Source organism: Bifidobacterium lemurum (assembly GCF_014898175.1).
Taxonomy (GTDB): domain Bacteria; phylum Actinomycetota; class Actinomycetes; order Actinomycetales; family Bifidobacteriaceae; genus Bifidobacterium; species Bifidobacterium lemurum.
This window is the reverse complement of record NZ_CP062948.1, coordinates 2,709,081-2,766,751: the sequence shown is the minus strand read 5'-3', so window position 1 is coordinate 2,766,751 and position 57,671 is coordinate 2,709,081. Positions and strand designations below refer to the sequence as shown.

Sequence of the window (57,671 nt, the reverse complement as noted above, 5' to 3'; positions counted from 1 at the left end):
CGCCACCGGCGCCGACCTGTTCGAAATCATCCCGGCCGACCCCTACACGGACACCGACCTGGACTGGCGCGACGCCAACAGCCGCGTCGTGCGCGAACACGACGACCCGACGCTGCGCGAAACCCCACTGGACAGCGCGGCCGTGCCGGATTGGGACTCCTACGACACCGTACTCATCGGCTACCCGATCTGGTGGGGTATCGCCGCATGGCCCGTCAACGGATTCGTCACCGACAACGACTTCGCCGGCAAGACGGTGGTCCCGTTCTGCACGTCCGCCAGCTCGCCGCTAGGAGACAGTGACACCCGTCTCGCCGCGCTCGCCGACGCGGGAGACTGGCGTCCCGGCCACCGCTTCCAATCTGCCGTGTCCGACAATGACGTGCGCAAGTGGGTCGAGTCGCTGGGAATCTGACGGCCATCGCATGATCGCCGGGCGGCGTCATTCCCCAAAGGCATGGGTTTCGCTGTCGGCTTGGCATTGGTGACGCGCGGCCTCCTGACTTAGCATGAGGGGACTTGTGACAGGAAATCTGGAAAGGACACGAGTATGGCGAACACGCTGATTCTGGCATTCCATCCGAATATGAACGAGTCGCGGGTCAACCGCCGTCTGTTGGAGGCGACGCGAGGCATGGCCGACGTGACCGTGCGCGACGAGTATGTGCTCTACCCGGACTTCGCCATCGATGTGAAGGCCGAACAGCGCTTGGTCGAGGACCATGACCGCATCGTGTGGCAGTTCCCGTTCTACTGGTACAGCTCGCCCGCGCTGCTCAAGCAATGGCAGGACGACGTGCTGGAATACGGGTGGGCGTACGGCTCCACCGGAGACAAGTTGCACGGCAAGGAGCTGATGGTCGCCGTCAGCGCGGGCGGCGCCGGCGAGAAGTACACGAAGGACGGCGAATTCGGCATCACCGTGCCCGAACTGCTCGCCCCCATGCGCGCGACCGCCAACCACATCGGCATGACCTGGCTGGATCCGTTCATTCTGCCGGGCACGCTGAACCTCTCCGACGACGAGCTGGAGGCGGCCGCCGGCCGGTATGCGCAGGCGTTGGGTCGATAGTCTGTCGGCCGCGGGATGCCAACCCCGAGAAAGAACTCAAAACGGCTTGGAAGGCCTTCCTCCAAGCCGTTTTTTCGTATGGTCTCGACACGGAAAGACACGCCCGAAAGGGACTTGCGTGGTCGACGGGTCTGCTAAAGTAACACGTTGCAAGCGGCCCCCGACACGACGGTTCGACCCGTTTGCCAGGAAGTCGCCATTATGATCGCCGCATTCCGCGGGCTTTCGTTATGCGCCCCCTTGCTTTGCATCAAGAGGGGCCGGAAGCCATAACGAAAGGAATTCTCGAACCATGCCCCGTAACGGCAAAGAAGGCATCCTCTTCAGCTTCATCATGTCCGCGATCATGATCTACGTGATGGCCGCGCTCAACTATGGCGTGCGCACCGGCGACGTGGGCGCGGCCGCCTGGAGCTACGCCGTGTTCAACTTCCCGCTTGCCTACGTGGTGGGCATGATCTGCGATCTGGGCATCTGCACGCCGAGCTCGCGCAAACTGGCGGGCATGTTCTGCAAAGAGGAGGACCGTCCGGTCTGGAAGGGCATCACCGTCAAATTCCTCATGGTGGTGCTTATGACCGTGTTCATGACGATTTTCGGCGCGATCATGGCCTTCGGATTCACCGGTGCCGCGGTCGTCGGTTTCTTTGAGATGTTCCCCTACAACTTCACCATCGCCCTGCCGATCCAGATGCTTATCGTGGCCCCGCTGGCCGGCAAGATCGTGCACATGGTCGGCGACGCCGCCCGCTGGAACGAGCCCGTCGCCGTTGAGATGAACGCCGGCATTGAACGCGCCGCGGCGCTATAGCCTATTCCCGGCCTTCTTCCCATGTCGAAGCAGGCTTGGGCCTTCCCATCGTCATCATCCTAAGCGGAGCGTACCCTCTCCGTCATCCTGAGCGGAGCGTAGCGGAGTCGAAGGATCTCGAACCCTTGTCGACTAACATGCAATGAGATCCTTCGACTCCGTCCTGCGGACTTCGCTCAGGATGACGAAGTGGGAGGGCCGACAGTTCCGTATGGCGGGAGGCGCGTCCTGTTCGGAAGGCGAAGTTCCGCGTCGAGGCATGAATCGTCAACGCATGGTTTTGAGCTTGGCGATGTCCTCGTCCGTGCGGTCGCCGTGGATGGTCAGTTGGGAGAGCGCCTCTTCGATCCGACGATATTCGTCGTCGGTGAGCGATACCGCCGCGGCGCCAAGGTTCTCGTCGATGCGTGAGATCCGCCGCATGCCGGGAATCGGCACGATGCCTTTGGCGAGGATCCAGGCGAGGTCGATCTGCGCGGGCGTGGCGCCCTTGGCCGCCGCGTATTCGCCAAGCAGATCCAACACAGGTTGGTTGGCAGCCATATTCTCCGGCGCGAAGCGGGTGATGACCCGCCGCACGTCATCGCCGGTGTAGACGGCGTCCGTCGCGTATTTGCCGGACAGAAACCCGCTGGCCATAGGGGAGAAGGCGACCACGCCGATACCCAGTTCGCGGCATGCGGGAATGACCGACTTCTCGAACGAACGCTCCATCATGGAGAACTCGCATTGCATGGCGGTCATCGGCGTAACGGCATGGGCGCGCCGCACCTCGCCCTCGGTAGGCTGCGACTGGCCCCAGCCGAGCGTGAGCCCCTCGTCGATAAGCCGGCCCATGGCCTCGGCCACATCCTCGACGGGGATGCCGCGGTTGACCCGATGCTGGTAGTACAGGTCGACATGATCCGTGCGCAGCCGTTTTAGCGACGCCGTCAGACATTCTTTGAGCACGTCGTAGACCGGACGTTCGTCGTCTTCGGGAATATGGGTTTTCGTCGCCAGCACGATTTCGTCGCGGATCGGTGCCAACGCCTCGCCCACCAGTGATTCGTTGCGTCCCGCCGCATAGGATGCGGCCGTATCGAAGAACGTGCAGCCCCGCTCGTGGGCATATCGCATGAGGCGGATTGCCTCGTCGTGTTCCGTCGGCTCGCCGTAGCCGTGGCTGAATCCCATACAGCCCATGCCGATGGCCGACACGTTCAGACGCGCCAATTGCATCGTTCTCATGGTTATGCCTCCTTAAGGGTGGTTGGTTGGGTTAGAACGAGCTGAGATTGTCGATCCAGAACGGTTCGCGCATCTGCGGCGTGACGGTTAGGTTCTGGTCGAGCGTGTTGATGGCGAGCATCTCGTCGTCGCGCAGCGTGAAATCGAATACGTCCAGATTCTCCTTGAGACGTTCCTCGTGCACGGTTTTGGGAATGACGGTCACGCCGCGTTGCAACAGCCAACGCAATACGACCTGCGCCACCGTCTTTTCATGTTTGGCGGCGATGCCCATAAGCGTGGGATTGTCGAAGATGCCGAATTTGCCCTGCGCCAGCGGACCCCATGCCTCGGGGCGGATATTGTGCCGGCGCATCAGCTCCATCGAAGGGTGCTGCTGGTTGAACGGATGCATCTCGATCTGCATGAGCTGCGGCGTCTCGCCGCCATGCAGCACCAGATCCTCCAAACGGTCCGGCGGGAAGTTCGAAACGCCGACGGCCCGCACGAATCCTTCGTCTCGCAGCTCCCGCATGGCCCGCCATGCGCCGAAGACGTCGTTGTAGGGATGGTGGATCAGCAGCAGATCCACATAGTTCAACCGCATGGCGCGCAATGATTCGAGGAGGGAGGTTCTCGCCCGGTCGTAGGTCAGATTCGCGACTTTGATCTTCGTGGTGACGAACAGTTCGTCGCGCGGGATGCCGCTGCGTGAGATCGCGTTGCCCACGGCGGCCTCGTTGCCGTAGCTTTGCGCCGTGTCGATGAGTCGGTATCCCAATTCCAGCGCCGTGTCGACGGTGCGCTCGCACTGGTCGGGGTCTCGCATCTGGAAGACCCCCAGTCCGAGGGTCGGCATGGTCACGCCGTTGTTCAATGTGATGGTTTCCATAGTGTGCTCCTTATATGGTTGCGTCTGCGGTGGTTTCGATGACGATGGGGCTGGGGAGGTGCCCGGCGCGGTTAGTCGTGCCATGCCTCCTCATAGCGAAGACCCTCGTCGATGGCCCCGATGGAACGCATGTCCTCGTCCGTGAGCTCGAAGTCGAAGATGTCGTGGTTCTCGGCGATATGATCGGGGTTGCTCGAGCCCGGAATAGCGATGAAACCGGTCTGCAGCTGCCAGCGGAGAATGATCTGGGCGGAGGTCTTGCCGTATTCGTCGGCCAAAGCCATGATGGTTTCGTTGTTGAAGCTTTCCGACGTGTGGCCACGGCCGCCGAACGGATACCAGCCTTCCATGGCGATGCCGTATTGGCTCACATACCGCTGCAGGGTGTCGTCCTGATTGTAGATATGGTGCTCGTTCTGGATCACCGCAGGTGTGATGCGCGCGAACGACAACACCTCGTCCACCGCCTCCTGCGTGTAATAGTTGGAGATGCCGATCGAACGCACCACGCCTTCGTCCACGGCCCTTTCCATGCCGCGGTACACCTCTTCGTCGTGCGATCCGGGCTGGTGCAGCAGCAACAGGTCGATATATTCCAGATTCAGCCTGTCCAGCGACTCCTGGATCGCGCCGTCCGGGTCCGCATAGGTGCCGGGCATGATTTTGGTGGTCACGAACACCTCGTCGCGGGTGACGATGCCGTCGGCGATCGCCTTGCGCACGCCCCTGCCGACGCCCACCTCGTTGCCGTAATACTGGGCGGTGTCCACCAGTCGGTATCCGTCCTCGAGCGCGTGGTACACGCAGTTCTCCGCCTCGTCGTCCGACAGCGTCCAAGTGCCGAGTCCCAGCATCGGCATGGTGTATCCGCTGTTCAACGTGACATCGGCGACGACATGCGGGCGTGCGTCGTTGTCGTCGAGCCAATCGGACAGCAGTTCGTCGATCTGCTCGTCGGTGAACGCATCCGGATCGCCGTTGTCCGGGAATTCGATATCCGTATACGATCCGATGGTCTCGGGGTCGCGCACGCGTTCGTTGAAATCGTCGAGGTATCCGCTCTGGCCGGATCCCATGCTGGTGCTGAACGGAACCACGGTTTTGCCGGAGAAATCGGTGCTTTCAAGATAGCGTTCCAGCGGGGTCGCCATATATCCGTTCCAAATGGGGCCGCCGATGTATATGGTGTCGTATGCCTCCAAGTCGGGCAGATCGTCCACGAGTTCGGGCAGATCACCGCTGTTCCGCTCCTGTTGGGAGACTTCGGCGGTGTCGTGGGGATTCTCCGGATAGGAGTCGACGGTTCGAATCTCGTATGAGTCCGCGTCGATGATGGTGGCGAGACGCTGCGCGATGCGTCTGGTGTTGCCGGAATACGAGTAGTAGACCACCAGCGGGGTTGCGGTTGCCGATGCGTCGGGCAGTGTGGCGTTGATGGTGCCGTCGGCGGCGGTCGAAGAACTTCCGCCTTCGGATCCGCCCGAGCATCCAGCCATGGTGAGTCCCATGACGCATGCGAGCATGCAGGTCAATGTTTTGCGTATCATCCGCGTCTCCTTTCCGAGGGTTTTGTGGGCGACTGGTTTTAGTTATATGGCGGCGCGGATTCGGCAACGCCGCGCCCGTGGTCGCGATATGCTATCAGTGTGTGAACTGAAAGGTTCATACGCTGATGTGGTGTGGTGAGGTGGCGTATGTACGACAAGCATCTGGACGGATTTCTGATGGCCGCCGACTGCGGAAGCTTCTCCCAGGCGGCGCAGCGGCTGTACATCTCGACCAACGCGCTGATCAAACAGATCAATCTGCTGGAATCGAGACTTGGCGTCACCCTGTTCGTCCGCAGCCGGCAGGGCATCGAACTGACCGACGCCGGACGCAGCATCTATCGCGACGCCAAACGCATCATCGGCATATCCGAGCAGGCCGTGCGGGCCGCCAAAGACATCGAACGCTTGAGCGGGCGGTCCATCCGCATCGGCACATCGCAATTGCGCCCCTGCAAAACGCTGGTGGACGCCTGGTCGACGGTCAGCCGGCGGTATCAGGACATCTCGTTGAACGTCGTTCCCTTCAATGACGAATCCCTGCTCGCCGTGCTTGACGCGCTTGGCGAGGGAATCGACGTCATCGCCGGAATATACCCCTCGACGTTGTGGAACAATCGCTGTCAGGCGCTGCGTCTCGCCGACCTGCCGTTGTGCTGCGCGATGGCCCGGAACCATCCTCTGGCCTATAAACGCCGCCTGACCTTCGATGATCTCGACGGGCAGACGCTGATCATGATCCGCCGGGGCGACACTAGCTATATCGACGAGCTGCGTGACGAGATCGAAACGAATCATCCCGGCATTCGCATCCACAGCGTGCCCAGTTACGGCACCGAGGTGTTCAACCAGGTCGAGGCTCTGGGCGGTCTGATGGTCAGCGTCCAAATCTGGTCAGAGCTGCATCCCTCGTTGGTCACGGTTCCCTGCGAATGGCGCTATACCGTGCCCTACGGCATCGTCTATCCGCTGAAACCCGCCCCCATCGTCGAACGGTTCGTCGAAGCGATGCGCGCCGCCGGCCCGCTCTTCCATAACGATTGAGCATGGAGGGGCATCGTTGATGGGTATTTGATATGCGCCCATGATGGTGATTGAATGCCGGTAATACGACAGGAAGGACGGCATCATGGGCGTAACGGCATCAAACGCGGCCTCATTGAAGAATCTTGACTCCTCCGCGGCGGGCGACGGCGCGGCGGAATGCGCGTGTCTGGCGAAGCGACAGTTGAACGAGCATGAGCACCACCGCGAGTCCGCGGACGTGTGCCAGCAGGTGCTCACCGGCGAACGCGCGATGTTCCGGGCATCGAAGCAGCGCATCGTCGACTCGACGTTCTCCGACGGCGAATCGCCGCTCAAGCACGCACGCGATCTGGAGATCATCGGCGGCATGTTCAAATGGAAGTATCCGCTGTGGTATTGCGAGAACATCGTCGCCAAGGACTGCACATGGTTCGAGATGGCGCGCGCCGGCGCGTGGTACACGAACAACATCACCGTGGAGAACAGCGTCATCGAGGCGCCGAAGAACTTCCGCCGCGCCGACGGCGTGCGGCTGACGAACGTGCAGTTCCCGAACGCGGCCGAAACGCTGTGGCATTGCCGCAACGTCGTCATGAACCAGGTGAGCGCCAAAGGCGACTACTTCGCCATGAACTGCGAGAACATGACCATCGACGGGTTCACGCTGGTGGGCAACTACTCCTTCGACGGCGCGAAGAACGTGGAGGTGCACAACGCGCGAATGCTCTCCAAAGACGCCTTCTGGAACGCCGAGAACATCACCGTCTACGACTCCTTCATCTCCGGCGAATACTTCGGCTGGAACTCGAAGAACATCACCCTGGTCAACTGCACCATCGAAAGCCTGCAGGGCATGTGCTACATCGACAATCTCGTGATGCGCGACTGCCGCCTGCTCAACACCACGCTCGCCTTCGAATACTCCACCGTGGACGTGCAGGTCGACGGCGCCATCGACAGCGTGCTCAACCCGTCGGGCGGCGTGATTCGCGCCGAAAGGATCGGCGAGCTGACCATGAACCCCAACGAGGTGGACGTGTCCGCCACCCGCATCGTCTGCGATACCATCGAATCGCGCAGCGACACCAAGCCCGCATCGTTCTAAACAATGGAGATCCTTGCGCCTCGCTTCGCTCCGCTTAGGATGACGAAGGGCTTCGGCTTCGTCTGGGATGACGGAGAGGAGATCCTTCGACTGCGGGGCTGCGCCCTTCGCTCAGGATGACGAGGAGTGTCTTTCGACGTTCCAGGCGATTTGTGTGGTCTTCTCCGTTATCCCGTGCGGGGTGTGTTTTCCGTTTTTCGTCATCCCGAGCGGAGTCGAGGGATCTCTTGTGCTATAGGAGAAGGTATGACCTACGATTTCGACACTCTGATCGACCGGCGCGGTACCGGATCACTCAAATGGGACGAATACAACGCCGAACTGCCCATGTGGGTGGCGGATATGGACTTCGCCACCGCGCCTGAGATCCGCGAGGCCCTGCAGCGCGAACTGGACCGAGGCGTGTTCGGCTATGCGATCGAAACCGCCCAATGGCGGCATGCCATCGCGAACTGGTGGGAACGCCGGCATGGCTTCCGCTTCGACGAGGAATGGCTGGTGTTCTCCACCGGTGTGGTGCCCACCATCTCCAGCATCGTGCGCAAACTCACCACTCCGGCCGAGAACGTGCTGGTCATGACGCCCGTCTACGACATCTTCTTCAATTCGATCCTCAACAACGGCCGCAATCCGATCGAATGCCCACTCGTCTATGACGAGGCGACCATGCGCTACGGCATCGATTTCGCCGACCTGGAACGCAAGCTCGCCAACCCGCAGACCTCGCTGATGCTGCTGTGTAATCCGCACAATCCCATCGGCATCGTGTGGGAGAAAGACACGTTGGAGCGCATCGGCGAGCTCGCATGGAAGCACCATGCCATCGTCGTCTCCGACGAAATCCACTGCGACCTGACCATGCCCGGCGTCGACTACACGCCGTTCGCCTCCGTCAGCGCGCATTGCCGTGACAACTCGGTCACCTGCGTGGCGCCGACGAAAACCTTCAACCTGGCCGGCCTGCACACGGCCGCGGTCGTCGTGCCGGATCCGACCCTGCGGCACCGCGTCTGGCGCGGCATCAACACCGACGAGGTGGGGGAGCCGGGCGCGTTCGCCATTCCCGCCGCCGTGGCCGCGTTCACCCAAGGAGAGTCTTGGCTGGAGGAACTGCGCGCGTATCTGGCGGAGAACCGCCGCGTGGTCACCGACTATCTGCACGATCCCTCGCATTGGCCGGCGTTGCCTGAAGGCGCGGGCGTGCGCGTGGTGCCGGGGGAGGCCACCTACCTGCTGTGGTTGGATTGCGCGGATGTGCTGGATGCCGTAGACGGGCGGGACACCGAGGATCTGGGCGATTATCTGCAGCGCACGACCGGTCTGCTGCTCACGGCCGGCGGCCAATACCATGGCGACGGCGCGCGGTTCCTGCGGTTGAACGTCGCGTGTCCCCTCGAACGCGTGTGCGACGCGCTCGACCGTTTCGTCCGCGGCGTCAACGCCTACGTTGCCGAGCGCAGGCACGGCTGACCGGAACTGAGAAAACCAAAGCGGATGCTGAAGCGGGTGCTAGGGAAGATTGCTGGACATTGCACCGATTGACATGCTATCTGCGTTAGCGGTAGTGGATTTTCGGGTCTGCAATGGTCGATCTACGTTAGCGGTAGTGCCCTATCGGCCCTATCCCATCTAGCAAGCCTGGTATTCCGCGGCCCATACACGCTGTCGGCCTGTAAGGGCACTACCGCTAACGTAGATCGACCTCCGCAGACTGCCATTTCCACTACCGCTAACGCAGATAGCTATTGATATCGGTTAGGAAAGGCATTGTGGTTTCGCCGGCTATCCGGCGGCGATGGTGATGGTGCCGGAGAGATTGGCGATGGCGTCGCCGCCGGACACCACATGTCCGAGCTCGTACAGGGCGTTGTTGGCGTTGTACGAGCCGTAGAACATGACGACATCGCCCCACGGCTCGTAGTAGGCCAGCGTTCCGACCGCGACGCTCGCCAGCGGAGTGTCGGAGACGTCCAACGCATCCGGATAGAAGATCTTCTCATTGGTGCTGAAATTCTCGACCGCGACGGTCATCGGCAGTTGGCCGAGCAGATCGTTCGCCGCGGAGCTGCCGTTCAGCTCGAACACGACGGTGGTTCCGTTCTCGTCCTGGACGTTGATGCGTTGGGTTGTGATTGTGTCGTCCTGCATGGTTTCGTCTTCCTGTGTGATTGCGGAGCCGTCCGTCGTCGTGTCCGCATCCTGTATTGAGGATGATGATGAGGCTCCATCGCCGGTGGTCGCGTCGGCTGTGTCCGAGGCTGTGGCACCGCATGCGCCGAGCAGCAGCATGGCCGCCAGCAGCGTGCCACATACCGCCGCGGCCCGTCGTCGGGAATCGGTCGAATATTCGTCTTGCGTCATGAGCGGCTCCTTGGCTTCGGTGTTGCGGTGTTTTGCGCCATGACGCCCACGAGACGATGCGGGACGTACGGCTCTTCCAGATATGCGATCTCCTCATCCGACAGGGAAAGCCCAACGGCCTTCACCGCGGTTTCGATGTGGTGGAGTTTGGTCGCGCCGACGACGGGCGCCGTGACCTTGGTCAGCAGCCATGCCAGGGAGACCTCGGTCATCGAGACGTCGTGCTTTTGCGCGAGCCGTTCGACCCTGGCGATGATCTCGCCATCCTGTTCGGCGGTCAGATCGTATTTGGATTTGGCGTAGCTGTCCTCTTCCAAACGCTTGGAGGAATCGCCGGGCCTGCGGGCCAGACGTCCGCTCGCCAGCGCGCTGTAGGGCGTCATGGCGATGTTCTCCTGCGCGCAGAAAGGCGCCATCTCGCGTTCCTCCTCGCGGAAGATGAGATTGTAGTGGCCCTGCACGGAGACGAATCGGGGCCAGCCGTTCTGCTGGGCGATGGCGTTGGCCTGCGCCAGCTGCCATGCGAAGCAGTTGGAGATGCCGATATAGCGCGCCTTGCCGGCCTTCACCACCGAGTCGAGCCCCTCGAGGATCTCGTTGATTGGCGTTCCGTAATCCCACATATGGCAGATGTACAGGTCCACATAGTCGAGTCCGAGGTTCTTCAGGCTCGCGTCGATCATGCGCTCGACATGCCGCTGTCCGGTGACGCCGTCTTGGATCTCGGCTTCGGTGCGGGGCGTGAACTTCGTGGCGACGACGACCTCATCGCGCTTGGCGAAGTCACGCAGGGCCCGTCCGAGATATTGTTCGCTGGTGCCGTTCTGGTAGGCGATCGCGGTGTCGAAGAAGTTCACGCCGAGATCCAATCCACGCTTGATGATCTCGCGGGAACTCTCCTCGTCCAACGTCCAGCTGTGCTGGCCCTGCGACGCGTTGCCGAATCCCATGCATCCCATGCAGATTCTGGAAACCATCAGGTCGGAATTGCCGAGTTTCATATAGTCCATGTTGCTCTTCTCCTTATCGGACGGTCGGTTGCGACGGTGAAACAAAGAAAGCCGCTGCTGGCGTCCGAACCGTCGCAGCGGCTTGAAGAACGAATCGTGTTCGACTTATTTCAGCTTAAGGTATTCGTCGTCTTCCACGGCCTCCAGCCATTCGGTCGAGACGTTCTCGCCAGGCAGCATGATCGCGATGTGCGCGAAGGCCTCATCCGGGGCGGCGCCATGCCAGTGCTTGGTGCCGGCGGGCACGTAGACCGCTTCGCCGGGCTTGAGCTCGTGCGCCTCCTCGCCGTCGAACTGGTAGTAGCCGCGTCCGCCCACCGCGATGAGGATTTGTGGGGAGCCGTGGTGGATATGCCAGTTGTTGCGGCAGCCGGGCTCGAAGGTGACGTTGTGCACGCCGATCTCGGGCGCGTCGATCAGCGGCGCGAGATAGCTCTGGCCGATGAAGTACTGCGCGAAGGCGTTGTTCGGCTCGCCGATCGGAAAGCTGCTGGGATTCTCCATGATTATCTCCTTGATTGTTGGTTTTGGTTGGCTTGGGTAATGCGGGCGGTCGGGCTACCGGTTGGTCAGGCTTTCCTGAAGCGCCGGATAGCGTGCGCCCCTCACCTCGAAGGCTTCGAGATGCGTGCGGATGTCGGCCAGCTCGGCCGCGGTGAACTCCACGTCCGCAGCGCCGATGTTGTCCTCAAGGTGGTCCACATGTTTGGTGCCGGGAATCGGCACGATCCAAGGCTTCTGCGCGAGCAGCCAAGCCAGGGCGATGCGCGCCGGCGTGGTGCCCTTCGCTTCGGCGAGCGAACGCACGTATTCGGCCAGCGCCACGTTGTGGTCCAGGTTTTCGGGGGAGAAGCGTGGGATCTTACTGCGGTAGTCGTCGTCCGCGAACCTCGCCCCGCGATCGAAACGCCCCGTGAGCATGGCTTTGCCGAGCGGGCTGAACGGCACGAATCCGATTCCCAGCGCCTCCAGCACGTCCAACAGCTGCTCCTCGGGCTTGCGCCACCACATCGAGTACTCGCTTTGCACGGCGGTCAGCGGGCATACGGCGTGCGCGCGTTTGATGGTGCACACGCTCGCCTCCGAAAGGCCCCAGCCCAGCACCTTGCCTTCGCGGATGAGGTCCTGCACGGTGCCGGCCACCTCCTCGATCGGCACGTTCGGATCGACGCGATGCTGATACAGCAGATCGATGTGGTCGGTGCGCAGGCGCTTGAGTGATCCCTCCACCGCGGCGCGGATGGTTTCGGGACGGCTGTCGAGCGTCTGCACGCGGCCGGAAGGGTCGAGCTCGTTGCTGTGCAGGTCGAATCCGAATTTCGTGGCGACGACGACCTCGTCGCGGAAGGGCTCCAATGCCTCGCCGACCAGCTCCTCGTTGGTGAACGGGCCGTAGACCTCGGCGGTGTCGAAAAATGTGACGCCCTCGTCGTGCGCCTTGCGAATCGTCGAGATGGACTCGTCATGCGGCAGGAACGGCGGCCAGCTCATCGTGAATCCCATGCAGCCCAGTCCGATGGCCGAAACCTCCAGACCGTTGGCTCCCAGAGTGCGTGTGCGCATGATGCCTCGCTTGTCGAGTGTTCGTTACTGCGATGTCATCATCATTGAACACCGTGCGCGCCCATGCCGCCAATAAGCAAACGACATGCGCCGCCATGCGTTTCGGCTATCGCGGCGAGACTGTGCGAACGCGAGGCCATGGCGGGTGCGAGACAGTCCTATGCGGATTATGCGGGTTCGTCGGCGCGCAGGAATTCGACGAACGAGGCTGCGGCCGGGCTCATCGACTGGCCCTTCTTCCATGCGATCACCGAACCGGTCTCCATTCTGGGGGAGACCGGGCGGAATCGCAGGCCGTCATCGATGACGGCGAGGTCGATGCCGAACACCACGCCCACACCGTTGCGCATCATCGTCACCGCGTTTGTGCCGAAGTTGAACGTGGCGGCGAGGGTGATGCTGTTGGCGTAATCGCCCAGCCAGTTCATCACCTCGCGCTGCACCTCGGCGCGGTAGGGGAGGATCATCGTCGCTCCCTCCAGATCCTGCGGGCGGATCGTGGTGTGCTGCGCCAACGGGTCATCGTTGCGCATCAGAATGCCCCATCGGTCGGTGACGTGCGTGCGCACGTAGTCGTAGCGGTCCACCGCCACCGGTTCGCTCATCAGCCCCAGATCCAGCAATCCCTGTTCCAGACGCTCCTGTGTGAGGTCGGCGGTCAGCGTGCGGATATCGAAACGGATATGGGGATGCAGTTTGCGGAATGCGGCGATGCGGCGCGACAGATACGTCATGCTGCGGGATTCCGCGCATCCGATGGCGATGTTGCCGGTGAGGTTGCCTTGCGAGTCGCGCAGTTCGCGTTCGGTTTTGTCGGCCAGCGCGATCAGCGTCTGCGCGCGCTCGTAGAGCAGATGGCCTTCGGGCGTCAGATCGATGGTTTTTGCGCCTCGATTGAACAGGGGAACTCCCAGATCGTCCTCCAACTTGCGCAGTTGGCGGGAGAGCGTCGGCTGCGAGACCTGCAGCAGTTCGGCCGCCCAGGTGATGTTGCGCTCTTCGGCCACGGCGAGGAAGTATCGCAGCACATGCAGGTCCAGCGGTGATTTCGCGGGCTTGGCGGGAGGGATGATTTCGGTCATGGCTGTCCGTTCCTCGTGTTGGGTGGTGTGGTTTTCAGCATATAGCAAAAGGACGGCCTGGAGCCGCCCTTTTCGCTATTGGACCGACGGTGATTCTGTCCCGTCGGACTTGTCGTGTCTTGCTGTGCCGCTTGCCGCGTGCGCCTACTGCACGTCGACCGAGATGATCATCGCCGGTTCGAGCGGGCGGTCCATCGGATCGGTGGCGACGGCTTCGAGCTTGTCGACCACGGCCTTGGATTCGTCATCCGCGACCTCGCCGAAGATCGTGTGGTGGCCGTCGAGCCACGGGGTCGGCACGGTGGTGATGAAGAACTGCGAGCCGTTGGTGCCGTGAATCTGGCCGTCCATGCCGCGGCGCAGGCCGGCGTTCGCCATGGCAAGCAGATACGGCTTGTCGAACTTCAGGTCGGCGACGATCTCGTCGTCGAAGTTGTAGCCGGGGCCGCCGGTGCCGGTGCCGAGCGGGCAGCCGCCCTGGATCATGAAGTCCTTGATGATGCGGTGGAAGCCCAGACCGTCGTAGAACCGCTCATGGGAGGTCTGGCCGCTCATCGGGTCGGTCCACTCCTTCTCGCCGGTGGCGAGTCCCAGGAAGTTGGCCACCGTCTCCGGGGTCTTCTCGTCGAACAGATTGATGGTGATGTCGCCCTCAGAGGTGCGCATGATAACTGTAGTCATGCGCACCAGTTTCGCACACCAGCCAGACCGTAGGTGAAGGATGCGCTGTCGGCTATGCGTCAGGCGTTGGAGGAGTCGGTATCCGACGTCGTTGTCGTGATGCCATATCAGGTGGGTGATGACACGCGCATCGTTACCGTTGCGCGTGCGATCTAAGCATGTCTGTGGCAGCGGTTGCATACGATGCCACAGACATACGAGAAGAGGCAATGGCTGCGGCGGTTAGTATACCCAGTCGAAGATGCGTCGGCGCTGATAGGCCACGGGGTCGTCCCAATCGCGGATGTCTTCGCCATTGTTGTGCAAATTGCGCGCCTCATTGAGAGCGGCGCGCACGCGGGAGGGGTTGCCGTAACTGATGTCCTGTTTCTTGTCGTACCAGAACATGCAGCTGGGATGATAGCCGCAACGCCACAAATAGGTATCGGCGTCGCCTTCCATGGTGTGCCATGTCATCGGGGCGCGGACGATGAAACCGTGTCGTGCGGCTTCCTGCGCAAAATGCTTGTATGGTTTGTCTTTCCAGGTTCGGCTCATTGTCGAGCCTCCTTTCGAATAGGTATCGGTTACCTATTCGAAACCATGTGAGATAAGCAAGGAATCCTCCTTCTCGAAAGAATGAAACATTTCAGAATACCGGTCGTCGTATACGAATCATTGCGGCATTGTATGTTGGTGGGGCATCAGGAGATTTAGATTCTGATTGAAAAGCATAATGTGCGCGTCTATGATCACGCATAACCCAAGGCGTACGAAGGGTGGTTGATGTGTGTCGAGTTTTCTGATCATCACGACGGCTTCCAGCTAGTCGGGATTACTCCTGCTCCTCACTGCCTTTGACGCACTCTGCCTTGAAATGGTTCGTCAGTTGTTTCTCTCGTGGTCATATCCAGCTGCCTTCTAAGGCAAGCATCCCCGCAAAGATGCGGTCGCGTGGGATTTCGCGCTTATTTTGATGACAAACAGAATCTGGTTTAACGCTCATACATTTACGACGAACGTCGTCGACCTCCTGAAGAAGCATCTCGCGTAGAATAGAGCACATGGCCGAACAAAACATCAGACCGCATTCGCACGCGTCCCGGAAGGCGCATCCCTCCGCCGTCGCTATCGCCGCGCTCATTCTTTCCATCGTCAGCTTGTGCGGGGTGATTGCGTTGGGCCTCATTCTCGCCTTGGGAGTCATCTCTCCGCGTTCATCCGTCGATGCCTCCGCGTCCACAACCTCCGGTTCTACGGTCGAATCACAGACAGGGGAGCCTGCCGTCCAGGAGAGCGTCGCCTACGTGACCGACGGACTGACGGAAGGGGATACTTGGCAGAACGTTCACATTCGCTTCGTCTCGCTGGAAAAATCTGGAGGAACGGCCATCCTGACCTATGAGGCGACCAACAACGATGACGACAATCAGATGGTTGGTTTCACTATTGAAGCCTTCCAGAGCGGCATGAAGATTGACCAGAATTACGATGTCTCCACAGACTATCCGACGCTCCAACCCGGAGCCTCAACCACCTTGCAGGTGGGTTTCACACTTACTGACGAGACCGCGCCCGTGACTATCGAGGTCGACTATCTGGGCAAGGATCTGCAGGGCAAGATCTCGACTGAATACCGGCTCGAATGACCCTTCCGCATTCGAACGTATAAGAGCGCTCCTTCCGAAGATTTCTGAAGCCTTCGGAAGGAGCACTCTTACGCGTTCGGACAGGTTAAGCGTTCTGCGCATCGATTGCCTTGAACCACTCTCGCTCGTAGTCGAGCATTTCCATCACGGCGGTGCGGATGCGGTCGCGGAGATTCCGTTCGATTGGCCCGACAATCAACTCCGGGTCGTTGATACCGGACAAGTCGATGCCTGTCTTGACGGTCTTCAGCCGCCGATAGAAGATCCTGCCCCTGCTGGGTTTGCGACTTTCTTCTGGATTTGCCACGTCCTTGATCCGGTCCATGCGCTCCAGCACATCATCCGGTTGCGCACGCACCCCGAATTCAAGCTGGACGGTGGGACGGCGCAACCTATGCTTATCATCCGGGTAGATCCAATAATGATAGGCGTTTCCATCCGCCTGACCCCAGGAACCGGCTTCGTCGCGGTCAGGCAGGTTGATCCATTCGTCCATGCGTTCCGTCTGGAACCACAGGTAGGAGGAGTTTCCTTCCTTCATACAGTCTTTGACGAGCCCTTCTGTCCGCATCGCATCGAGTTCGGACAAGATGACATCGCGAATGCGATCTTGAATCGGGGCCTCGGTGTTGTAGTGGAGCCGTTCGACTGCCGACAATGCCTTGATGTGGTCGTTGTAGAGGCTCTGGAATTCCTCCGGGATGGGGGAGCGGCGTACGCGAGGGCGGCCGAACATGCGTGCGAACAGCTCTACATGCCGCCTGTGGATGTCGCGGATGGTCTTGACAAGTTCTAGATTCTCCACGATGCCGAGATTTTCTAGCAGTTCATTGTATTGGAGCAGGAGTCGCGCGGTGATCGATTCCGGGTCGAGACCGTCCAGGACGTTTTCAATGTCCTGGTGAATGTCGTCGTAGGAAAGAGTGAGCCATTCGTCCGGAATTGTCGCTTTGTCGGAAGGAACCTTGTAGCCGCTGCGGGTAAGCAGCACGTGGATGCGTTGCTCGTAGTCGCCGTACTTTTTCTCCACGTAGTTGCGATACTTGTCGAGCTGATGGTTGCTTAGTGACGCGTTGATTTTGTTTTCGATGCACAGGACGAACCGTTTGTCTTCAGTATGGAACAGTAAGTCAATATCCTTCTCCTCGCGTTCGACCACACTCTCGGAGAGATCATCGAGGATAAGTCCGGCGAATGTCTCTAGATCGACTCCACTGTCCGCGCTGTCATCGATCGCGTTCGTATAAACGGATGAGATGATCTCTTTGACGAATCGGTCGCCCAATCCGTGGTTCTCCCTTGGGTCCATGAGCCAGCGCAGCAGGTTGGAGTGTTTGATCTCCCTGTCGCGTACGTCGGCTATCTCGAATACGTTGATACGGTTCAGGCGCCGTTCCAGTGCGCTGAAGTTAGGATCATGCAGCAGGTCGATGACCTGGGCCATTACGGGTCTGTTCTCGGTCATATTGTATCCTCTTCGAAGCTGTTGCTGTTGGTCTGATTCTATCCAGCTGCGATGCGTCCTCCCGACGCGTATGTGTTCGACATGGCCGATATCGAAGACCATTGTTCGTCATGCTCGAAGACCCTCACGCTTATCGCTTAACCTTGGAAACTAGTGGTCAGCGCTGGTAGTAGGTAGGAGGAGCTGATTGTCTCTCGTTGAGGCGAGCTCGATGGTCTTGGTCAAGGTTGGAAATGGAATATGAACGCTGAAAGAAGCACGTTGGTATCAAGCATCACGCGCATAGCAGGCTCATTTTCTCGTTGAGCGTTCGGTTCGAATGCTTTTGACCAGATCGACCATGTCATCCAGATCCTTGATGCCGGCTTCTTCTGCGGCACCTGTGAAGGCGTCTTGCGCGACTCGTAAGGCTTCGAGATTGGAACTACGTAGCGAGATTGTGCCGTTATCTTCCTGCACGAACAGCACTTTGTCTCCCTCCCGCACTCCCACGGCTTTGCGGATGCTCGCAGGTATGGTGATTTGACCTTTCGAGGTCACCTTTGCCATGTCCAATACAGCAGTCATCGTCAACTCCTTACTTGTAAGGAACTCATTACTTATAAACAGTATATGTGGACAAAAACATATTTCCGTAAAAACGTTCACTGAGTTCGGCTCAACGGTGTTTTTACGGAAGAGGGCGGTTGTCCGCGTAAAAAGTGACGCTGAGCCGAGGCGGGAGCAATGCCAGATGGTGTAGCGGCGTAATCCGCTCGACCTGCGGAATCGACGCCGTTGGATTAGTCGTCCACGCCCATGCGCAGTTCGAGGGAGTCGCAGGCCTGGTCGAGGGAATCGTCGATCGCGTCGAGACGGGTGTCGAACATGAAATACGTCTGACGGTCGATCGCGCCGCTGCGCACGGCGGCCTCGATCTGGTCCTCGACGGTGTCGACCTGCAATTCAATCTGCTCAAGCGGTGCCTTGGCATCGATATACGCCTGCGGTCGGTCCGCGAGATTCGATGGAACAGAGACGTTGCCAGCGGTCTCGATCGCGGAGGCGGCCTGCTGTTCCAAGTCGGTGATGGTGGCGTCGAAATCGTCGGTGTTCGTGGAGGATTGGCTATTGGATGATCCGGACCCGTCGGTCGAGTCCGTCGTGTCGGAGGTACCGTCGTTCTGGCTGTTCTTCAGATCGTCGATCTCCTGCTGCATGGTGTCGAGCTTGTCGAGGATCTGCTGGTCGGCGCTGTTGGTGCATCCGCCCACCAAAGTGAGCGCGGCAATGGCGGTGACGGAGGTGGCTATGATACGCGTCATTGTGTTGTTCATACCCACCAATTCTACGCAGTGCCGCCAGCGTATTTCCAGTCATATGCGTATGAACTATATCACACCCTCACGGGGGTGTGATAAGGGTGGTGTTGGCTCTTGACCCATCGTTCTGGTGGTGCTTTTCCTCGTCATCCCGAGCGAAGCGGAGCGAAGTCGAGGGATCTCAACGCGTTTGTGGATGGGGATCCCTCGACTTCGCTCGGGATGACGGTGTGGTGTGCTCGGGATGAGGGTGTGGCTGGGATGACGACGGTGGCGCGCCCGGACTAGAGCACGCCGAAATGGGTGAGCGCGTTGAGGATGCCGTCGTGGTCGACGTCGTCGGTCACGTAATCGGCGGCCGCCTTCGGCGCTTCCGTGGCGTTGCCCATCGCCACGCCGACGCCGGCGAACGCGAGCATCTCCGTATCGTTGCCGCCGTCGCCGAAAGCCATCGTCTGTTCACGGCCCCATCCGTATCGTTCCATGAACCGTTGCATGCCGCGCGGCTTGCCGCCGTCCGCGGGAATCAGATCGGTGAAGTCGGGATGCCAACGCACGCCTTTGACGTTTCCGCACAAACCGATGATCTCGTCTTCGAGAGCCTCGTCGACGAAAGGACTGATCTGGAACGTCTCATGCGTTTCGGGCCGCACGTGCGGGTCTCCGATATGCGTGGTCGGCGCGGTTTTGCCGAGCTTGCGCCAGGTCGCGCGCATCGCGTCGGTGATCTGGTTGAAGTAGACGTAGTCCTCCTCGCAATAGTTCGCCACCACATCCGGATGCGCGTCAAGCCATGCGGTGATCGTGCGCACGTCGCCCGGCGCCAACGTCTGGTATTCGCGATAGCCGTGGTCGTCGAAGCAGTATTGCCCATTGAGTCCGACGATGCCGTCGAACGCGACGGGAATCGTGTCGAGCACGACGCCCATATGCGAAGGCGCGCGCCCCGTGCAGACGAACACCTTGATTCCATGCCTTTGCAGGCGGTGCAGCGCGTCGATGGTGGAGACTGGCACCTCATGGGTGGTGAAACTGGTGAGCGTGCCGTCGATATCGAAGAATACGGCCTTGATGTCATACGATGCCATCGTCGGAGCCTCCCGTCTGTATATCCGAAACCATTGTCGTGCGTGCCGAAGACCTGACCCGGACCTGGCCGTGCGTTGGACCCCATGATGATATTCTGTCAACCAGCAGTCAAGGATCAATAGAGGGAATGGAAATGACAGCCACCAATCAGCGGCCCTCCTCACCGATCGACCCGAACGAGCCGGTGCGTGTGAACCACACGTTGCGCAACTCCATCATCGCCGTCATCGTGGTGGCCGTCCTCGCGGTCGGGGGATTCCTCGGATACCGCGCGGTTGTCGGCACGAGCGAAACCGCGCCCAAAGGCTCCGCGGACAATCCGGTGCGGATCGGCGTGGTCGGCGCCACCGACCCCCAATGGCAGGTGTTCCAGCGGAAGGCCGAGGCCGAGGGCATCCACGTCGACATCATCGACTTCCAGGATTACACCTCCGAGAATCCGGCGCTCGATACCGGCGATTTGGACTTGAACGAATTCCAGCATCTGCTTTACCTCGCCAACTACAACGTGGGCAACGGCAAGGACCTGCAGCCGATCGGCGGCACCGCCATCTACCCTCTCGGCGTCTACTCCACGAAATACCGGTCCATCGATGAGATTCCGGACGGGGCCACCGTCGTCATTCCAAACGATGAGACCAATCAGGCGAGAGCCATCGGCGTTCTCGAATCGGCCGGACTGATCACGCTGACCGGCGAATGGACCGCGTTCACCACGCCGGCCGACATCGACGAAAGCGAAAGCAAGGTGAACGTCACCGCGCTGAAGGCCGAGCAGGTCGCCAACAGCCTGAGCGACCCGCAGGTGGCGGCCGGCATCGTCAACAACGTCTACGTGTCCGATGCGGGAATCGATCCGGACGACGCCATCTACCAGGACGACGCCGAATCGGAATCCGCCCGCCCGTACATCAACGTGTGGGTGGCGCGCAAGGACGATGCGGACAACGAAACCTACCTGAAGCTCGCCCAGTTGTTCCGGGATCCGGAGGTGTTCGAAGCGCTTCGGGAGAATTCCGGCGGCACCGCGGTGGACGCCACGGGTTTCAGTGCCGAGGAGCTGCAAGGCTTCCTCGCCGACATCGAAGACGACGTCAGGGCGGCCCAATGAGCGAACCCATCATCGTGCTGAGCCATGTGGTCAAGGAGTTCCGCCAACGCGGCGCGGGCGCGGCCGGCACGGCGCGCGCGGTCGACGATGCGAGTCTCGTCGTCGACGCGGGCGACATATTCGGCATCATCGGGTATTCGGGAGCGGGCAAATCCACGTTGGTGCGGCTTATCAACGCGTTGGAGCGCCCGACTTCGGGCACGGTCAGCGTGCTCGGCACCGACATCACCGCCTTGCCGGAATCGAAACTGCGTCCGATCCGCCGTAAGATCGGCATGATCTTCCAACAGTTCAACCTGTTCTCCACCAAAACCGTGGCGCAGAACATCGCCTACCCGCTGCAGCTCGACCATTGGCGCAAGGACTATCAGGAGCGCCGCGTCGCCGAACTGCTCGAATTCGTGGGGCTGGCCGAGCATGCGGACAAATACCCATCGCAGCTTTCCGGCGGGCAGAAGCAGCGAGTCGGCATCGCCCGCGCGCTGGCCACGAATCCCGAGATCCTGCTCGCCGACGAGGCGACCAGCGCGCTCGACCCGGAGACGACCAACGAGGTGATGGGGCTGCTCAAACGCGTCAACGAGGAATTCGGCATCACCATCGTGCTCATCACCCATCAGATGAATGTGGTGCAGCAGATCGCCAACCGCGTGGCCGTGATGAGCGCCGGACGCGTGGTGGAATGCGGCGACGTCTACGACGTATTCGCCGCGCCGCGGCAAGAGGCCACCAAACGCTTCATCGCCACCGCGCTTTCCGGCGTGCCGGACGAGGCGCGGATCGGCCGGCTGCACCACGATTGGCCCGGCCGCATCGTCACCGTGATTATCCGACAGCGGGACGTCCAACGAATCTCAGCGGAACCCGCCTCCGGTTCCAAGTCAGAAGCGACCGCCGAACGCGCCGGGCACGGCGTTCCCGACGGCTCGCCGGTCACGATTCCCGCGTCGGGGCAGCGCCTTTCCGAACTCATCGCGCGCCACGGCGTCACCGCCAACCTGCTGTATGGCGGTGTCGACACGGTCGGAGGCATCGCCATCGGCGCGGTCACCTACGAATTCTCCGGCAGTGAGGAAACGCTCGTCGCCTTCCTCGACGACCTTCGGCGCGACAGCGACGTGGTCGACTTCGGCACCGCCGACCATCCGGTCTCCTATCAGGAGGCCATCGCCGCACAAGGAGGGGCGCGATGATCGTATTGTCCTCACGCAGCGACTGGACCGTGCTGCGGCCGCTGCTATTCGAATCCATCGGCCAGACGCTCACCATGGTGCTCGTCACCCTCCTGATCGGCGGATTCCTCGGTCTTGTGCTCGGCGTGGTGCTGTACGGCACACGACCGGGCAATCTGTTCGAAAACGCGGTCGTCTACCGGGGGCTCGACGTGATCGTCAACATCGTGCGGCCCATCCCGTTCATCATCTTCCTGGCGGCTATGCAGCCCGTCACCATCAACGTGGTCGGCACGTCCATCGGCACCGCGGCGGCCATCTTCCCGATGGTGCTGATGTGCACCTTCGCCACATCCCGTCTGGTCGAACAGAATCTGGTGCCGGTGGACTCCGGTATGATCGAGGCCGCCCGCGCGATGGGCGCGTCCAAACTCACCATCATCCGCACGGTGCTTATCCCCGAGGCTCTGGCGCCGCTGATCCTCGCCTACGCCTTCCTGTTCATCGGCGTGCTCGACATGTCCGCCATGGCCGGCTACATCGGCGGTGGGGGACTGGGCAACTTCGCCATCGCCTACGGATACCAGAAATTCGACCCGACCGTCACCTGGACGGCCGTGATCATCATGATCCTGCTCGTGCAGGTGGTGCAGGGACTCGCCAACGCGATCGCCAAACACCTGCTCAAACGCCAACGGTAACGATGCCCGCGCCACGGGTTCACTAGGATGGAAGCATGACCGAGCATATTGAGATCGATGAAGAGCTGATCGCCATCCGCCACCATCTGCACGCCCACCCCGAGCGGAGCTTCCGCGAATTCGAGACCACCGTCTATCTGGAACGCCAGCTTGCGGACCACGGCATCGAAATCCTCGACAATCCGATGGAGACCGGTGTGGTCGGCCTTATCGAAGGATCCGCTGGGCCGGGCCCATGCGTCGCCCTGCGCGCCGACATCGACGGACTGCCCATCGAAGAGGACTCCGCCCTCGACTTCCAATCCGAAAACACAGGCGTGATGCACGGATGCGGGCACGACCTGCATATGACCGGACTGCTGGGCGCGGCCTTCTGGCTGGCCGCCCACCGAGACCGCTTCTCCGGATCGATACTGATCGTGTTCCAACCCGCCGAAGAGACCGGGCGCGGCGCGAAAGCCATGATCGATGCGGGGCTGCTCGACGGCGTCGACGCGATCATCGGCACGCACAACAACCCCAACTACGCTCCCGGACAGATCGCCATCGGCGCCGAACCCATGATGGCCGGCTGCGTGCGGTTCAACGTCACCCTGCACGCCGAGGGCACTCACGCCGGATATCCGCACAAGGGCACCGGCCCGATTGAGGCGCTCGCCTCCATGATCCTGAGCCTGCAGACCATCGTGAGCCGCAACGTCTCGCCGTTCCATCCGCTGGTCCTGTCCATCACCGAAGTGCATGGCGGGCACGTGTGGAACGTGGTCCCGGCCGAAGCCGGCTTCCAAGGCACGGTGCGATACTTCCACAAGGAGGACGGCGAGCTGGTCGGCCGGCGGTTCCGTACCGTCGTGGAGCAGACCGCGGCCGCATACGGCATCCGGGCCGACGTGGACTGGGACGACTTCCAGGACCCGCTCGCCTCCGACCCCGACCTGGCGATGGCCCTCGCCTCCGAGGTCAGCGACTACGCCCAGCTCGAGCCCATCCGCCCCTCCATGGCTGGAGAGGACTTCTGCGAATACACGAAGGTCACGCTGCCGGTGTTCGCGTTCATCGGCTCGAACGGCATCGAAGGCTGCCCCGACTGGCACAGCCCCCATTTCGTGGGATTGGACGAGTCGATCCCCACATTCGTGAACTTCTACGTCAACGCCGCGCTGCGCGTGCTGAAGGAACTACACTGAGGAGCATGACTCAGATTCGTTTCGCACTCGCCCAGATCGACACCTGCGTCGGAGACCTCGACGCCAACGCCGCCAAAGTGCTCGACAGGGCACGTCAGGCCGCGGGGATGGACGCGAAAGTCGTCGTATTCCCCGAAATGACGCTCACCGGATACCCCATCGAAGACCTCGCCCTGCGCGCCACCTTCCGACAGGCCGCGTGGGACAAGGCCAACGCGCTCGCCGCCGATCTCGCCGCCGAAGGGCTCGGCTCCCTGTTCGTGGTCGTGGGCACGGTGGGCACCGACCGTGCGAACGACAAGCCGCGCAACCGTCTGGTGGTGCTGCACGACGGCGTGGTGTGGGCCGGATACGACAAGCATTTCCTGCCCAACTACGGTGTGTTCGACGAATTCCGCATCTTCTCGGCGGGGGATCGAGCCATGGTGCTCGACGTGGATGGCGCGCGCCTCGGCGTGGCCATCTGCGAGGACATCTGGCAGGAGGGCGGACCTGTGGCCGATCTCGCCGGCCGCGGCATCGACGCGCTCGTCACCATCAACGGCAGCCCCTATGAGGAGGGCAAAACACAGACCCGCTGCGCGCTGGTGCAGCGCCGCGCGGCCGAGGTGGACGCGCCGGTGATCTACGTGAACCAGGTCGGAGGCCAGGACGACCTCGTGTTCGACGGCGGCAGCTTCGTCGTCGACCGCGACGGCGCGCTGCTGCAGCGTTCCCCGATGTTCATGGAGGATCTGGCCTGCTGGACGCTCGACACCGCCCTGGAGCATCAGGAACGGGTCCGCGTCGCGCCCGATCTGGACCCGGACGAGGAGGTGTACACCGCCTGCGTGCTGGGATTGAAGGACTATATGGCCAAGAACCGCTTCACCGGCGTGACCCTCGGCCTGTCCGGAGGCATCGACTCCGCGCTCGTCGCCGCGATGGCCGCCGACGCGGTGGGCGGCGAGAACGTGTGGGGCATCTCCATGCCGAGCATGTACTCCTCCGACGGCTCCAAGGACGACGCGGCCGATCTGGCCGCGAACATCGGCGCGCATTATGACGTGCAGCCCATCGAACCGCTGTTCGTCGCCTTCCAGAAGCAGCTCGAACTCGAGGGCGTGGCGGCCGAAAACCTGCAGGCGCGCATCCGCGGCGTCATCGTGATGGCCTACTCCAACTCCAAAGGCCTGCTGGCCGTCGCCACCGGCAACAAATCCGAACTCGCCTGCGGATACTCCACCATCTACGGCGACGCGGTGGGCGGATACGCGCCCATCAAGGATCTGCTCAAAACCCGCGTGTGGGAGCTGGCCCGCTGGCGCAACCGCGCGGCGGCCGAAGGCGTCGGCATCGGCGGCCTCAACATCGTGGGCAACGAGGCGGGGGAGCGCGGCATTCCGCTCGCCGGCGGCGTGATGATCCCCGTCAGCTCGATCGAGAAGGCGCCGAGCGCCGAACTGCGCCCCGGGCAGAAGGACTCCGACTCGCTGCCCGAATACGAGCTGCTCGACCAGGTGCTCGCCGCCTACATCGAACATGCTCATGGACGCGCTGACCTGTTGGCCGATGGTTTCGACGAGCGGACCGTCGACACGGTGATGCGACTGGTGGACCGCGCCGAATGGAAGCGCCGTCAGTACCCGCTCGGACCGAAGGTCACGGCGCTGGCGTTCGGGCGCGACCGCCGACTGCCCATCACCACCGCCTTCCGCGAATAGAGGCAACATGAGATCGGGCCGTGGCCGCAGACATATGCGGACGCGGCCCGATCGCGTTTTTCGGCGACGGCGCGAAGCCACGGCGGTGTGAGCGATAACGGAATGTGAGGTAGCTCACGCGAGTTTTATGGGTTCTCCCAGCGGGCGAAGACTACACTTAAGAGGCAATGGTGCTGTGACGATGCGGCATCACGACAAAACAAACACCAAGGAGTGGATATGACAGCAGTTGAGACGACCGCGGTCACCCCTGAGGAGCTGGACGCCAAGGCGTGGGCCGGCTTCGAAGGCGGCAACTGGCAGCAGGATATCGACGTTCGCGACTTCATCCAGAAGAACTACACCCCGTACGACGGCGATGAGTCCTTCCTGGCGGATGCCACCGAAAAGACCAAGCATCTGTGGAAGTATCTCGACGACAACTATCTGGCGGTCGAGCGCAAGCAGCGCGTCTACGACGTGGACACCCACACCCCGGCTGATGTCGACGCCTTCCCGGCCGGCTACATCGACTCCCCGGAGGTCGACAACGTGATCGTCGGCGTGCAGACCGACGAACCCTGCAAGCGCGCCATGATGCCGAACGGCGGCTGGCGTATGGTCGAGCAGGCCATCAAGGAAGCCGGCAAGGAGCCGGATCCGGAAGTCAAGAAGATCTTCACCAAGTACCGCAAGACCCACAACGACGGCGTCTTCGGCGTGTACACCAAGAACATCAAGGTCGCCCGCCACAACAAGATCCTCACCGGTCTGCCGGACGCCTACGGCCGCGGCCGCATCATCGGCGACTACCGCCGTGTGGCCCTCTACGGCGTGAACAAGCTCATCGAGTTCAAGAAGCGCGACAAGGACTCCGTGCCCTACCGCAACGACTTCACCGAGCCGGAGATCGAGCACTGGATCCGCTTCCGCGAGGAGCATGACGAGCAGATTAAGGCCCTCAAGAAGCTCATCAACCTGGGCAACGAGTACGGCCTCGACCTGTCCCGCCCGGCCCAGACCGCCCAGGAGGCCGTGCAGTGGACCTACATGGGCTACCTCGCCTCGGTCAAGAGCCAGGACGGCGCCGCCATGTCCTTCGGCCGCAACTCGACCTTCTTCGACATCTACATCGAGCGCGACCTCAAGGCCGGCGTCATCGATGAGGCCGGTGCCCAGGAGCTCATCGACAACATCGTCATGAAGCTGCGCATCGTGCGCTTCCTGCGCACCCAGGACTACGACGCGATCTTCTCCGGCGACCCGTACTGGGCGACCTGGTCCGACGCCGGCTTCGGCGACGACGGCCGCTCCATGGTCACCAAGACCTCGTTCCGTCTGCTTAACACCCTGACCCTCGAGCACCTCGGACCCGGCCCGGAGCCGAACATCACCATCTTCTGGGATCCGAAGCTGCCGGAAGGCTACAAGCGCTTCTGCGCCAAGATCTCCATCGACACCTCGGCCATCCAGTATGAGTCCGACAAGGAGATCCGCTCCCACTGGGGCGACGACGCCGCCATCGCCTGCTGCGTCTCCCCGATGCGCGTGGGCAAGCAGATGCAGTTCTTCGCCGCCCGCGTGAACTCCGCCAAGGCACTGCTGTACGCGATCAACGGCGGCCGCGACGAGATGACCGGCATGCAGGTCATCGACAAGGGCGTGATCGAGCCGATCACCCCCGAAGCCGACGGCACCCTGAGCTACGAGAAGGTCAAGAACAACTACGAGAAGGCTCTCGAGTGGCTGTCCGAGACCTACGTCGAGGCGCTGAACATCATCCACTACATGCATGACAAGTACGCCTACGAGTCCATCGAGATGGCCCTGCACGACAAGGAGGTGTACCGCACCCTGGGTTGCGGCATGTCCGGTCTGTCCATCGCCGCCGACTCCCTGGCCGCCGTCAAGTACGCCAAGGTCTACCCGATCTACAACAAGGACGCGAAGACCATGGAAGGCCACGAGTACGAGTACGTCGAGGGCGCCGATGACGACCTGATCGTCGGCTACCGCACCGAGGGCGAGTTCCCGCTCTACGGCAACGACGACGACCGCGCCGACGACCTCGCCAAGTGGGTCGTCTCCACCGTGATGGGCCAGGTCAAGCGCCTGCCCGTCTACCGTGGCGCCGTCCCCACCCAGTCCATCCTGACCATCACCTCCAACGTGGAGTACGGCAAGAACACCGGTTCCTTCCCGTCCGGCCACGCCAAGGGCACCCCGTACGCTCCGGGCGCCAACCCGGAGAACGGCATGGACTCCCACGGCATGCTGCCGTCGATGTTCTCGGTCGGCAAGATCGACTACAACGACGCGCTTGACGGCATCTCGCTGACCAACACGATCACCCCCGACGGCCTCGGCCGCGACGAGGAGGAGCGCATCGGCAACCTGGTCGGCATCCTCGACGCCGGCAACGGCCACGGCCTCTACCACGCCAACATCAACGTGCTGCGCAAGGAGACCATGGAAGACGCCGTCGAGCATCCGGAGAAGTACCCGCACCTGACCGTGCGCGTCTCCGGCTACGCGGTGAACTTCGTCAAGCTCACCAAGGAGCAGCAGCTCGACGTGATCAGCCGTACGTTCCACCAGGGCGCCGTCACCGACTGATTGAAGCCGTGACGCGCTGAGCGTGAAACGCTGAAGGCGGAACCCATATGGGTTCCGCCTTTTCGTGTATTCGCCGTCATCCTGAGCGGAGGCGCAGCCGGAGTCGAAGGATCTCCACACACAGTGTGCCGGTGAGAGATCCTTCGACTCCACTGCGTTCCGCTCAGGATGACGTTGATGATGGTTATTGCCGGTTTGTCCGGTGATAATTGAAGGTGGCGGTCCGGGCGGTGACCCCCAGGATGACTGACGCCGTTCCTTTCGGGAAGCGGCTGTCCCGCCCTCGATCTGTCCCGCCCGGGACCGCCGGACCGAGGGCCATGGACGCATGACCTCATAGGAGCGTGGACGCTCCCATCGGACCCCGCATCGTCCATGGTAGCGTGTCCCGTCAACGTCCCGTCTGCGCCGGAAGCCCCCGGAACGACCATCGACGGCCAGCGAAGGAGGACAACGATGACGCCGCCCATGGAGACGATCTACGCCGGGGTGGACACCCACACCGACACCCACACGCTCGCCCTGCTCGACTGGCGCGGACGGCCGCTGGCCACGCGGACGTTCCCGACCGACGCCGCCGGCTACGAGGCGCTGGCGGGCATGCTGCCCGACCCGTCCCGGGTCGTGGTGGGCGTGGAGGGGACCAACTCGTACGGCGCGGCCCTGGCCCGCAGGCTCGCCGCCGCGGGCTACGAGACGCGCGAGGTGCTGCGCCCCAAACGCGCGGTGCGCCGCAGGGACGGCAAGTCCGACCCCGTCGACGCCGCCGAGGCGGCCAGGAGCGTCATGGCCGGAGACGGGACCGGGCCGAAGAGCTCGGACGGCTGGGTCGAGGCCCTGCGCCACCTCAACACGCAGCGCGACCGGCTGGTGTCGGCCATGACCACGCTGTCCAACAGCGTCAACGGCATGCTCGTCACCGCGCCCGAGACCGTCCGGGACCGCTACCGGAGCCTGAGGACCGGGAGGCGCATGACCCGCCTTGCCGCCTGCCGGCCCGCCGGCGGGCCGGTCGAGCGCGCCGCGCTCACCGCGATGAAGGCGTCCGCGACGGCGTGGAAGGCCCTCCGCGAACAGGCGGACGGGCTCGAGAGGGCGATGCGCGAGATCCTCGAGGAACACGCCCGCGCGCTGCTCGACCTGAACGGGGTCGGCGTCGTCACCGCGGCCACCCTGGCCGTCGTCGCCGGCGACAACCCCGAACGAGTCAGAAGCGAGGCCGCGTTCGCCAAACTGTGCGGCGCGTGCCCCCTGCCCGCCTCCAGCGGCAGGACCAGCCGCCACCGGCTCAACCGGGGAGGCAACCGGCAGGGCAACAAGGCCCTGCACCAGATCGCCGTCGTGCGCCTGCGCCACCACCAGCCCACCCGCGACTACATGGCCAAAAGGACCCGCGAGGGCAAAAGCAAGATGGAGACCATCCGCTGCCTCAAACGCTACATCGCCCGCGAGATCCACCGCGTCCTCATCGCCGTCCGCGACGGCGACCCCGGACGCGAGCCACCCGCCCGGCGCGGCGCCATGCTGCGCGAACTGAGGCTCTCCCACGCGCTGACCCAGCGACAGGTCGGACAGGCCCTCGGCGTGCCCTCCAGCAGGATCAGCGAGATCGAACGAGGCGCCCGCGACCTGCCCGAACTCGAACGACGAGCCACCCAATGGATCCACAGCACCACCGACACACCACCCCAACAACAGCTTGACAAACTATAGGAGCATCGGGGTGTGTGGCGTTCCGTTCAGGATGACGGGATGCGACGTGACGAAGCCCACATCGGCTTTCCGGCGAGCCACCGGCGGTCCCGTCGTCGGAGCACTAGACTGGGATGTCAGTACAAGACAATGACGAATCAGGAGGACGACGATGTCTGACGCGACCCGATTCCGCACCACCACGCGGCATATGCTCAAACAATCGAAGGAATACGCCTCCCAGACGCTGATGGGCGGCCTGTCCGGCTTCGAATCTCCCATCGGACTCGACCGGCGCGACCGCATCGACGCGCTCAAAACCGGCGATATCGGCTTCGTCCACTCCTGGGACATCAACACCTCCGTCGACGGGCCCGGCACTCGCATGACCGTTTTCATGAGCGGATGCCCATTGCGCTGCCAGTACTGCCAGAATCCCGACACATGGAAGATGCGCGACGGCAAGCCCGTCACTCTGGAGGCCATGATCAAGAAGGTCGACCGCTACAAGGATCTGTTCAAAGCCACAGGCGGCGGCATCACCTTCTCCGGCGGCGAGTCGATGATGCAGCCCGCGTTCGTCTCGCGCGTGTTCCGCGCGGCCAAGGAGATGGGCGTGCACACCTGTCTCGACACCTCGGGCTTCCTCAACAAGAACTACACCGACGAGATGCTTGAGGACATCGATCTGTGCCTGCTCGACGTGAAATCCGGCGACGAGGAGACCTACCACAAGGTTACCGGCGGCCTGCTGCAGCCCACGATCGACTTCGGACAGCGCCTTTCAAAGGCCGGCAAGAAGATCTGGGTGCGTTTCGTGCTCGTGCCGGGCCTGACCGACTCCGAAGAGAACGTCGACAACGTGGCGAAGATCTGCGCGAGCTTCGACGGTGCGGTGGAGCATATCGACGTGCTCGGATTCCACCAGCTCGGCCGCCCCAAGTGGCATGAGCTGCGCATCCCATACCCGTTGGAGGACGCCAAGGGCCCCAGCGCCAAACTGCGCCAGCGCGTCATCGAGCAGTTCCAATCCTACGGCTTCACCGTCTACTAAATTCCTGCGGAGTTCAGGCGCAAGGGCGTGTGGATGCGCTGCAACGGGGCTTGGGGCCTTTAGCCTAGGTATATGGCAGACATCTACGCATTCCCGGCGGGTGCGCCTCCAACGGCGTCGGCGCCCCGGCAAGACGGATTGCCCGAACGACCGGCCGGCGTGCCCGATGAGGTGTGGAACGCCGTGGAGTCGGTTCGGGATATGACGCGTGTCGGCGACGTGCGTTACCGCGAGATCCCCGTTCCTTCCACGCTGTCCGACTACGGTATCGGCGTCGAATTGGAATGCGGCGAACATGGCGATGATGCCGCGTCGTTCCCATCGGATCCGTACCGCTCGCCGCGACTTGCCACGGGTTGGATTATGATTCTGTTCTCGGCGCAGTCGCGTATCGATTGGGCCGGTCGCTGGCGGTGCGTGGCCTTCACCCGACTGCCGCTGCATGCCAGCGAGAACGATGGACTCGCCCCACGCATGTATTGGGACGAAATGTGCGACTTCCTGTCGGATGTGAATCCCGATTCCGTCGGCGGCACGGTGACCGTGACCCAGAACACGTCGTTCGGTTCGTTGCCGTCCGAGACGGACGCCGGATGCGAGATGCGCGTGTCGTGGTCGCCGCTTGGTCTGCCCGACGGCGGACTCGATGCCGGCGCGCAGGTCGGTATGTGGGCCAGGTTCATCAGATCCACTGTTCGTTTCGACGAGGGATTGGGTAGTGACTCATCAGATTGACCGTCGCATCGCCAAGGCGGAGCCGCGTCTGCTCAGCGAGCCGCGCGGGGGAGTGCCCGACGTGATCGACACGCTCGCAGGGTTCCGTGAGGCATGCGACGCTTTGGGCGCGGCATCCGGCCCGTTGGCCGCCGATGCCGAACGCGCGTCCGGATACCGGTACGGCCATGAGGATTGGCTGGTGCAGTTCAAACGCGGTGACGCCGGCATCATGCTGTTCGACCCGGTGGCTTTGGGTCAGGCCGGTGCCGATTGGAACGACTTCAACCGCGCCGTGGGCGACGCGACATGGATTCTGCATGATTCGATGATGGACCTGCCGGGCTTCGGCGACCTGGGGATGACCCCGCAACGTCTGTTCGACACGGAGATCGCCGCCCGGCTGCTGGGTATGCACCGCTTCGGGCTCGCCGCGGTGATCGAGCATTATCTCGGCGTGACCTTGGCCAAAGAGCATTCCGCGGCCGACTGGTCGTACCGCCCGCTGCCGCGAGACTGGCGCAACTACGCCGCGCTGGATGTGGAACTGCTTATCGAGCTGGAAGAGTTGATGCGTCGGGACCTGCGCGAGCACGGCAAGGACGAATGGGCCGAGGAGGAGTTCGCGTTCGCCCTGCGGGAGGGTCTCACCCCCAAGCCACCGCATCCCGCGCCTTGGATGCGCATCTCACGCATCACCCAGCTGGGCCGCGACCGACGCGGACTCGCCATCGCCAAATCGCTGTGGGAGGAGCGCGACCGGTTGGCCCGCCAATACGACATCGCCCCCAGCCTTCTGCTGGCCGACTCGTCGATTATGGAGGCCGCGCAGAAGAAACCGCACAACGTGCGCGAATTCCGCGCGATCCGCTGTCTCAACGAGCGTGTGCGCATGCATACCGGCAGCGCGCAGGACAAAATGTTCGAACGGTACGCGCCCATCCAACGCGAGGTCAAACCCCGCGTTTGGAAGGACGCGATCCAACGCGCGCTTGACCTGAAACCCGGCGAACTGCCCGTCATGCCGGCATCCAGTCAGCCCGGAGAGAACGAGACGAACGCGCCACGGTCGATGCGCATCTGGCAGACCCGCCATCCCGAACGATACGAGCGCCTGCAACGGGTGCGCAAGGTCGTCAACCAAATCGGCGAGGACACGCGCACGCCGGCCGAAATCATCGTCAAACCGCAGATTCTACGCAACCTCTGCTGGCTGGACGATCCCGCGAATGTGGACGTGGCGCGATTCCTCGAGGAGCAGGGCGCCCGGGCGTGGCAGGTGAAACTCATCGCAGCGTCCGTGAGTAGGGTTATCATGTAGAGGTTGCCCTACGGCAGAATGTAAGAAAACACGACTTTCAGGAGCGTTAAGCGTGAAAATCAGCGTTAGGAATCTTGAGCCGACCAAGGTGAAGCTCACCGTCACCGTCGACCCGGAGGAGTTCGAACCCTATCTGGACGAGGCCCGCAAGGAGATTGCCAAGCAGGCGAACATCCCCGGCTTCCGCAAGGGACATGTGCCGGCGAAGCTCATCGAGCAGCGTTACGGATTCGCCGGCATCGCCGGTGAGGCCGTGAACAACGCGGTGCCGGAGCTCTACTCCAAGGCGCTCGAGGAGAAGAAGATCCGCCCGATGGCCCAGCCCGAGCTGGACGTGCAGGAAGTCCCCGCCTCCTCCAAGGACGAGACCAAGCTGAAGTTCATCGCCACCGTGGAGCGTCGTCCGGATATCAATCTGCCGAAGCTCGACGGCATGGAAATCGCCATCGCCAAGCCCGAAGTCAAGGATGAGGACGTGAACGCCCGCCTTGAATCCCTGCGCCAGCGTTTCGGCACCCTCGTGGGTGTGGATCGCCCGGCCGCCAAGGGCGACTTCGCCAACATCGACCTGGACGCCCAGATCGACGGCGAGTCCGTCGACTCCCAGGAGGGCGTGAGCTATGAGCTCGGCTCCGGCACCATGCTCGACGGTCTGGATGAGGCCCTCGAAGGCCTGTCCGCCGGCGAGGAGACCACCTTCGAAGGCACGCTGGAAGCCGGCGAGCACGAGGGCGAGAAGGCTCAGATCAAGGTGAAGGTCAACTCCGTGAAGGCCGAGGAGCTGCCGGAGCTGGATGACGAGTTCGCCCAGGAGGCCTCCGAGTTCGACACCCTCGAGGAGCTTAAGGAAGACATCCGCAAGAACGCCGCCGACGCCGCCAAGGGCCGCCAGGCCACCGACGCCCGCGACGCGTTCATCGCCAAGCTGCAGGAAGAGCTGGAGATCCCGGTGCCGAAGGGCGTCAAGGCCTCCATGGTCGAAGAGCACCTCAAGGGCATGACCCCGGATCCGGAGAAGGCCACCAAGGAGCAGAAGGCCGAAGCCGAGGAGCAGGTCGAGAAGGAACTGCGCGACCAGATGACCCTCGACGCTCTGGCCGAGATGCTGGACGTGCAGGTCTCCCAGGCCGACGTGTTCAACTTCCTCGCCTCCATCGCCCAGCAGTACGGCATGGATCCGAACAACTTCATCCAGGCGATCGTCCGCAACGGCCAGCTCGGCTCCGCCGTGCAGGAAGTCGGACGTTCCAAGGGCCTGCTCGCCGGCATGCGCGCCGTGAAGTTCACCGCCGACGGCGAAGAGGTCGACCTGTCCGCGTTCCTCGGTGAGGACGACGAAGAGGCCGACTCCGTCGAAGCCGCTTCCGCCGCCGCTGCCGTGGCCGACGAACTGGCCAACGCCGACGCCGAGTGAGCTTGCGCTTGCAACGCGATCGACAGCTAGTTACTAGCTTCTAACAAAAGACCGGAGCCTGTAATGGGTTCCGGTCTTTTGCTGTTGCTGCAGTTGTCGTTATACTGCGCACTCGTTACTCGTCATGCCGAGCGCAGTCGAGGCATCTCATCCCGCCACTCCGCTCAGTTCCCGTTGATGTTCCCTGACAGCTTCTACCGAGCGCTTGATTCCAAATCGATGATCCGCTGTTCGATGTCACGCAGGCGATTGCGCAACGCCGATTCGATGTCGACCCCATCGGCGTCGGCCTGCTGAATGACGCGCAGGATCTGATCGGCGTAATCATCCGGTGTCGACTGGCGCGAATCGGCGTCGGTATTGGCCCGCATTATGGCTTTTACGAACAATTCCGAATCGTCGGCTTTGGCCACACGATGCACAATCTTCGCCGCGCGAGGGAACGCGCCCTGCGCGTGCGAGATGCCTTCGATGGCGGACTTGCGGCGCTTCTCGCGCTGCTTCATCTGATTCCATGTCGCCAGCACCTCTTCGGCGGACTCCTCTTTGCCTGTGTTCGCGTCATCATCAGGTGCGAACACGTTCGGATGACGGGTGATGAGCTTATCGACCAGACGGTCGCACACCTCATCCAAGGTGAACGGGTCGGTCGCATCCTTCTCGCATACGGCGGCCTGATACAGCGACTGCATGAGCAGATCGCCGAGCTCCTCGCGCATGCCCTCACGGTCGTTCTCCTCGACCGTATCGACGAATTCGTAGGTCTCCTCAAGCAGATTCTTGAGCAGGGTCGTGTTGGTCTGTTTCTCGTCCCACGGGCATCCGCCGGGATTGGCGAGAATCGTCACCAGCACGCGGGCACGCTCCAACGCGGTCGGTGCTTGGACGACGGGATCAAGCTTCGAACACCGTTCGAAGCCTGCGGGCAGTTGGTAATCGTCATGTGCTGCTTCAGTCATGCAGCCCATACTAATCTCGCCCAGGTAACAGCGCCCATCTATCGGCCACACACCTTTGGCGTACTTTCCCTCCGTCATGCCGAACCTTCTCGTCACCATGCCGGGTACCTTTATTTGTCATGCCGAGCGGAGTCGAGGCATCTCCATCATCCTCGTCATGTCGAGCGTCCTCTTCATCATCATCCCGGGCATGCCTTCCTACGTCATGCAAGTGTTCCCTTCTTCGTCATGCCGAGCGGAGTCGAAGCATCTCCGCCATCCTGTCGTACACTTGTCCCAGCGGATTATGGCGGCGAAATGAGGGCATATGAGCGACAACAGCACGGACCGTAAAGCGCTGGAGGCGCTGGCGGGGGAGTCGCCCCAAGAGCAGATCGCCTATTACCGCAAACCGTTCATGGTGCTGTGGGCGGCCGTGCAGGAGGCGAGCAGCGAACTGTCCGAGGATTACGACCTTTCGCCGGAAATGGCCCAATTGTGGGTCGCCGAACGCATGCGCCAAGTCTCCGATTCTCTGGTGGATCGCTTGGCGGAGAAGGCCGCGTCGCGCGGCATCAGCAAATCGAATATCGCCCGAGCCGCCGATGCCAGTCCCGCCAATGCTCTGCGGCGGTTCCCACGTCTGCGAAACGATGCCGATGCCGCAAAAACCCGTCTGCTTATCGACGACGTCCTCGATTCGTTGGAGTAGCCATAGGCCTGCCCCCCCCCTCTGGTTCTCGGGCTTTAACGTGTTGACTCCTGCGGGTGTGGATGAGTTGCTGTGCGCTATCACACCGTCAACGGTGATGGATAACCCGTGTGTGTATGATTCGGCAGTTACTGCCGATTCGCCCACGTTGAAAATCCATCTCCCGTGGATAAGCTGTCATTTACTATCGGAATGTCCACGTTGAGGGGCTGGGCCTCGTGGATAAGATGTCATTGAATACCGGAGCACCTACGCTGATGGACTATACGTGGGCCATACCGATCGCGCGGGTTTTCCGCCGGTTCATCCAATCGGATCGCCTTGGGATGACGATCCGTGTGAGAGCGACCTGATCGATTGCCAGATAGTGCTTGATTTGTACGCCCAGATCAAGGGCGATGAGTCCGAAGAGACGATGAAGCGAGCCTATGCTGAATGCTTCTAGAGTCTGGGAGCTGATGATTCTGAATCGTGTATCGACGTGGACTCGCCGGCTTTCGCGCATGCGGCTGATGAGTGGGTGACATTCGACTTCACCGACGAAGATGGGCTGACTTCGCTGGAATATGTGGTGGCCCACGCGGCGGAGCTTGCCGCATCCGAACCGCGGTTGACCGCCGAATGCATTCGTATGGCGAAGTCCGTCTCGACGACGCATAGCGAGAGTGTGTGCGTTTGGTACGCGACCGGTGCAGGGCGCTGACGATTCTGGGTGACTGCATGGTGCGTTGGGAAGAGCTGGCCGCGTCGATTTATTATGCCCCGATTCGGACGAATCCGGCTGAGCTGTTGGTGGGATTGTTTGATTTCGGTGTCGACGCCGCGATGTTGGACCCGGGTATTAGACGTGAGCTGCTGATCGGTGTGTTCCTTGATGCATGGGCCGTGTTGCCGCATCGCGCCTATGGCGGCCAGACTCCTGAGGAGGCCGGTGAACGCCTGCCCATCATCGACCCCAACGACCCGCTGTTCGACTGAGTCCGCACGGGTTTGGCTGCCCGACATGTTGGAAAACGTGCAGCCAAACCCCTGTTTCATGTTGGAAAGTGGCAGACGACAGGCTATTTTGTGTTGGAAAATGTGCACGCTGAGATGATTGGGTATGGTTGAAGGGCGTGACAACACAGTGAAAGAGTGCTGATATGGCGTTGAGAATGACGGATGACGAGTTCGCGGCCGCGGTCGAGGAGGCGTTGGATTCGATTCCCGAACGGTTCCGCGAAGTGCTCGACAATGTGGGCATCGCCATGGCCGACGAACCGAACGAGCGCGAGCTCGCCTCCATGTGCGGCTCCCACGGCGAGTTGCTGGGTTTGTATGAAGGCGTGCCGATTACGCAGCGCACCACCAGTTACGGCGGTGTGATGCCCGACATCATCACCATCTTCAAAGGCCCACACGAACGTGTCTGCTCCACCCGTCAGCAGCTCGTCCACCAGATCGGCATCACCGTGATCCACGAGATCGGCCACTATTTCGGCCTCGACGACGACTACCTCCATTCGCACGGGTACTGATATGGATACGGGTGTGTGCATTAGATCGGCTGGAACCGTTGGTGTAAATCGGGAATAGCATGCATGTAAATCGGGAATAGAGTGGGTGTAAATCAGGAATAGAATAGGTGTAAATCGGGAATAGAAAGCGTGTTAATCTGGATTAGATGATGCCATAAGTTGAAGGAAAGGCGACTCGATGATTCCGCGGGCTATTACGCCGACCATGATTCGGCAGTTTCAACAGTTTCCTATCCTTACTTTGACGGGCACAAGGCAGAGCGGCAAAACTACGTTGATCCGTGAGCAGTTTCCTCAGTATGATTACGTGTCGTTAGAGAACCCCGATGCGCAAAGTCTCGCTGTGAATGATCCCCTGACATTTCTTGCCAGATACAACAACCATGCCATATTCGATGAGGCGCAGCGTGTGCCGCAGTTGTTCTCTTACCTGCAAGGCATCGTCGATGAGCGGGGGCAGGAGCCGGGACAGTTCATCTTATCCGGATCGCAGAATTTTCTGCTGATGCAAGGCATCTCACAGTCATTGGCCGGGAGGGCATCGGTTCTTCACCTGATGCCGTTGTCTCATAGCGAGTTGGCGAATGCTGACATGGGCATGGATATGTGGGTTCGCAGAGGCGGTTATCCGCGAATTTACGACATTGGTCTTGATCCTATTGACTATTTTCCGAACTACGTGTCTACGTATGTGGAGCGGGATGTCCGTGAAGAGTTGGGTGTGCGTAAGCTGTCTCAATTCCGCGACTTTCTTGTGCAGTGCGCAGTTCGGGTCGGCGAGGTGGTCAACTATAGCGCCATGGCTTCCGCTTGTGGCGTCAACGCAAAGACCGTCGAGGAGTGGATTTCGATGTTGGAATCCAGTTTCATCGCCTTCAGGTTGCATCCTTACCATAAGAACTTCGGCAAACGATTGATCAAGGCGCCGAAACTGTATTTTTATGACACTGGATTGGCTAGCTATCTACTCGATCTGGAAAGTGATGATGAGTTGATGATGAGCAAGTATCGCGGTCCTCTGTTTGAGAACGCCGTGGTATCGGAAATCATGAAGGCGTATGCCGTACGTGGAAGAACTCCACGCTTGTACTATTGGCGTGATGATAAACAGCAGGAAATCGACCTGATCATCGAGAAGGGCGGGGCCGTTCGCTATGCAGTCGAAGTGAAGGCTTCCGCGACTTATGATTCGCATGCTTTCGCCACAATCTCAAAGTTGTCCGAAATCATGGGATTGGATTTGGCGCAACGCATCGTGGTGTACGGCGGGCGTGACTCTATGGAAACCTCTTTCGGAAGACTACTGACCATCGGTGATATACCGCAGCTGACATTATGATTGCGGGAAGACCGGGCTTGTGATGCGAGGCGGGGCGGCCGCTACTTCGGTGTCGACGACGATTCCCTCCATTCGCATGGATACTTGTTGTTGTGGATGATGGTTTGCTCTGTGCTTGCGTCCGATTTCTACGATGCGCCGGAGCTTATGCGGGTCTTTCTCGTTCATAGCAGCACCGCGTCCTTGAATACGGCGTTGCGGAACGGTCCGTCGTTGAGTTCGCTCAGTTCGTACATGTCCACATCTTTGCCGGACTTCTCTCGTAGTTCTTCGGCCATGGCGAATACGTTCAATGGGCTGAATCCGGGATTGCCTTCCAACAACACGTCGATGTCTGAAATCGATGTTGCCTCATTGCGCGCGTAGGAGCCGAATAAGCGTGCCGATTTCATGCCGTAATGCGACGACATGGGAACGATGAGTTCGCGAAGTTCATCATGGCTGTATACATGTGAGATCATGACGACTCCTTCATCATGATGGAATCTAACTTACCCTCGCATTATTGACATGCCATTGTTCTCAAACATGATAGCGGCGTGATACCTGACATTAGCGATCTTCAAAGTCTACGCAAACATGTCTGCCTCTGCCTACCAGCAGCTGGTGTGCATGATCGGCTCCACCATGATTCACGAGATTGGTCACCGCCTTGGTCTTGATGATAGCGAGAATCTATGATGTCTGATTTTGGGAGTTCTCTTGCAATAGGTTATATCGTTTGAGAACGCTGAATATTTCCATCACTGCGCCTACGTATTGCTCAGACTGATTGTATTTTATTACCGCCCCCACCATTTGGCTGATGTCTTCTTGCTGAGTGTTGAACAAACGCTGCGCTGCATTAGAGATGCTCTCTTCGTCTGATAGCGGGACTGTTGATTCGACTTGTGCAATACCAACAGTGAGCTTGGTACCAGGAATTGCCACTAGCAGGTTCTCCACTGTCCGTATCCATTTTGGCCTGTTGAGATCTTCGTAAATGAGAATTGAGGTTAGCAAAGAAGGAGAAGCGGATTGCTTCTGCGATTCCTGTTTGATGACGCTGATATAACGTTGGACCTGTTGGCTAAAAGAACGTATGATTAAGGTCTCTTTGCGTCCTTGTAGGGCATTCGATTCGGTTTGTTTTTCTTCTGGATCATTACGGAGAAGTTCGAAGAATACGATAATCACAAGAGCAACGGATAATGAAGACCACAGACTATCAATCATTGAGGAAAAATTCGATGGCGCAAGACATGAGTAGTCAAAAGAAAGGGATGTTATTCCGAGAGCGACAGACAGAATGCAATTAAGAAGTATCACGGAAATGTTTAATAATCTTTCGCCAAAGCCAAAAGCTTTTGCTGCGGATACCCCGTATGTTGCGATTGAGAACAATAATGTGGACATGAAAAGCGCCATCATTTTTGCAGCGAAATCAACTTTCATCTCTGATAGAACTGCTAATTCCGCGATGAGAATAATGATAATTGGCGTGAATCGAAGAACAATCTGTCTGAAGAATCCTGAAGATTGTCCCGCGACAATCGCGCTGAGTGGCATATAGGAGTTGATTGCTGGTTGACGATCTCTACGCTTTATGAGCAGAAAACAAGCGTACATTGCCACAGCGGCAGTGATTATGACCATCGACCATGTAATGAACATACTTGTTTATCCTTCGATCTTGAACGAGCTTTATTGAGTTTACTGAAACGAGTGCCCATTCGTGCTGGTGCAGGGTTTAGTTGATGTTTTGCATATTGTGAGCGTTATCGCCGAATTATGAGATTACCTCTGAGAGGGCGTGTTACGACGTAGACTGGTTATTGAGGATTATCGCTGAAACATGTTATGAAGTCTCAGTCCCAGTTCGGTAGAAGATTCAATTATTCGATACTTTGTTGTATCCTGAGGTATTCTGCTTGCTTGAGTAAAGGGGGAGAAAGACTGATATGGCGTCATATGGTGCGGAGACGTTGCAGGACGGACGTTATCGGCTTTCCTTTACGGTGGGCGGTCTGTTGGTCTCGCAGGGACAGACTATTGCCTCGCTTTTATTGGCTGAATGTGGCTCCCGCACCGATATGACTTCTAATGATGCTGTGGAAGCTCTCGAATCGAACCCGAATACGGGTGTGAATGCAGCTTTAGCTGCTGAAGCGGTTGAAGTAGGCGAACAAGTTGTCAAGGTACGGCAGCGGGCGGTTGACGAGAATGTTTTAAGCATTCGTACGTATTCAGCGAGTGTGCGTACTGTGCGTGAGGTCATCAAGCGGCTGAGTGCTCTCACATGGCAGGAGCTTCGCCATCTTGCTGATGAAGATAGCCCACTACCGGATCGTCAGGCATTGATGTGGGTGGCGATGTGTCGCTATTACGCTATCGTTGGCGAATTCGCGAATGAAGTATTGAGAGAGCATTATTTGTTGGGAAAGGCGACGGTTACACATGATGATTATGACCGGTTTATGTTGGACAAGTCGTTGTGGCATCCTGAAGTTGATGATTTGAGTTCAGCAACGATTGCAAAACTGCGCTCGAATGTGTTCAAGGCCATGTTTGAGGCAGACTTGTTGTGCAAAGAGGACGACACTATTAGGCCTTCACTGCTCAGCCGCGAGATGACCAGTATTCTTATGAGAAGGGCAGATTCGTTCGACTTCTTCCCGATGCGAGGAACCTCCCTCGCGTAGCCTGGAATCAGTGCATCAGAGCAGGAAGGATGACAGATGTCCGACGATGTGACCAGCATCGATGAGCGACGCAATATCGATGAGGATTTCGCGAAGCTTCGTCGAATTATGGAAGACGAATCGTTCCGCAAGGGGAGCGGTTTGGCTGGCGAACAGGCGTTTTACATCTACGATTATCCGCCCGAACAGGAACTCGAGGTTATAGAGCATATTCCGACGTTGGTTTCGCAATTGCAGACCATGACACCTCAACGTGCCGGTGATTTCGCTCCGAAAGTATTGATTTTAGACCTTTACGACATCATCATCGAAGCATTGCAACAGCGTAAGGTGCTCGATAAAGTTCTCGATATCGAAGCAAGGCGTCATCAAATCGTGTCCTCGAATGTTCGAGAAGATAAATTCCTTAGCCTGTTGAACAACATGTTGGGAGCGGATGCGAAACAAGTTCCCGACCTTATCAGCCGTCATTACGAAGAGGCGAGATCGCAAGGCAATGCGGATATTCTATTCATCACCGGTGTGGGTAAGGTCTACCCCTATGTGAGGGCTCATACGTTACTGAATACGCTTCAGGGACGTATTGATGATTGCCCGTTGGTGCTGTTTTATCCTGGCGTATACGCCAGCAGATCCGTTTCCGGTTCGACCATGACGTTGTTCGGTTGTCTGCCAGAAGACAACTATTACCGGGCGAGAGACCTTATGGAGATGAGTGCATAATGCGGTGGCTATCAATACTCGCATAAGACCGGCAATGGAATAATCAACACGAGAAGGGTGGATTGGCATGGACAAGGAAACTCGGCAGATTACGTTTGCGGATTTGTTTGTCAAGAACATCGATAAGAAGATCAACGGTGTCATCAAAGCCAATGATGAGAGGGATTTGATCGACGAAGTCGACGAGTACGTGTTGACCGGCGAGATTCAGCAGAATCTGGAGACTTTCCTCGGCGCGTATAACGATCCGTCTAACCATTCGCAAAATGGCGCTTGGATTTCAGGCTTCTTTGGCTCCGGTAAATCGCACTTACTGAAGATGTTGTCGCACATCTTGGGTGATGTGCCGCGTAGCCTAATTGATAGCGATGTGCAGAACCGCACTCTGACCCGTGAGAACATTGTCCGCTCGTTCATGGCCAAGGCAGATGATCAGGATAATGCGATGCTTGCCGGCGAACTGGAACACACGCTGACGTTTCCCGCTACTTCGATTCTGTTCAATATCGACCAAAAATCGGACAAGGGCAGCCCCACTGCATTGCTGTATGCATTTATTCGCGTATTCGATGAGTCGCGTGGATACTTTGGTAAAACCCCGCATGTTGCGAAATTCGAGCGGGATTTGGATAACAATCATCAGCTTGAGGCATTCAAAACGGCATTTGCCGAGAAAGTCGGCAAGCCATGGAGCGAAGGTCGCGATGAGGCGATTCTATGGGATGCTGAAATCTGTGAGGCTTATGCAGAGGTGACTGGCAAATCCGCGCAAGATAGCATTATCGAGCGATACGAGAACAATTATCACGCCGCTGTGGGTGATTTCGCCGATGACGTGAAGCATTGGCTTGAACAACAGCCGGACCCCAACCATCGCATCGTATTTCTGGTGGATGAAGTAGGCCAGTTCATTGGACAAAACACCGAGCTGATGCTTCAGTTGCAATCCGTAGCCGAAGATCTTGCCGTGAAAACCAATGGCCGTGCATGGGTGGTCGTTACCTCGCAGGAAGATATGGACACCATCGTTGGCGACCGCACCAAACAGCAGGGGTATGATTTCTCCAAGATTCAAGCCCGATTCGCCATTAAGCTCAAGCTCAACAGCGCCGATGTGATTGAGGTGATTCAGAAGCGTCTGCTTTCCAAGAAACCTGAATACGCTGACCTGATGCAGAATCTATGGCATGAGCAGGGGCCTAACATGCGCACGATGTTCGAGTTCCCTTCGAATACTGCAAAATTCAGCACCACGAAAGCTTTCGATGAAGAAGATTTCATTGCAAGCTATCCGCTGGTGAACTATGAGTTCGAACTGTTCCAAACCGCGTTGCGTCGTATGAGCCAATACAATATGTTCGATGGACGTCATGCCTCCGTGGGGGAGCGTTCAATGCTCGCTGCAATCAGCACCACGCTGCAGCGAGCCAAAGAATCAGCCTTTGGAGAGCTTATTCCGTTCGACAGGTTGTATGACGGCATCAGCGACGCTATCCAGAGCACGGTGAACTATCGCATCCATCAGGCTGAGAAGGTGCTTGATCCTGCGGTGAACGATATTTGCGTACGACTGCTGAAAGTGCTGCTGCTGGTCAAGCATGTAGACGGGTTCCCTGCCACACCGCACAATCTGCGTATTCTGTTGACCGACAAGTTCAATGGAGACATGTTGGATCTGGAACGACAGATTGGTGAAGCGTTGCGCGTGCTTGAGCAAAATACTTATGTGCAGCGTGTGGGGGAATCCTACGAGTACCTCACCAACGAGGAACAGGATATTGAGCAGGAAATCAAGAACGTCGATATCGACCATACCGACATGATTGCCGAATTCAAGAACATTCTTGTAGGCGATGTGATTGGCAAAATGAAGGTTCAATATGGGCCTCAGAAGGCGGACTTTGATTTTGGCCTGAAAATCGATCAAGTGCAGCAAACCACTCCACGCTCAATATGGTTGAACGTAGTGACATCAGGCGACGAAGCCGATCGCGCGGATGCCATCACCAACAGCATGGGAGCCCGAGATGCCATCACATTATTGCTTGACAATGCTGATACGACGTTGTTTGACGATATCCGTATGCATGTGAAAACCGCGACTTATCTACGCCGTACGGATTCCGGAAGCCAGTCTGAGAGCAGGCAGCGCATCATCGCGGGTAAACGAGCCGCTCAAGAGAATCTACGTAAGGAATTGCGTACTCGTGTGGGTAACGCCGTAAAGGCAGGTACGTTCGTATACAACGGTGCAATTGTCGAGGTCAAAGCCACAGATCCTCAAGCGCATGTGCTCGAAGGCATGCAGGTATTGATTGGCCGCTACTACACTAATTTCCCGATGCTCGGTGGAGTGCATTATGAGGAGTCCGGGCTGGCGGGCGTTATCGCTGGTGCCGCTGCGACTCAGCCGGGTACCTTCGCAGAAGCCAACGTCGCTGAGGATAAACTCAAAAGTCCATCCGATGACGTGCTGTCATTCATTACTCGTGAAAGCAGGGATAAAAACGTTGCTTTGACGGTTAAAGCGATTATTGTGCAGTATGCCGCTGCGCCATACGGATGGCCCTATGCTGCTGTTCTTGCCTGCATCGGTTACCTGTATGGTGCCGAGAACATTGAACTGACCATGGATGCTAAACCCGTGCAACGTACCGAAGCCGCGGCGATGTTACGCAGCACGAAAAAGCAGGAATCCATGCTGGTGACCATTCCAAAGACCTTTGATTCTAGAAAGGTCGCAAAATTACGTGAGTTTGCAAGGGATTTCTTCGGCTTGACTGCATCTGAACTTCCTACCATGCCTATGGATTTGGCGTCAGTGATTAAGAACAAGCTGGTGGATGAATCTATTGACTTGAACGAGTTGAAGTCACGTCATGCGGATTTCGCATTCATCGATTGCCTGTCTGAACCCATTACTGCCATCACCTACGCTTCCAGAAAAGGCGAAGCCTGGCTGCTGGATGAATTCACCGATGTCGATGCCGAACATGGTTCTGAAGAATTGCTCGATGCCAAGGATGATGTCATCGATCCGGTTATTGAGTTCTTCCACGGCAGTCAAGCGGCAGTGTTTGCCGCGAACAATGAGTGGTTACAGCGCAATCGGCCTAATGAGCCATTGATGCCTACCGATGTGCAACAATTGTTCCGCCAAGCATCCGATCTGGCAATAAGCCCGACACTGTTCCGAGGAAATACAGTCAACAAATTCAAGGATCTTGTTGAGCAGTTGCAGACCGCTGTAAAGACCAGTGTCGATGAGGCGCGTCAGAACGCTTATGCGGCAATCGACACACTCACTGGGTCTATGCGAGAATCTGACGCATATCGGTCGGCATCTGAGTCCATGCAGTCCACAGTGGATCGAATCATGCAGCAAATTCGCCGGAGCTTGGACGAGACATCGGTCATCGGGAACATTCAGACGATCGTTCGTGATGCGCAGGAGAACAAGTATCCGCGGCTAATGAATCAGCTCGTTGCATCCGTTCAGGTCAACGTGTCGCATTCCGATCAGTCTGAGAAAACGATCGATCGTCCCGTCAGGCGTAGTGTTCATATCAACACTATTGCGAAGCCGCATATCAAAGATGTACTGGAAACCAAGCAGGACATTGACGAGTTCTTAGATGCATATCGCCGTAAGCTTGTTGCTGTCGTCGAACAAGGGGAGAGGATTCTACTGTGAATACATCGAAATTGCAGAGCTTTGCTGCTGAAGCCCGTCGCAGTTTCATGGGCGCGGTATCCGCACGGTTGGAAGCTGCACTGGTTCCGAACTCTCCGGTTCAGGTGAACAGTCCGAACGTATTCAATCAGCTGGAGCAAGAGCTGAGAAAATACGGTGGTGGTCAGCAGGGCAAAGACCATGTGGTGGAGCGGTATGCCTACCGTTGGTTCAACCGCATCATCGCCTTTCGCTACATGGATGCGCACGGATTCACCTCCATGCCAGTGGTCTCCGCGGCCGATGTGACAGATGTCAACGGCCTGCCTGAGGTGTTGGCGGCTGCGAAACGCGGTGAGTATGACTCGAATGTATTCGAGGCCACCGGCACTTCGAACGCCAAACTACGCGATGCTGTGGAAGCGTTGTTCAACGGCTCCACACATTCTGACGACCCGCAGGGGCAAGCCTATGGTTTACTCCTGCAGGCTGAATGCCGGTATTGGCATAAGTTCATGCCGTTCATGTTCGAGAACACGAACTCGACTTTTGGCAAGATTGATGAGCTGCTGATGCCGGCTGATCTGCTTGCGGAAGGCTCTGTATTGCGCCGGGCGATCGAGGTGATGACACCTGAGGACTGCGAGGATGTGGAGATCATCGGCTGGCTCTACCAGTTCTACATCGCCGAACGTAAAGACGAGGTGATGGCTGGATTCAAGAAATCCAAGAAAGCCGGTGCCAACGAGATTCCAGCAGCAACCCAGCTATTCACCCCCGATTGGATAGTGCGATACCTTGTGCAGAACAGCGTCGGTCGTCTCTGGATGCAGAACCACCCTGACTGCCAGCTTTACAAAACCTGGGAATACTACATCTAACCAGTCAATACTGCTGATGATGAGGATTCTTCCGTCATTGAGAGCGCTGATGCCTCTTCTGTCATCCTGAGTGAGCGCAGCGAGTCGAAGGCTCTCCTCTCCATCATCACCCCAGAATCTCTTACCGTCTGTGACCCCGCCTGCGGTTCTGGCCACATGCTCACCTACGCCTTCGACCTGCTCTATCAGATTTATGAAGACGAAGGCTATTCCCCCAGTGAAATCCCCGGTCTGATTCTGAAACATAACCTCTTTGGCATGGAAATCGACGAACGCGCAGCAAATCTCGCCGCCTTCGCCCTGACCATGAAGGCTCGTGCCAAGTCCCGTCGATTCTTCCGCAACCAAGTGTTACCGAACATCCAGCTCATTGCCGAGGAAGAGTTCAACTCTACAGAAATTGAAGATCTCAACCGACTCTACGATGTCACATTAGATGAAGATGTGTGGAATACATACGCCAATGCGGATGTCGAGGGTTCATTGATTATCCCTCCATCAGAATTAAGCCAGCTTAAGGAACTGCGTTGGCAAGATGTTCCTAATGATGTGACTTGGAATGATCTGTCACTGATGGGGTCGGATACTTTGTCTCGTGTGGGTACTGTTATTAGGCAGTCACAGTTGCTCTCGAATCAATATGCATGTGTGGTTGCCAACCCTCCCTATATGGGCGGCAAGAATATGGGCAGTGACTTGAAGCGATACGTTCAAGATCATTTTGAGGATGGCAAAGCTGACTTGTTTGCTGCATTTATGCTGCGTAACCTTCATTTGGTGGAATCCAACGGTGTGCTCGCCATGGTTACTATGCAAAGCTGGATGTTTCTCTCGTCATTCGAGAGTATGCGGCAACTGTTGCTAGCAAATACGGAAATATCGACGATGGCTCACTTGGGCGCTGGAGCGTTTGATGCTATTGGAGGCGAAGTCGTCTCCACTACAGCGTTTACTCTTGCGAAGCATGAACCTCAATCCGCTGGCATATATACAAGATTGGTGGATGTGCATGGAGACCAGGCTCAAGCAGACGCTTTCGCGGCGGAGAACTCGGAGCCAAGTGGTCTGCGTTACACTGTCAACCAGTCTGAATTTGCTCAAATCCCAGGCTCTCCGATTGTCTATTGGCTTTCTGAAGCCATGCTTCACGCTTTTTCCTCAGGTAAACCTCTTAGCGAATTCGCTCAATTAAAAAATGGTATGTCTACAGGTAATAACGACTCAGTTCTCCGGCAATGGTTTGAGATAAGTTTCGATGATTTTACGGATGATTGTGTCAGCAATAACTCAGTCGACTTGTATGGGAAAAAATGGTTTCCCTACAATAAAGGTGGAGAGTACCGCAAGTGGTATGGAAATGCGTCATCAGTAATACGGTATGATGTATATGGTAGAGAATATATGGCTTCTCTAAAGGGTTCTCGTCCCAATAGCCCGCATCTTTATTTTTTGCCTTGCGTATCTTGGTCTAAAGTTTCTTCTGGAACAACTGCATTCAGACTTTTCCCAAAGGGATTTGTGTTTGATGTCGCGGGTTGTTCAATGTTTCCAACAGATAATACTTTGCTATGGCCGTTATTGGCATTTGGGAATTCTTCTGTTGCACAACAGCTTCTTATGGCAATTTCGCCTACGCTAAATTTCGAAGCTGGCCAGCTTGCTAGATTGCCGTTTTATCTTACTGAGAATTCTGCTGCTGTTAATCTTGCTCACGAGATGGTTCATATGGCTCAAACTGATTGGGATTCATTTGAGACATCATGGAGCTATGAAAAAAATGACTTGCTTAAGTCTGCTGATAAGATGTTCAGTCTTGAGCAGTCAGTTGTTAGGCTCTATGAACATTGGAATGAACAGTCGCATATACAACAGTCAAATGAAATCCGTAATAACGAAATTGTGGCTAAAGTTTATGACGTGGTTGGCGATGTCCCAACAGATGTGCCATTGGAGCGCGTATCATTGAAGCGTAATGCGGCATTTGCTTATCCTAAGAACACGCCGGCTGAGCGTGACGAGCTGTTTGCCTGCGATGTAGTCAAGGAACTTATCTCCTATGCAGTTGGCTGCATGTTTGGCCGTTACGGTCTGGACAAGCCAGGACTCATTCTGGCTTCACAAGGTGAGACAATTGCGGATTACTTGAAGCATGTTCCTGAACCGTCATTTATGCCGGATGAAGACAATGTCATTCCTGTGACGGAAACTGATTGCTTTGGGGATGATATTGTGTCGCGATTCCGCAGGTTCCTTGAAGTCGCCTTCGGCAAAGATCATCTTACGGAAAACGTCGCTTACATTGAACGCGTGTTGGGTAAGCCGCTTCGTAAGTATTTCGTCAACGATTTTTACAACGATCACGTCAAGATGTACTCGAATCGGCCGATTTACTGGCAATATTCAAGCCGGACCGATAACAAGGGTGCATTCAAGGCGTTGGTGTACTTGCATCGTTGCACGCCGCAAACCACCGGTAAGGTGCTTGAATACCTACGTGACTTCACGGTCAAAATCGCTGATCAGGCTATGCAGCTTGACAAGTCCGACCGTGCCCAAGACAAGCGCGAAGCCGAGAAACTACGTAGAGCCGTAACTGAGTGCAAAGCCTACGAGGATGATGTGCTGTATCCTCTCGCCACACGCAACTTGGAAATGGATCTCGATGACGGAGTCCTAGTTAACTACCTCCGCATGGGCAAAGCCCTCCGAGCCATCCCCGCCATAGAACGCAAACGCCAAGAAGTCTCCACCTGGACATGGCCTGTCCATCCCCTTGAAGGGAAAGCTGAATATTAAAAAGTGAATATCAGTTGTTGTTTCGTAAAATCTTAGTTTTGCCGCTTCAAACAGTATCTCGCAAAGATAAAGGAAATAGAAATGATAATTCAAAAAGTAAAAATTCAGAATTTTCGTACACTGTATGACGCAACTATAGATTTTTCAAATATAACAACATTGATAGGGCCTAATGGGGCAGGAAAATCGACGATTCTTTATGCTTTAGATTGGTTTTTCAATGGTGCTGGAAATGATCTTTCTGATGAAGACGCAACATATAACCATGAAATTGAGCCAATAGTTGTTCGGGTTACTTTTTCTGATCTAAATGATAGAGATCGTGATGCCCTAGGCAAATACGCGCCTGCGGGGACAACTTCCTTTACTGCATGGAAGATGCGTAAGGATGGTCGAGAATTTCTTTCTGCAAATATAATGGGCAATCCACTATTTACTCCAATCAAGCAGGCCTCAAAAGCGGCAGAGAAAAAAGACCTATATAAGTTTTTGCGACAAAATCATCCCGAATTGGATCTGCCTACTGCTAATACAGCAGGAGCTATAACGGATGCTCTTACTGCTTGGGAGCAAGAACATCACGATCAACTTGAGGAAGTGCGAGAAGAGGTCTCTACCTCATTTAATGGTTTTAACAGCAATGCTTCAATGAAAGATATATTTAATTACTCGCTAGTAAGGGCTGATTATCGTGCATCAGAAGAATCAGAAGATGCTCGTACAACTCTGCTGGGAACTATTATAGAGAGAACAATTGATCGAAAAGCAGCCGATGATCAAATTAGCAAGCTTTTTAATTCATTGCGAGAGCAAGAGCAGCAGATTTATCAGAACACTTTTGGTGATCAACTCGATGAACTTTCTGATCAATTAAATGAAATTATTGGTTCATACTCAGCTGCAAGAAATATTCGTGTCGAACCGTATGCGCAAGAACTTAAACCGGCCAGAACTACTTTTAAAGTATCGGTATTGGATGGAGATAATGAGACAGCTGTCAGCCGTCAAGGACATGGATTCCAAAGAATGCTTCTGATCTCAGCGCTACAGCTTTTGGCCAGACGCATGAGCTTAAAAGAAAATTTAGAATCTCCAGAGAATGATAAAGAGCAAAGAGGGGTTCTTTGTCTTGCCGTGGAAGAGCCTGAACTTTATCAACATCCGATACAAGCAAGAGCTTTTGCTCATGTTCTACGGCAGCTGGGCGAAGCGGTCAATGGTGATGTTCAAGTACTGTATGCAACACATAGTCCATATTTTATCGACCCAAGCCACTATGAAGAAGTGTATCGTTTGTCCCGGCGTAGTATGGATGGTGTACCTTTGGTTCAACTCACTCATGCTCAAAAGAAGTCTGTTGTAGATCGATTAGAGTCCGGTGACCATAAGGGTGCTAACAACGTTCAGAGTCGCATAGGAAAAACAATATCAGAAAATTTCTCGTATGCGTTATTTGCAAATGCGGTGATACTCGTTGAAGGGACTAGTGAGCGCGCCATTTTATCTGCTATCGCAGATAAAAGACGTATTGCAGAACTTGAAAGGTGGGGTATGTCTATTGTTCCTTGTATGGGCAAGAGCAATATTCCTTATTTCCATGCTATTCTTAAAGAGTTTCAAATTCCTTCTGTTGTTGTCTTTGACAATGATAATGGTTGGGAAAACAGATTCACTAAAGATGTTTCAAAGAAAAATGCTGAGGAACAAAGTCATAAGAATTCAAATTTTTCTTTGGTTCACTATTTTCATATAGAAGATAAGGTGAATGATGATTATTATCCTAGTTCCGGAACTTATGATTTAGATAATGGAGACAGCGTCTTTATAGTTGAGGATACTCTTGAGCCATTTTTGAATTCGCAATGGAAAACTTGGCAAGACTGTTATGAAAACATCAATAGCGGTTCTAAGAAAAATGAAGAGGATTACTATAGAGCAACTTTACAGGCTTCGTTTGAAGATTGTCCCAAATTTCTTTTGAATATTATAGATAGAGCAGTTGAGAAAGCCAAGGAATCGGAATCTATTTCTCAGATATGAGGTGAAATAAGCGGATATAACTGTTCGTAGCAGAATCTTATATATACGCACATACAGGTGAGTGGTGCATAGCATATTATCCGGTTATAGGAACTGAAGCAAAAACAAGCATTACGTTCAGTTTCTATAACCCTATAATCCTTATTTTGGGCCTTGTATTGCGAGTCAGAGACAAAGCCCCGGGAGCTTGATCCGTAGATCAGAGGCTTGGCCGGGGCGTACATAGGATAGTATAGCAGCATGGCAGCACAGTTGATGATGAACCGACGTTCGTCGTAATGTTTGAGCGCGAAATTGGATTCCGTTCGTCATAAATAATGAGCGCGAAATCCCGCGCGGCCCGCGTCGTTCGCGGGGATGCTTGCCTTATGGAAGGCAGACTGGACATGGCCACGAGAAAACGGCTGACGAACAGGTTCAAGGCGGAGTACGCCAAGGGCGACAAGAAACAGAAGGGCGAGATCCTCGACCGCCTCGAGGCCGTCGGGATGGGCAGGTCCACCGCCCGGCGGCTGCTCACGCAGGCGGAGAGGGAGAAACCCGTGAAAGGCGCGGCGCGGGGCAGGCGGCCGAAGTACGACGCGGGCGCGCAGCGGCTGCTGGAGCGCCTGTGGCTGCTCATGGGCATGCCGTGCGGCCCGTACATGAAGGCCATGTTCGACCAGTGGATTCCCGCGCTCCTGGCGAACGGCGAGCTCGACGGCATCGACGGCGACGCGCTGGACCAGGTGCTGGCGATGAGTCCGTCGACCATCGACCGGCGGCTCAGACCGCTCAAACAGGCCGCCATGCCGAAGGGCGCGTCGCTGACCCGGCCGGCCGCGGAGCACATGCGCAACTCGATCAGGATCCGCAAATGCACCGACGAGACAATCCGCGTTCCCGGCCTGGCCGAGGCAGACACCGTGGCCCACTGCGGGCCCAGCATGAAGGGCGAGTTCGCCCGCACCCTGACGATGGTGGACTACGCGACGAACTGGACCGTGAACGTCACCGCCCGCAACAATGCCAAATCCAACATCAAGGCAGCGGTCGCCACCGCCCTGCCGCTCTTCCCGTTTCCCGTCACCTGCTTCGACTCCGACAACGGCGTCGAGTTCATCAACGACGAGCTCGTCGACTGGCTGCTCGAACAGGACATCGAACAGACCCGCAGCCGCCCGTACAGGAAGAACGACCAGGCCACCGTCGAGTCGCGCAACAACCACGTCGTCAGGAAATACGCGTTCCACTGGCGCTACGACACCGCGCAGCAGCGCGAGCTGCTCAACCGGCTGTGGGCGAAGACCTACGTGCTGCTGAACCTGTTCACGCCCACCCGCAAGCCCGTGCGCGTCGACCAGGGGCGCGACGGGCGCAGGAAGACCGTGTACGACGAGCCCCGCACCCCGTGGGCGCGCGTGCTGGAGCACGACGCCGCCGACCGCGCCGCCGGGGGCGGCGGATACGTCGTCGACGACGCCCGCCGCCGCATCGAGGGGATCATCGCCGCCACCAACCCCGCCCGCCTCAACCGCGAGATCGCCGTCATCCAGGACGAACTCGAACGCGTCAGCCGGGACCGCACCGAGGCGATGGCCCGCCGCGCCGGCCTGGACATGGGATACTTGGGAAAGGCGATCGAACGCATGCGCGCCGACGCCGGACAAAACGACAAATAGATCGCAGGCACCGTTTCGCGCTCACCCATTACGACAAACGAACAACGATTACGCGCTCACTTATTAATGACGAACCTCGGAACAAGGTTGTGGAGCGGGGGATTAGTCCGATTCGACTGAATGAGTACCTCCAAGAAGTGGGCGGAGATCTTAACCGAGCCGTGGAGCTCTATGTGTGGAACAGCCGCATGGCTGCGGAATGTTTTGCAACCATTGGACACTTGGAAGTGCTGTTGCGTAACGCTGTGGATCAAGTGTTCAAAGAGTACTGTAAAGAAGACGAGCGGGGAATTCCCTGGTTTCTGCAGCTGTGCTCTGGGCTGAATGACGAGGATCTTGCGAGCATTGCTGGGGCGCGTGAACAGAATGCAAAAGCAAAGAGGCCTGATTCGCGCGATCGTATCATCGCCACACTCACGTTTGGGTTTTGGTCGCATCTTTTCAATGCAAAGCATGAGGAGTTATGGAGGCAATGCCTGTATAAAGTGTTTGCTCAGGGTATTAATCCTCATGTGACACGAAAAACGATTGCAGGGCTGGTGGAGAGCGTTCGTATTACTCGAAATCGAGTTGCACATCAGAACTTCTTGAAGGCATTTGATATTCCGAAGGCAATGCAGGATGTGTTTCGACTCGCTTATCTCATATCGCCTCAATACGGGGAATGGCTGGAGCGCGATGCAAGCAGATGGCGCGAAGTATACGATCAGTGCCCGCAGATTGACACGGACACGCTGATTGTCCCAGGTCGCGTGGCTTGGGATATATATCAGTATCAGCCCATCTATGTCTGCAAGCCTGAGCGTTTCTTCCGTGATATGAGGTATCTGGCCTTTTATGAGAACAGAAGTATTCGATCTCAAATACCAATGATCCTGCGGGTATTTGATCAAGTTCCTTGGAATGAGGAAGAGGCTCAACGCTTATGCGCATCTGATGATGTGATGAATCGTAAACTTGGTCATGCGCTTGAATGGGCGTTCAGCAGTGAAGGCAGAGAAGTTGCTCATGGGTGGGCGAATTCTGAAAATGGCTATAAGGTGCTGCTGCTAACTCCCTGTAGAGGAAGCAAGCAAGGCGATGATGGTCATCTGGTGCTGCCTAATGGCGACATTCCGCACATGCGTTCTGGAGCTTACGTACAGAATCATCGTTATGCCTCCAGCCATGATTTGTTGGTAGCCCGGTCAACTGATGATCTGAGATACTCTATAAATTGAGAAGATGTCGGGTGATGTACATGAGTGAGCTTGATCAGATTTCGAGACTCTTAGCAGAGCGATTCAGTCGCAACGGCGAACGTGGCCGCATTGTATTTTGGCGCGATGAGAAAAATCAATATGCCGACACGGTCGAGGGCCTGGTAGGGGAGTCCGCCTCTGTGCCTGTTCTGCAGGACGTTCGATTCATCCGGATTGAACATAACCCGTTCAATGTGCGTTACCGCATGTTTAGGGAGGCTCCGACAGCTAAGTTCCTGGTCTATGTGCCAGAGGAGGAGATCAGACCAACTAAAGACGATTGGCTGCTGGATCTCGAACTGGCATATGGTCCCGTCTTTTCGGCCGACAAGCTCTCGATGATCGCCACTGAGGTCTTGCCGACAACCACGCCGGATACGCAGTCCAAATGGCTGGACGTGATGCGTCGCACCACAAAGTTCTTTGACAGCGACAGCCGTGTGAACAAACTGTCGGCTCTGCTGAACGCCTCTGACGATGAGAAAATATTCCAAGCCAAGATGATTGCTGTGCTACTTGGATTGAGGGACGGCAAACACAGCCTGCAGGATATTTGGCGTGCGTTGCTGGAACAATACGCCGATGGCGATGAATCCGGCATCATGGCAATTGAACGTATGGGGTTGTCCGAATTTCATTGGACAGGCACAGGCCTCATTTATCGATACGAACCTGCTTCTGGCGGTAAAGCGTCGGTGAAAGACTTCATGCTATGGCTGTTCCGACTGGCATGGCAAGGATTCATCACAGAATCGTCCAGCACAGACGTTTATGCGAACATCCGACGCGATTTTGAATCTTGGCGTAACGACCGCACTTTCGAAGATGCATTCAAGGCGTTATCCGACGAAGCAGCTGATGATCTGATGATTCATGCCGAAGTGCAGGATTTGGATATTGACGAGCTTCTGCCGCATGGTGTGTTTCGCGCTGTGGACAGTGCGTTGATCGGACGGATGTACGAACGGCTTGCCGCGCATTCACTCCCTGCCGACATGGTACGTAAAATCATCGCCGAGCGTCGCTCTGGCTTGTGGTTCAGCGATTTCCGCGCAAAATATGAGGCAATTGCTGCTGCGAGTGTACTGCGTCGTGAGCTGGATGATGGTCCGCCTCTCATCGATGACATCAACAGTGCGGAACAGGGCTTTGTATTGTATCGTGATCGTCTGTATGCGGTGGATCAAGCCTATCGGCGGTTCACCATTGCTTGGCGTTCCGCGGATGATGATGTGCCCGTGATTCGGCAAGAATTAGAGAACTCTTATACGACATTCCAGAGGGCTCTGGGGCAGGCGTGGCAGCAACAGATTGATACGTTGTCTTCATGGACTATTGACAGTGTTCCCTCGCAGCGCGATTTCTATCGTAGGGAAGTGCAGCCGCGCATCAAATCTGGCAAGAAGATAGCGGTGATTATCTCTGATGCGCTGCGTTATGAGGTGGCGGAGGAGCTGTCTGACGCAATCAGTGCAGAAAATCGATACAGTGCTGGGATATCGGCGCAATGCAGTGTGCTGCCGTCATATACGCAGCTTGGTATGGCGGCCTTACTACCGCATGACACGCTGTCCTTGAGCGAATCGGATCATTATCGCGCTGTTGTGGATGGGCATAGCGCGACCGGCACGGAAAATCGGGACGGTATTCTTAACAGAGTAGACGGTCATGCCATTCAATATGACGACTTCATGGCCCTTGACCGTGATGGTGCGAGGGATTTGGTGAAGTCCTGCAATACGCTGTATGTCTACCACAACCGTATCGATGCGGTTGGTGATTCAGACAAGACGGAATCTGGAACCTTCGACGCTTGCAGCCAGGCCATCGATGAGCTAGTCAAGATAATCAAGAAACTGGCCAATGCAAATGTCAGCAACATGATTGTCACTGCAGATCATGGTTTCCTCTATCAAGACCATGATGTGGAGAATCCCGAGTGGCTGAGTGAGCAGCCTCAAGGGGATGAAGTCTGGGTGAAGGCACGTCGTTTCTCTGTCGGACGTAATCTGGCTCCTAACCGCGCCTTCATCACTTTTACCGGAGAACAACTCGGTCTTACTCAATCAGACAAAGGCCTGACGGTGCAGATTCCCAACTCGATTTTGAGATTGCGTAAGCAGGGCACGGGAGTGCGGTATGTGCATGGTGGCGCCTCACTGCAGGAGATCGTAGTTCCCGTGGTGCATGTCAATAAGGGGCGAACCGCCGCTGGCGATGCTCGACCGGTTGATTTCCGTATCCTACAGAAAAACGATCGCATCACCACCGGTCAATTGACTGTGGAGCTTGTACAGGATGAACCAGTGGAGAGTAAAATCTTACCGCGAACCGTGTTCGTCGGACTGTGGAGCGGAAACACTCTAATCTCCAACGAAACCCCGGTGGCTTTCGACATGGCGGACAAGCAGATTGCCAATCGGCATGCATTCGCCACCTTGGTTCTTACCAGCGATGCGGACGCATGCAATGGTTCTAACGTCGAATTGCGCGTGCGTGAGCAGATCAAGGGAACCAACCAAATGAAGACGCTGGAACAGAAGGCGGTATATCTGCTGAAGCGTGGCTTGGTCGCAGACGACGGATTTGATTTCATGTAAGCGGAGGTAGACGATGACGGATGAGTCTCAGCTGGGCGCGTTGGATCGCAAGATTACGGATGAGTTTTCTGGATACACGGTTCGTAAAGACTTGGTGAGTGAGGTCAGAGGTAATGCCTTGGTGCCCTCGTACGTGCTGGAATACCTGCTGAGTAAATACGCCACAACCACGGACTCAGCGACCATCGAGTCTGGCGTGGGCCGAGTTCGAAAGATATTATCCGAAAACTACGTGCATCGTGAGGAAGCGAATCTGATTCAGTCGAAGATTCGCGAAAAGGGCCGCTATCAGGTTATCGACAAAGTGCAGGTGGCTCTTAACGAAAAGCTCGACCAGTATGAGGCGACTTTTGAAAACCTCGG

At 57.7% G+C, this 57,671-nt stretch carries 51 protein-coding genes (2 of these 51 cut by a window edge); 34 read left to right on the top strand and 17 right to left on the bottom strand.

Translation table 11 applies throughout. From position 1 onward, the window contains the following. From BL8807_RS11085 to BL8807_RS12055, 3 genes are all read left to right on the top strand, one after another. Positions 1-415: the 3' portion of a flavodoxin gene (locus tag BL8807_RS11085; protein WP_072725388.1), read on the top strand. Its footprint begins 68 nt before the window's first position; 415 of the gene's 483 nt are visible here — the last part of the coding sequence; its start codon lies beyond the left edge, outside the window; the stop codon is at positions 413-415. Positions 416-550: 135 nt separating this feature from the next. After that, positions 551-1,072: an NAD(P)H-dependent oxidoreductase gene (locus BL8807_RS11080; RefSeq protein ID WP_072725386.1), complete on the top strand. Its 522-nt coding sequence runs from the start codon at positions 551-553 to the stop codon at positions 1,070-1,072. Positions 1,073-1,364: 292 nt separating this feature from the next. After that, positions 1,365-1,883 (top strand): DUF2798 domain-containing protein, encoded by a 519-nt coding sequence (locus BL8807_RS12055; RefSeq protein ID WP_226847377.1) that lies wholly within the window; start codon positions 1,365-1,367, stop codon positions 1,881-1,883. Between the two features lie 267 nt (positions 1,884-2,150). Here the strand turns inward: BL8807_RS12055 and BL8807_RS11070 are convergent, their stop codons facing one another. The 3 genes from BL8807_RS11070 to BL8807_RS11060 form a co-directional block, all read right to left on the bottom strand. Further along, entirely contained in the window at positions 2,151-3,113 is a 963-nt protein-coding gene (locus BL8807_RS11070; protein WP_072725384.1) for an aldo/keto reductase, read from the bottom strand. A 31-nt stretch (positions 3,114-3,144) separates the two neighbouring features. Beyond that, positions 3,145-3,984, bottom strand: coding sequence for an aldo/keto reductase (locus BL8807_RS11065; RefSeq protein WP_072725382.1), 840 nt, complete (start codon positions 3,982-3,984; stop codon positions 3,145-3,147). Between the two features lie 71 nt (positions 3,985-4,055). After that, complete coding sequence (locus BL8807_RS11060) at positions 4,056-5,531, bottom strand: aldo/keto reductase (protein ID WP_072725380.1); 1,476 nt, start codon at positions 5,529-5,531, stop codon at positions 4,056-4,058. Between the two features lie 147 nt (positions 5,532-5,678). Between BL8807_RS11060 and BL8807_RS11055 the strand changes: the two genes are divergently transcribed. The 3 genes from BL8807_RS11055 (at position 5,679) to BL8807_RS11045 (ending at position 9,132) form a co-directional block, all read left to right on the top strand. Further along, positions 5,679-6,575 (top strand): LysR family transcriptional regulator, encoded by an 897-nt coding sequence (locus BL8807_RS11055; RefSeq protein WP_072725378.1) that lies wholly within the window; start codon positions 5,679-5,681, stop codon positions 6,573-6,575. 85 nt (positions 6,576-6,660) lie between these two features. Beyond that, the gene (locus tag BL8807_RS11050; protein ID WP_083570180.1) at positions 6,661-7,662 is read left to right on the top strand and encodes a DUF3737 family protein; all 1,002 of its coding nucleotides are present in this window, start codon (positions 6,661-6,663) and stop codon (positions 7,660-7,662) included. Positions 7,663-7,908: 246 nt separating this feature from the next. After that, entirely contained in the window at positions 7,909-9,132 is a 1,224-nt protein-coding gene (locus BL8807_RS11045) for a MalY/PatB family protein (protein ID WP_072725375.1), read from the top strand. 312 nt (positions 9,133-9,444) lie between these two features. Here the strand turns inward: BL8807_RS11045 and BL8807_RS12050 are convergent, their stop codons facing one another. The 7 genes from BL8807_RS12050 to BL8807_RS11010 form a co-directional block, all read right to left on the bottom strand. Continuing rightward, complete coding sequence (locus BL8807_RS12050) at positions 9,445-10,023, bottom strand: cyclophilin-like fold protein (protein ID WP_205408855.1); 579 nt, start codon at positions 10,021-10,023, stop codon at positions 9,445-9,447. Continuing rightward, positions 10,020-11,033, bottom strand: coding sequence for an aldo/keto reductase (locus BL8807_RS11035; protein WP_072725373.1), 1,014 nt, complete (start codon positions 11,031-11,033; stop codon positions 10,020-10,022). The genes BL8807_RS12050 and BL8807_RS11035 overlap by 4 nt, the downstream gene beginning before the upstream one ends. A gap of 105 nt (positions 11,034-11,138) precedes the next feature. Further along, on the bottom strand, positions 11,139-11,537 hold the full coding sequence (locus BL8807_RS11030) for a cupin domain-containing protein (protein WP_072725371.1): 399 nt from the start codon (positions 11,535-11,537) through the stop codon (positions 11,139-11,141). Between the two features lie 54 nt (positions 11,538-11,591). Next, the gene (locus BL8807_RS11025; RefSeq protein ID WP_072725369.1) at positions 11,592-12,596 is read right to left on the bottom strand and encodes an aldo/keto reductase; all 1,005 of its coding nucleotides are present in this window, start codon (positions 12,594-12,596) and stop codon (positions 11,592-11,594) included. A gap of 167 nt (positions 12,597-12,763) precedes the next feature. Further along, positions 12,764-13,678, bottom strand: coding sequence for a LysR family transcriptional regulator (locus BL8807_RS11020; protein WP_226847376.1), 915 nt, complete (start codon positions 13,676-13,678; stop codon positions 12,764-12,766). Positions 13,679-13,822: 144 nt separating this feature from the next. Continuing rightward, the gene (locus BL8807_RS11015) at positions 13,823-14,359 is read right to left on the bottom strand and encodes a peptidylprolyl isomerase (RefSeq protein ID WP_072725368.1); all 537 of its coding nucleotides are present in this window, start codon (positions 14,357-14,359) and stop codon (positions 13,823-13,825) included. Between the two features lie 222 nt (positions 14,360-14,581). Then, entirely contained in the window at positions 14,582-14,896 is a 315-nt protein-coding gene (locus tag BL8807_RS11010; protein WP_072725367.1) for a hypothetical protein, read from the bottom strand. Between the two features lie 506 nt (positions 14,897-15,402). Between BL8807_RS11010 and BL8807_RS11005 the strand changes: the two genes are divergently transcribed. After that, entirely contained in the window at positions 15,403-15,987 is a 585-nt protein-coding gene (locus BL8807_RS11005) for a DUF5067 domain-containing protein (protein WP_072725366.1), read from the top strand. An 85-nt stretch (positions 15,988-16,072) separates the two neighbouring features. Here BL8807_RS11005 and BL8807_RS11000 read toward each other — a convergent pair whose 3' ends face one another. The 4 genes from BL8807_RS11000 to BL8807_RS10985 form a co-directional block, all read right to left on the bottom strand. After that, entirely contained in the window at positions 16,073-17,452 is a 1,380-nt protein-coding gene (locus BL8807_RS11000) for a PDDEXK-like family protein (RefSeq protein ID WP_072725364.1), read from the bottom strand. 291 nt (positions 17,453-17,743) lie between these two features. Further along, complete coding sequence (locus tag BL8807_RS10995; protein WP_205408854.1) at positions 17,744-18,019, bottom strand: AbrB/MazE/SpoVT family DNA-binding domain-containing protein; 276 nt, start codon at positions 18,017-18,019, stop codon at positions 17,744-17,746. Positions 18,020-18,234: 215 nt separating this feature from the next. Beyond that, complete coding sequence (locus BL8807_RS10990; RefSeq protein ID WP_143147978.1) at positions 18,235-18,756, bottom strand: hypothetical protein; 522 nt, start codon at positions 18,754-18,756, stop codon at positions 18,235-18,237. A gap of 281 nt (positions 18,757-19,037) precedes the next feature. After that, positions 19,038-19,841, bottom strand: a complete 804-nt coding sequence (locus BL8807_RS10985; RefSeq protein ID WP_072725360.1) for a Cof-type HAD-IIB family hydrolase — start codon at positions 19,839-19,841, stop codon at positions 19,038-19,040. Between the two features lie 134 nt (positions 19,842-19,975). Here BL8807_RS10985 and BL8807_RS10980 point away from each other — a divergent pair, with 134 nt between their 5' ends. The 11 genes from BL8807_RS10980 (at position 19,976) to tig (ending at position 34,506) form a co-directional block, all read left to right on the top strand. Continuing rightward, the gene (locus BL8807_RS10980) at positions 19,976-20,953 is read left to right on the top strand and encodes a MetQ/NlpA family ABC transporter substrate-binding protein (RefSeq protein WP_072725595.1); all 978 of its coding nucleotides are present in this window, start codon (positions 19,976-19,978) and stop codon (positions 20,951-20,953) included. After that, positions 20,950-22,146 (top strand): methionine ABC transporter ATP-binding protein, encoded by a 1,197-nt coding sequence (locus tag BL8807_RS10975; protein ID WP_072725358.1) that lies wholly within the window; start codon positions 20,950-20,952, stop codon positions 22,144-22,146. The genes BL8807_RS10980 and BL8807_RS10975 overlap by 4 nt, the downstream gene beginning before the upstream one ends. Beyond that, the gene (locus BL8807_RS10970; protein ID WP_072725356.1) at positions 22,143-22,826 is read left to right on the top strand and encodes a methionine ABC transporter permease; all 684 of its coding nucleotides are present in this window, start codon (positions 22,143-22,145) and stop codon (positions 22,824-22,826) included. Before BL8807_RS10975 ends, BL8807_RS10970 begins: the two co-directional genes overlap by 4 nt. A 35-nt stretch (positions 22,827-22,861) precedes the next feature. Beyond that, complete coding sequence (locus BL8807_RS10965; RefSeq protein ID WP_072725354.1) at positions 22,862-24,013, top strand: M20 metallopeptidase family protein; 1,152 nt, start codon at positions 22,862-22,864, stop codon at positions 24,011-24,013. 5 nt (positions 24,014-24,018) lie between these two features. Then, a complete protein-coding gene (locus BL8807_RS10960) occupies positions 24,019-25,716 on the top strand; it encodes an NAD+ synthase (RefSeq protein ID WP_072725352.1) in 1,698 nt (565 codons plus the stop codon). 219 nt (positions 25,717-25,935) lie between these two features. Beyond that, positions 25,936-28,311, top strand: a complete 2,376-nt coding sequence (gene pflB / locus BL8807_RS10955; RefSeq protein ID WP_072725350.1) for a formate C-acetyltransferase — start codon at positions 25,936-25,938, stop codon at positions 28,309-28,311. A 456-nt stretch (positions 28,312-28,767) separates the two neighbouring features. After that, positions 28,768-30,024, top strand: coding sequence for an IS110 family RNA-guided transposase (locus tag BL8807_RS10950; protein WP_094725499.1), 1,257 nt, complete (start codon positions 28,768-28,770; stop codon positions 30,022-30,024). Between the two features lie 151 nt (positions 30,025-30,175). Beyond that, positions 30,176-31,057 carry a pyruvate formate-lyase-activating protein gene (gene pflA / locus BL8807_RS10945; protein ID WP_072727075.1) on the top strand — a complete coding sequence of 294 codons (882 nt, stop codon included), beginning with the start codon at positions 30,176-30,178 and terminating at the stop codon, positions 31,055-31,057. A 72-nt stretch (positions 31,058-31,129) separates the two neighbouring features. After that, positions 31,130-31,792 (top strand): DUF3000 family protein, encoded by a 663-nt coding sequence (locus BL8807_RS10940; RefSeq protein ID WP_072727074.1) that lies wholly within the window; start codon positions 31,130-31,132, stop codon positions 31,790-31,792. 52 nt (positions 31,793-31,844) lie between these two features. Beyond that, positions 31,845-33,092: an HRDC domain-containing protein gene (locus tag BL8807_RS10935; RefSeq protein WP_370737568.1), complete on the top strand. Its 1,248-nt coding sequence runs from the start codon at positions 31,845-31,847 to the stop codon at positions 33,090-33,092. Positions 33,093-33,144: 52 nt separating this feature from the next. Beyond that, the gene (tig, locus tag BL8807_RS10930) at positions 33,145-34,506 is read left to right on the top strand and encodes a trigger factor (RefSeq protein WP_072727073.1); all 1,362 of its coding nucleotides are present in this window, start codon (positions 33,145-33,147) and stop codon (positions 34,504-34,506) included. A gap of 194 nt (positions 34,507-34,700) precedes the next feature. Here the strand turns inward: tig and BL8807_RS10925 are convergent, their stop codons facing one another. After that, positions 34,701-35,465 carry a MazG nucleotide pyrophosphohydrolase domain-containing protein gene (locus BL8807_RS10925; protein WP_072727077.1) on the bottom strand — a complete coding sequence of 255 codons (765 nt, stop codon included), beginning with the start codon at positions 35,463-35,465 and terminating at the stop codon, positions 34,701-34,703. 307 nt (positions 35,466-35,772) lie between these two features. On the opposite strand from BL8807_RS10925, the gene BL8807_RS10920 reads away from it, so the two are divergent. The 5 genes from BL8807_RS10920 (at position 35,773) to BL8807_RS10900 (ending at position 39,012) form a co-directional block, all read left to right on the top strand. Then, positions 35,773-36,156 carry a transcriptional regulator gene (locus BL8807_RS10920; protein ID WP_072727071.1) on the top strand — a complete coding sequence of 128 codons (384 nt, stop codon included), beginning with the start codon at positions 35,773-35,775 and terminating at the stop codon, positions 36,154-36,156. Between the two features lie 268 nt (positions 36,157-36,424). Further along, positions 36,425-36,601: a hypothetical protein gene (locus BL8807_RS10915; protein ID WP_158217133.1), complete on the top strand. Its 177-nt coding sequence runs from the start codon at positions 36,425-36,427 to the stop codon at positions 36,599-36,601. Positions 36,602-36,876: 275 nt separating this feature from the next. Beyond that, a complete protein-coding gene (locus BL8807_RS10910) occupies positions 36,877-37,134 on the top strand; it encodes a hypothetical protein (RefSeq protein ID WP_072727069.1) in 258 nt (85 codons plus the stop codon). Between the two features lie 170 nt (positions 37,135-37,304). Beyond that, a complete protein-coding gene (locus BL8807_RS10905; protein ID WP_072727076.1) occupies positions 37,305-37,673 on the top strand; it encodes a metallopeptidase family protein in 369 nt (122 codons plus the stop codon). A 178-nt stretch (positions 37,674-37,851) separates the two neighbouring features. Further along, positions 37,852-39,012 (top strand): ATP-binding protein, encoded by a 1,161-nt coding sequence (locus BL8807_RS10900; RefSeq protein WP_072727068.1) that lies wholly within the window; start codon positions 37,852-37,854, stop codon positions 39,010-39,012. A gap of 164 nt (positions 39,013-39,176) precedes the next feature. Here the strand turns inward: BL8807_RS10900 and BL8807_RS10895 are convergent, their stop codons facing one another. After that, positions 39,177-39,473, bottom strand: a complete 297-nt coding sequence (locus tag BL8807_RS10895; RefSeq protein ID WP_072727067.1) for a nucleotidyltransferase family protein — start codon at positions 39,471-39,473, stop codon at positions 39,177-39,179. 118 nt (positions 39,474-39,591) lie between these two features. Between BL8807_RS10895 and BL8807_RS12220 the strand changes: the two genes are divergently transcribed. Next, positions 39,592-39,693, top strand: coding sequence for a metallopeptidase family protein (locus tag BL8807_RS12220; protein ID WP_143148021.1), 102 nt, complete (start codon positions 39,592-39,594; stop codon positions 39,691-39,693). On the opposite strand, the gene BL8807_RS10885 is transcribed toward BL8807_RS12220, so the two are convergent. Beyond that, positions 39,688-40,665, bottom strand: coding sequence for a hypothetical protein (locus BL8807_RS10885; RefSeq protein ID WP_072727066.1), 978 nt, complete (start codon positions 40,663-40,665; stop codon positions 39,688-39,690). The two genes, BL8807_RS12220 and BL8807_RS10885, sit on opposite strands and share 6 nt — an antisense overlap. A 287-nt stretch (positions 40,666-40,952) precedes the next feature. Here BL8807_RS10885 and BL8807_RS10880 point away from each other — a divergent pair, with 287 nt between their 5' ends. The 10 genes from BL8807_RS10880 to brxL all read left to right on the top strand — a co-directional run. Further along, positions 40,953-41,693, top strand: coding sequence for a DUF1819 family protein (locus BL8807_RS10880; RefSeq protein ID WP_072727065.1), 741 nt, complete (start codon positions 40,953-40,955; stop codon positions 41,691-41,693). Between the two features lie 36 nt (positions 41,694-41,729). Continuing rightward, a complete protein-coding gene (locus tag BL8807_RS10875; RefSeq protein WP_072727064.1) occupies positions 41,730-42,416 on the top strand; it encodes a DUF1788 domain-containing protein in 687 nt (228 codons plus the stop codon). Between the two features lie 67 nt (positions 42,417-42,483). Beyond that, positions 42,484-46,110, top strand: coding sequence for a BREX system P-loop protein BrxC (gene brxC, locus BL8807_RS10870; RefSeq protein WP_072727063.1), 3,627 nt, complete (start codon positions 42,484-42,486; stop codon positions 46,108-46,110). Next, complete coding sequence (locus BL8807_RS12045) at positions 46,107-46,970, top strand: BREX-1 system adenine-specific DNA-methyltransferase PglX (RefSeq protein WP_226847375.1); 864 nt, start codon at positions 46,107-46,109, stop codon at positions 46,968-46,970. Before brxC ends, BL8807_RS12045 begins: the two co-directional genes overlap by 4 nt. A gap of 36 nt (positions 46,971-47,006) precedes the next feature. After that, complete coding sequence (pglX, locus tag BL8807_RS10865; protein ID WP_306345543.1) at positions 47,007-49,766, top strand: BREX-1 system adenine-specific DNA-methyltransferase PglX; 2,760 nt, start codon at positions 47,007-47,009, stop codon at positions 49,764-49,766. 81 nt (positions 49,767-49,847) lie between these two features. Continuing rightward, a complete protein-coding gene (locus tag BL8807_RS10860; RefSeq protein WP_072727062.1) occupies positions 49,848-51,806 on the top strand; it encodes an ATP-dependent nuclease in 1,959 nt (652 codons plus the stop codon). Positions 51,807-52,192: 386 nt separating this feature from the next. Further along, positions 52,193-53,467, top strand: a complete 1,275-nt coding sequence (locus BL8807_RS10855) for an integrase catalytic domain-containing protein (RefSeq protein ID WP_226805655.1) — start codon at positions 52,193-52,195, stop codon at positions 53,465-53,467. A gap of 188 nt (positions 53,468-53,655) precedes the next feature. After that, positions 53,656-54,687: a hypothetical protein gene (locus BL8807_RS10850; protein ID WP_143148011.1), complete on the top strand. Its 1,032-nt coding sequence runs from the start codon at positions 53,656-53,658 to the stop codon at positions 54,685-54,687. A gap of 20 nt (positions 54,688-54,707) precedes the next feature. Further along, positions 54,708-57,308, top strand: a complete 2,601-nt coding sequence (gene pglZ, locus BL8807_RS10845) for a BREX-1 system phosphatase PglZ type A (protein ID WP_072726801.1) — start codon at positions 54,708-54,710, stop codon at positions 57,306-57,308. A 13-nt stretch (positions 57,309-57,321) separates the two neighbouring features. Next, positions 57,322-57,671, top strand: partial view of a BREX system Lon protease-like protein BrxL gene (gene brxL, locus BL8807_RS10840; RefSeq protein ID WP_083570283.1) — the start only. 1,927 nt of this gene lie beyond the right edge of the window; the window shows 350 of its 2,277 coding nt (coding positions 1-350); it begins with the start codon at positions 57,322-57,324; the stop codon falls past the right edge of the window.

Coding starts and splice junctions, on each gene's coding strand:
- BL8807_RS11080 (WP_072725386.1), top strand. CDS start 551: ATGGCGAACACGCTGATTCTGGCATTCCATCCGAATATGAACGAGTCG.
- BL8807_RS12055 (WP_226847377.1), top strand. CDS start 1,365: ATGCCCCGTAACGGCAAAGAAGGCATCCTCTTCAGCTTCATCATGTCC.
- BL8807_RS11070 (WP_072725384.1), bottom strand. CDS start 3,113: ATGAGAACGATGCAATTGGCGCGTCTGAACGTGTCGGCCATCGGCATG.
- BL8807_RS11065 (WP_072725382.1), bottom strand. CDS start 3,984: ATGGAAACCATCACATTGAACAACGGCGTGACCATGCCGACCCTCGGA.
- BL8807_RS11060 (WP_072725380.1), bottom strand. CDS start 5,531: ATGATACGCAAAACATTGACCTGCATGCTCGCATGCGTCATGGGACTC.
- BL8807_RS11055 (WP_072725378.1), top strand. CDS start 5,679: ATGTACGACAAGCATCTGGACGGATTTCTGATGGCCGCCGACTGCGGA.
- BL8807_RS11050 (WP_083570180.1), top strand. CDS start 6,661: ATGGGCGTAACGGCATCAAACGCGGCCTCATTGAAGAATCTTGACTCC.
- BL8807_RS11045 (WP_072725375.1), top strand. CDS start 7,909: ATGACCTACGATTTCGACACTCTGATCGACCGGCGCGGTACCGGATCA.
- BL8807_RS12050 (WP_205408855.1), bottom strand. CDS start 10,023: ATGACGCAAGACGAATATTCGACCGATTCCCGACGACGGGCCGCGGCG.
- BL8807_RS11035 (WP_072725373.1), bottom strand. CDS start 11,033: ATGGACTATATGAAACTCGGCAATTCCGACCTGATGGTTTCCAGAATC.
- BL8807_RS11030 (WP_072725371.1), bottom strand. CDS start 11,537: ATGGAGAATCCCAGCAGCTTTCCGATCGGCGAGCCGAACAACGCCTTC.
- BL8807_RS11025 (WP_072725369.1), bottom strand. CDS start 12,596: ATGCGCACACGCACTCTGGGAGCCAACGGTCTGGAGGTTTCGGCCATC.
- BL8807_RS11020 (WP_226847376.1), bottom strand. CDS start 13,678: ATGACCGAAATCATCCCTCCCGCCAAGCCCGCGAAATCACCGCTGGAC.
- BL8807_RS11015 (WP_072725368.1), bottom strand. CDS start 14,359: ATGACTACAGTTATCATGCGCACCTCTGAGGGCGACATCACCATCAAT.
- BL8807_RS11010 (WP_072725367.1), bottom strand. CDS start 14,896: ATGAGCCGAACCTGGAAAGACAAACCATACAAGCATTTTGCGCAGGAA.
- BL8807_RS11005 (WP_072725366.1), top strand. CDS start 15,403: ATGGCCGAACAAAACATCAGACCGCATTCGCACGCGTCCCGGAAGGCG.
- BL8807_RS11000 (WP_072725364.1), bottom strand. CDS start 17,452: ATGACCGAGAACAGACCCGTAATGGCCCAGGTCATCGACCTGCTGCAT.
- BL8807_RS10995 (WP_205408854.1), bottom strand. CDS start 18,019: ATGACTGCTGTATTGGACATGGCAAAGGTGACCTCGAAAGGTCAAATC.
- BL8807_RS10990 (WP_143147978.1), bottom strand. CDS start 18,756: ATGACGCGTATCATAGCCACCTCCGTCACCGCCATTGCCGCGCTCACT.
- BL8807_RS10985 (WP_072725360.1), bottom strand. CDS start 19,841: ATGGCATCGTATGACATCAAGGCCGTATTCTTCGATATCGACGGCACG.
- BL8807_RS10980 (WP_072725595.1), top strand. CDS start 19,976: ATGACAGCCACCAATCAGCGGCCCTCCTCACCGATCGACCCGAACGAG.
- BL8807_RS10975 (WP_072725358.1), top strand. CDS start 20,950: ATGAGCGAACCCATCATCGTGCTGAGCCATGTGGTCAAGGAGTTCCGC.
- BL8807_RS10970 (WP_072725356.1), top strand. CDS start 22,143: ATGATCGTATTGTCCTCACGCAGCGACTGGACCGTGCTGCGGCCGCTG.
- BL8807_RS10965 (WP_072725354.1), top strand. CDS start 22,862: ATGACCGAGCATATTGAGATCGATGAAGAGCTGATCGCCATCCGCCAC.
- BL8807_RS10960 (WP_072725352.1), top strand. CDS start 24,019: ATGACTCAGATTCGTTTCGCACTCGCCCAGATCGACACCTGCGTCGGA.
- pflB (WP_072725350.1), top strand. CDS start 25,936: ATGACAGCAGTTGAGACGACCGCGGTCACCCCTGAGGAGCTGGACGCC.
- BL8807_RS10950 (WP_094725499.1), top strand. CDS start 28,768: ATGACGCCGCCCATGGAGACGATCTACGCCGGGGTGGACACCCACACC.
- pflA (WP_072727075.1), top strand. CDS start 30,176: ATGTCTGACGCGACCCGATTCCGCACCACCACGCGGCATATGCTCAAA.
- BL8807_RS10940 (WP_072727074.1), top strand. CDS start 31,130: ATGGCAGACATCTACGCATTCCCGGCGGGTGCGCCTCCAACGGCGTCG.
- BL8807_RS10925 (WP_072727077.1), bottom strand. CDS start 35,465: ATGACTGAAGCAGCACATGACGATTACCAACTGCCCGCAGGCTTCGAA.
- BL8807_RS10920 (WP_072727071.1), top strand. CDS start 35,773: ATGAGCGACAACAGCACGGACCGTAAAGCGCTGGAGGCGCTGGCGGGG.
- BL8807_RS10910 (WP_072727069.1), top strand. CDS start 36,877: ATGGTGCGTTGGGAAGAGCTGGCCGCGTCGATTTATTATGCCCCGATT.
- BL8807_RS10900 (WP_072727068.1), top strand. CDS start 37,852: ATGATTCCGCGGGCTATTACGCCGACCATGATTCGGCAGTTTCAACAG.
- BL8807_RS10895 (WP_072727067.1), bottom strand. CDS start 39,473: ATGATCTCACATGTATACAGCCATGATGAACTTCGCGAACTCATCGTT.
- BL8807_RS12220 (WP_143148021.1), top strand. CDS start 39,592: ATGTCTGCCTCTGCCTACCAGCAGCTGGTGTGCATGATCGGCTCCACC.
- BL8807_RS10885 (WP_072727066.1), bottom strand. CDS start 40,665: ATGTTCATTACATGGTCGATGGTCATAATCACTGCCGCTGTGGCAATG.
- BL8807_RS10880 (WP_072727065.1), top strand. CDS start 40,953: ATGGCGTCATATGGTGCGGAGACGTTGCAGGACGGACGTTATCGGCTT.
- BL8807_RS10875 (WP_072727064.1), top strand. CDS start 41,730: ATGTCCGACGATGTGACCAGCATCGATGAGCGACGCAATATCGATGAG.
- brxC (WP_072727063.1), top strand. CDS start 42,484: ATGGACAAGGAAACTCGGCAGATTACGTTTGCGGATTTGTTTGTCAAG.
- BL8807_RS10860 (WP_072727062.1), top strand. CDS start 49,848: ATGATAATTCAAAAAGTAAAAATTCAGAATTTTCGTACACTGTATGAC.
- BL8807_RS10855 (WP_226805655.1), top strand. CDS start 52,193: ATGGCCACGAGAAAACGGCTGACGAACAGGTTCAAGGCGGAGTACGCC.
- BL8807_RS10850 (WP_143148011.1), top strand. CDS start 53,656: ATGGCTGCGGAATGTTTTGCAACCATTGGACACTTGGAAGTGCTGTTG.
- pglZ (WP_072726801.1), top strand. CDS start 54,708: ATGAGTGAGCTTGATCAGATTTCGAGACTCTTAGCAGAGCGATTCAGT.